Here is a 56,083-nt window from a genome sequence, read left to right as displayed (position 1 = left end):
GCTGCAAACGGCTGTTAAAGAAGGCGACTACGCTGTAGATGCAACACTTGGAAATGGTCATGACACTTGCTTCCTAGCTGAAATTGTTGGGGATAGCGGAAAAGTATTTGGATTTGATATTCAAAAAGAAGCAATTGAAAGCTCAACAACTCGTCTAAAAGAAAAAGAACTTTTTGAACGTACTGTTTTAGTTCACGATAGTCACGATACACTTCTATCCGTACTACCAGAAGACGCAAAAGGAAAAGTAACAGGCGCTATCTTCAACTTAGGTTACCTTCCTGGCGGTGACAAGCATATCGTTACAAAACCGAACTCAACAATTTCGGCAATTGAACAATTACTAGAAGTAATGGCACCTGAAGGAATCATCGTCCTCGTCATTTACCACGGACACCCAGAAGGACAAGTAGAACACGACGCTGTTCTCAAATTTGCAGAAGAGCTAGACCAAAAACAAGCTCACGTACTGCGATATGGCTTCATTAACCAGCAAAATAACCCGCCATTTATTGTGGCGATTGAGAAACGATAAAGTGAAACTTTAATCAATGGGGGGAATCCCCTACTGATTATTAGTTGAACCAATCGGGCATTTATGGGCAGTTTATCCCCCACCTAACTTCTTTGCTCCAACTGAATTTTAAGGTGGGAGTTTTACTGCCCGTTAATGCGGGGTAATATATCAACGATTTTTCAATTATATCTATCGTAACTCGGGATATATAAACGATTTTTTCGATATATCTATCATAACTTACAATATATCAACGATTTCTCGGATATATCGATTGTTCGACAAAACGTAACAAAAAAAGACGTGCATTCACTGCACGTCTTTTTATTATTTTCCTATATAATGGATATAAACATTCTTAAAGGAGACGAAACAATGATCGGAATACTAGCAGGAATGGGGCCAAAATCAACCGGACCATTCGTCGATACAGTTGTAGCAGAATGCCAAACAATATACGGAGCAAAGCATGATATGGACTTTCCTCATATGATGATTTATTCATGCCCAACACCGTTTTACATGGATCGCCCTATTGATCACGAAGCGATGAAAAAAGCGATTATTGAAGGAGCACAAAAACTTGAAAGTACTGGCGCAAGCTTTATCGCTATGCCGTGCAATACGGCGCATCTTTATTTTAAAGAATTACAGCGTTCTCTTTCTATCCCGATTTTAAATATAGTCGATGAAACGTTACAAGCAATTCCTGAAAATATAAAAAGAGTCGCTCTTCTCGCAACAGAAGCAACTGTTCAATCTAGGATTTACCAAGATGGGATTACAAAGCGTAATATAGAATACATTCATCATGAAAAATGGCAGGAAAGCATTAATCAAATTATTACTTGCATTAAATCTGGAGAGATTGAAGAAGCTCGCGAATTGTGGAATGCGCTCGTTTTACAATTGAGAGAGGAAGTTGATACGGTAATTATCGCATGTACCGATTTGAATGTGGTGGCGAGTGAGGATTTTGTTGATTCCTCTCAATGTCTTGCGAAAGCGGTTGTTAGGATGTACTTATCAAATATAAAGAGATCTTCATAAACATAAAAAACACTCCTTCTAAAATGTGTTTTCTGTTTAATAAAAATCCCACAAACTTTTAACTTTCTTCACAATTCTTTCAAAGTAATCACACTTAATCTCGCTATATTAAATAAGTAGTTATTCATATAGGGAAGGTTAGGGGAACTGAAAGTATGAAAGTAAATCGTTCGCTTCATTACATTTTTTGGCGTTGGCATTTTTATGCTGGGCTTTTTATTACGCCGCTTCTTATTACGTTGTCACTAAGCGGAATTGGGTATTTATTTCGGGAGGAAGTTGAAGATTTCATCTATAAAGATTTATATTTTGGGAAGAGCGCCCAAACAGAATCTATTTCGATGGCTGATTCTATTTCCTTAACAGAAAAAAAATATCCACATTATAGCGTGGCGAAAATTAGTGAGTTTAATGGGGATTATAATACGAGACTTACGATTACAAATGAATATACAGGGCAACAAAAGTATGTGTATTTAGATAGCAATAATCAAATTGTCGGAGATCAAAACGCAAGTGAAACGTTTGCCAATATAATGCGGGAATTACATAGTTCTCTTTTAGTTGGTGGCACTGTCATCAACTATACTGTAGAACTTGCGGCGTGCTGGACAATCTTTTTAATTGTAACTGGTTTGTATATGAGTATACGACAGTTCAAAAACACACCAGTATCCAATAAGCGAGAAAAAGCAAAACGACGTCATTCTATTATCGGTATTATATTTACAATTCCACTCGTTCTGCTAGTCGCATCTGGATTGCCATGGTCAGGATTTATGGGTAACCAAATTTATAAAATTGCGTCGTCGAATGAATCGCTCGGATATCCGAAATTGTATATGGCGCCGCCTGAATCAAAGGTAAAAGAATTGCCATGGGCAACAAGAAAAGAAGCTCCTCCTGAATCGGATTCAAATGAACCGAAAGCTATTTCTGTCGATGAATTACAAAAAGGAATTGAAATAAAGAAGCCATACGTTATCTCACTACCAGCTGATCCGAAAGGTGTATTCACTGTTTCGAAATCGAGCGGTTCTGGTATTACAGGTATGCATGTTGCACCAAATGAAGAGATAACAGCTTACTTTGATCAATATAGCGGAAAGCTTATTTCCAAAACGGACTATCGTGATTATGGATTACTTGCACAATGGTTCACTTACGGCATCCCGCTTCATGAAGGCCATTTATTTGGATGGCCAAATAAAATATTATGCTTACTAACAACATTATCTCTACTACTTCTTATTTATTACGGAGTAAAAATGTGGTTAGCAAGAAAGCCGAAAGGAAAATTAGCAGCACCTCCAAAACAAAGAGATAAGAACAGTATATTCGTTTTCTTTATCATGATGGTTATACTGGGCGCTGTCATGCCTTTATTTGGATTATCTGTATTAGTGATTTTTGCGATTGAACTTCTTATGATTGTATTTTCAAAAATACAATCATAATGAAAAGAAAACCACTCTACATGAGTGGTTTTCTTCATCACTGCGCTGTTTTCTTCATCACTGCGCTGTTTTCTTTCGGTACATCTTCCCGTTCCAATAGAAGAATCGTGAAGTGAGGCCTCCGTACTTTACAATGCGCCGTGCCATTTTATGCATATTCTTTTGTGCTGATACTTTTTGATCTGATAAATAAATACCAAGTAACCCTCGGCTTATAAGGCGATGAAACTTCGCATGAGGCAAATCACCAATGCTCTTCTCCGCTTCTTCTACAAAATGTTTCATACGATCTAATATCGCTTGCTCGTTTTCGTAATAACTACAGAAATTCAAATCTCCGCCTATACGGTCTTCTTCTTGATCAATGAAATAATCAAGTAAGATATGAAGCCCTTGTACGTAAGGGAAGTATCCTTGTCTAATTTTCGCAATATCTTCATCATGTAATTCATCATGAAAGGCATATGCGACAAGACAGAAGATTCCAAGCGTAGAACCGGCACATGCTGAAAATTCAAACCAACTCATCTCTGGTAAGTTTTCTTTATGCGCTTCAAACCACTTTTGTAATCGTGGTTCTCTTTCTTCTAATTTTACATGTTTATGAATTTGTAAATCACAATAATAACAAGCAAGTTCATGAAGAACAGGAGCAATTTTGTCATAGTGCTTCGTTTTCTTTAAAACATCTTGGCATGTTTCAACAAGTTCATCTAAATAACCACCATCATCTTGATCATCACGATAACGATAATAATTACCGCCGCCTTCTACTTCAGGTGATAATGCCATTAACATCGATTCATGCAGTGCGGCAAAATCATTTGGATCAAGTGATGTACTGCGATCACATAAATTATCTAAATAGTCGCTGATTGTTTGATACGCTACGATAAAACGAATACATTCTTCTCGGTGTTCATTTGCTAGCAGAGCTAAAATGCCACCGCCCTCGCAATGAAACGTTTTATGCTCAATACTTGCGATTGCCTGACTATGAAGCTCATCATTCGGAATATGGTAGGCACGCTCTTTCCACATCGCTAGCTCATGGTGTACAACCGGAAACACATCACGGTATACTTTCGCCATGAGCGTTATGGGATTACTCGGTACGTTCACTTCTTCCTTCATCTCCTCTATTAAATGTACAAATAATGATTTATTTGTTTGTTTTTACTATATTATTGACATGCATTTCAGTAAATGACTGAATATAACTCAAAATTTCATCACGCTCATACTCATTTAATAGCTCGTGATAACAATTCGGCCATTCTTTAAAAGCCTTATCACTTATTTTAACATTATCAAACCAAGTGCGGACACGTGTTTTATCTACAAGTTTATCCTCACAAGCTTGCATTAGCAAGAGCGGAACATCTGGAAAATCATCTATTTTTTTATGAGCAATTTCGATAGACTTAATCAATTCACTATACCAACGTACTGATACTTTGCGCAAGAACAAAGAATCATTCTCCATTGCATCTCTCACTTCATGGTTACGTGTTGACATTTCCACCGTAAGATTCGTTGCAAATTGCAATTTTGGAGCCACAACATTTAATATTTTTGAAGCAAATTGAAGCGGAGCAGAGGGTCCAGTCACTACCCCTAAACAAGGCGAACTCAAAATAATACCCTCTACATCTTCTCTCTTCGTTTCTTGCATCATACGAATGACAATAAGACCACCCATACTATGACCGAATAGAAAAATAGGTAACCTATACTTTCTTGCTTCTTTCACCCATAATTTAACTTCCTCTATGTATTCATCAAATGAATCAATATGTCCTCTATTTCTTGAAGTCGTTCCATGTGACGGAAGATCCCCCATCACGACGTGGTAGCCGATATGATTCCACATTTCCGCAACGGCTTCGTAACGTCCGTGATATTCCATTGCGCCGTGCACAATAACAATGACAGCCTTTGCTTCCTCCGCTTCATAATTCCACATACGGCTCTCCTCCATTTCACTCTTTCTCATAATTTGATACACTAAAACTAGTCTCTAGGAAAGGAAGACTTTACATGATATATCCTTACAAAGAAAAAAATCCGAAAATTGCGAGTAGTGCTTTTATCGCTGACTATGTTACGATTACAGGCGATGTTTCCGTTGGCGAGGAATCAAGTATTTGGTTTAATACAGTCATCCGTGGTGATGTGTCACCGACAATCATTGGAGACCGAGTAAATGTACAAGACCAATGTACACTTCACCAAAGCCCGCAGTATCCTCTTATTTTAGAAGACGACGTAACAATTGGGCATCAAGTCATTTTACATAGTTGCCATATTAAGAAAGATGCTTTAATTGGAATGGGATCTATTATATTAGATGGTGCTGAAATTGGCGAAGGAGCTTTTATCGGCGCTGGAAGCCTCGTCTCACAAGGAAAGAAAATTCCACCAAACACGTTAGCTTTCGGTCGTCCCGCGAAAGTCATTCGTGAATTAACAGAAGAAGACCGTAAAGATATGGAGCGTATTCGCACGCAATACGTTGAAAAAGGTCAATATTATAAATCATTACAGAAGTAAATTTCCGCTGCCATAAGATTGGCAGCTTTTTTATATAAAATCTAACTTTTTCTTTACAAAACATTATTACTCCCTCAACAAAATCTTATTAAAATAAAAGCTAATATCTCCATATATATGTAGATGAGGGAGGAGAATTTTCATGAAGGTCAGTGGATTATATAAAATAGAATGTTACATTTTCAGAGGAATTAACCGCTACTTTGATCAAAAAACATTAAATATCTTTTTCAGCAATATTACTCATATCGGTGGCGCGACTTTCTCCATCGCACTCACACTTTTCTTTTTAATTTTCGTAAAGGGAACTTTGCATCAAGCTGCAATTGCAACTGCTATTTCGTTAGCAATTAGCCATATTCCTGTGCAAATATTAAAAAGGTGGTATCCGCGAAAACGTCCTTATTTAACAATTCAGGATGCAAAATATCCAGTCCATCCATTAAAAGACCACTCTTTCCCGTCTGGTCATACAACAGCCGTTTTCTCTGTCTTCATTCCATTTATTTGCTATAATCCAAGCTTACTTGCTTTCCTATTACCGTTAGCATTATGCGTCGGTATTTCACGTATTTATTTAGGACTTCACTATCCGTCAGATGTATTCGTCGGTATGTGCCTTGGCACTTGCTCTGGCATCATCTCTTTTTATCAATTCATCCCACTTTTCACATAAAGGAGTGATATGATGAGAGTCGCCATTTTTACCGATACTTTTACGCCACAAGTTAACGGGGTTGCGAAAACGTTAGAGCGATTAACACAATATTTTCAGAAAGAACAGATCGCCTATTCTGTTTTCGCCCCTCAGCATACAGCTGAAGATAATTTTGTAGCGAATGTGAATAAGATGAGAAGTATCCCGTTAACAATATTATATCCAGAATGTCGTTTTTCTTTTCCTACTCCGCGCATTAAACGGGAACTACTTTCCTTTAAACCTGACATTATTCACATTGCCACACCTTTCAACATGGGACTTTGTGGATTGTATTATGCAAAAAAGTTAAACATCCCAGTTGTCGGTTCTTATCATACTGATTTCGATGCCTATTTACGTTATTACAAAATCGAATTCCTCTCCAATATGCTGTGGAACTATTTAAAATGGTTTCATAGTCATATGCAAAAAAATTTTGTACCTTCCTTTGAAACATTACATCAATTAAAAAACAAAGGCTTTCAGACCCTCTCTATATGGGGACGTGGTGTAGATTGCACACTCTTTCATCCTGCTTACAATACAGACCTATTCCGAAAAAAATATAATATTACAGCGAAGTATGTCCTTTCCTATGTTGGACGAATTGCTCCTGAAAAAGATATTGATACGTTGCAACACCTTATCGTTAAAACAGCACATACTCGTAACGATATTCATTGGCTCATTGCAGGAGATGGTCCTCTAGCAACAAGTTTACGTGAAGCTGTTCCGAAAACAAATATCACTTTTACTGGCTATTTACAAAGTGCAGATTTAGCTGAAGCATATGCTTGTTCTAACATAATGGTGTTTCCATCAGCTACTGAAACATTCGGAAATGTCGTACTTGAATCACTCGCATGCGGTACACCTGTCATTGGTGCAAATAGTGGCGGGGTTAAAAATATTATTACAGATGGAAAAACGGGAGTTCTTTGTCCGCCTAAAAATGAAGATGCATTTCTATCATCCATTTATTTTTTATTACAAAATGCAGAAAAACTTGAGCAGATGGGAATAGCAGCTTCATCTTTTGCGAAATCAAAGAGCTGGGATGAGATCTTTCGTGGCTTGCTTAACCAATATGAAGAAGTCCTTCAGCATAACGCATCAGAGTTGCTTGCTTAAATAGAAAAACTCCCTTCAAAAAACGAAGGGAGTTTATTACATGGTCATAAATTTTAGTTTAATAAATGATACATAAGGTTAAGCATTGTTTTATTTCTATATTAATTATACCAAAAATAAACATAACTAAACAGACTTGTAATAAAAACCCATAAAAATTAATATATGGTTATACAGTATTTTAACTGTATAATGATTTTAAAAATTCCCTTTAAAATCAACTTACTCACATACCTTTATACAGCAATTGTTCCCCAATTCTGTATATCAAAAAACCTTTCATTCATTTGAAAGGTCTTTTTGAGCCTGCACATATTCTTCTTTCGTATTTACATTTATAAACCAATCCGCATTCGCTTGTACATCTTCTCCAGAAACATATTTCACATTACATTGTGATAAAAGCTGGCCCACACTTCTTTTTTCTTCCTGAAGTAAAGCATAAATCTTTTCTTTCACGCGGTTGTGATACGCTGCAAGTAACGGTTGTTTTCTTCCATTAATAATAGGTACAACCGCATCATATTCATTGCTCGTTTGCTCTAATAAAATGGTAAACCATTCATGCGAAACATTTGGCGCATCGCAAGGCATAATAGCGTACCAATCTGCTTCTATGTATTCCATACCTGATACAATGCCGGCCAGCGGTCCATTCCCTTTATAGTGCGGGATATCCTCTATAACAGGAACTTGTACGAATTGCTCTACTCGCTCTTTTATATCAGTACGGCTAATTACTACAATGTCTTGCAAAGTATTTCCCATCACTTTCACAATATGCTCAACAAAAGTAGTTCCCTTCCAAATTGCTAACGCTTTCGGCTCACCAAACCTACTCGACATACCACCCGCTAACACAATCCCAGCACACTTACTCATTGGCGATGCAGCTCAAATGTAATATGGCCTAATTCCGGTAAAATTAATTTATTCATCGCAAGTCGAACCGCTCCGCTAGACCCTGGCATCGAGAAGACTACTTTGCGCCCAATTGTACCACCAATCGCTCTACTTAACATTGCGCTGCTTCCGATATCTTCTAAATAACTAATCATACGGAACAGCTCACCAAATCCAACAATTTCTTTATCTAATAACGCTGATACTGCTTCAATTGTGACATCGCGTTTCGTAATACCAGTACCGCCATTTGTTAATACAACATCTACATCTTCCTTATGATAACCAGCTAACACTGCTTGCTGAATACTTTCTTTATCATCTTTTACAATTTCATAAGAAGTTACTTTATGTCCTGCTTCTTTTAACAATTCATGTAATAGTTGTCCGCTCTTATCTGTTTCTTCCGTACGTGTATCGGAAATCGTAACAATCTTGCAACGCACTTCTTTTGGAGCTTGTTTTTTATGTTCAGTTACACTCATTTTTTATCTTTCCTTTCTTAAAGACTTTTCTTCATTTTATCATACATACCTTTACACAATTATGCATGAAACCAATCATGCGCCATGATACAATATAAGTATGCTAACCCACAAAAAGGAAAGTGCACTTTCTTATACTCCTAGACTACACATCTTTAGCTACTCTTTATATTTTCTACATAATAGAATTCAATTTTAAAACTTGTACTAAAAAATAAATTGGAGGTCTACATAGTATGGAACTTTATAAAAAATTAACAACAACATTTATCCTCTTATTCATCGCTTCAATCACTGTCGGCTTTTCCTTAAAAGGTGCAATTCCATACGCTACATTAGTAAGTATTATATTCGCGACACTATTTTTACTAAGTAGTGCCTTTTGCGCAAGTAAAGCACGTCAAATGAAAGGTTGATTACATATGTTCAAAAAGAAATCAATCTTTTGTAAATCATGTAAAACAGAAATACAAACGTATGAAAAAGCGTGGATTCATATGCCCATTCCGGCGAATGGCATGACGAATATGAAAAAGTATATTGAATTAGAAGGACAAATTTATTGTAGTTCGTGTGTTGAGATAATGAACAAAAACCAATAAATACAAAAGGGGTGTTTACATTGTTTGAATCAAACCGTATCCAGTTACGAAAGTTTTCCGAAGATGATATTCTAACATATTATAAATGGCATAATGATGTAGACGTTATGAGTTCAACTACACTCACTCTTGATAAATATTCCTTTCAAGACACAGAAAAACTTTGCCAGCAATTTATTCATTCTTCGAACTCTAAGAGCTATATCATTGAAGAAAAAGCTACGCATCTTCCAATTGGTATTACTTCTTTAATTCATATTGATTCGTATAATCGAAACGCTGAATGCATTATTGATATTGGTAAAAAGGATTACTGGGGGCAAGGTTATGGGCAGGAAGCTTTAACCCTATTATTGGATTATGCATTTTTAGAATTAAATTTACATCGCCTTTCTTTACGAGTATTTTCTTTTAACGATAGAGCAGTTAAATTATATAAATCACTTGGTTTTCAACATGAAGGAACTTGTAAAGAAGCTATATTCCGCAACGGCACTTGGCATGACATTGAACTCTTCGCTTTATTCCAACGTAATTATAAATAAAAAAAGCTTTGCGCTCACCGCGCAAAGCTTTTTTTCATATATTATAGACCAGCTTGCTCTTTTAAAGCTGCAGCTTTGTCTGTACGTTCCCATGATAGATCTACATCAGTACGTCCGAAGTGGCCGTAAGCTGCTGTTTGTTTGTAAATTGGGCGACGTAAGTCTAGCATTTTAATAATACCAGCTGGGCGAAGATCGAAGTTGTTACGAACTAGTTCTACTAGTACGTCTTCAGATACTTTACCAGTGCCGAATGTATCAACTGAAATTGATACTGGTTGTGCTACACCGATTGCGTATGCAAGTTGTACTTCTGCTTTTTCAGCAAGACCAGCTGCTACGATGTTTTTCGCAACATAACGAGCTGCATATGCTGCAGAACGGTCAACTTTCGTTGCATCTTTACCAGAGAATGCACCGCCACCGTGGCGAGCGTATCCACCATAAGTATCAACGATGATTTTACGTCCTGTTAAACCAGCATCACCTTGTGGTCCACCAATTACGAAGCGACCAGTTGGATTAATGAAGAATTTCGTTTCTCCATCCATTAATTCTGCTGGTACTACAGCTTTAATTACGTGCTCTTTTAAATCGCGATCGATTTCTTCCCATGTAACATCTGGGTGATGTTGTGTAGAAATTACGATAGTATCAACACGTACTGGTTTACCATTTTCATCATACTCAACTGTAACTTGCGTTTTTCCATCTGGACGTAAGTATGATAATGTATCATCTTTACGTACTTCAGTTAAACGGCGAGCTAATTTGTGAGCAAGCGAGATTGGAAGTGGCATTAATTCTTGTGTTTCATTACATGCAAAACCAAACATTAAACCTTGGTCTCCTGCACCAATCGCCTCAATCTCAGCGTCAGTCATTTGACCTTCGCGTGCTTCTAGCGCTTGGTCAACACCCATAGCGATGTCAGCGGACTGCTCATCGATAGATGTTAAAACAGCACAAGTTTCTGCATCGAATCCGTATTTTGCGCGTGTGTAACCAATGCCTTGAATTGTTTCACGAACGATTTTCGGAATATCTACGTAAGTAGAAGTCGTAATTTCCCCCGCTACCAATACTAAACCAGTTGTTACAGTTGTTTCACAAGCTACACGTGCATTTGCGTCTTTTGATAAGATCGCATCTAAAATTGAATCAGAAATTTGGTCACAAATTTTATCTGGATGTCCTTCAGTTACAGACTCAGATGTGAACAGATGACGTTTTTTTGTCATGTGGTAAACCTCCCTACAGTAATTGTATATATTGTACGGAACTCATCCTTAATTTGCCACAAACTGCGACATACATTTATTCTCCCACACAAGCATACAGAAAAACCTTTCCTACTTTACATAGAGGAAAGGTTTAATTTGCTACTTGCATACTGCTTTTTGCCCTTCGCTCTTATCGTTCGAGACCTGTAGCCTCGCACAGGTTTTAGCACCTATTCACCTGCATTTATCAATACAAGTGAGGTTGCTGGGCTTCATCGGGCCTGTCCCTCCGCCAGCTCGGGATAAGAGAGTATCCGTCCCAACCTATACTAAAGAAATGATATTCATTTGTCAATTAATATTCACATTTTCCTGAAAGTTTTTCTCAATACGCCTGAAATGAAAGATTAATAGGGAAATAATGCATTCACACAAACAAAAAGAAATAAATAGTATACATTATTTATATAATTGTGTTATACTCTTGTTGGGGATTACGAGAAATATTTCATTAAATGAAAAGGATGGTATATAAATATGAGTACTGTGAATGTCCAAATTGGTTTACACGAATTATTGAACGGAAGCAATGCACAGATTCAACTAAGTGTTCCGCAATTAGTGGAAAAAGTATTAATGCGAAATGAAGGGAAATTAACTTCTACTGGTGCCGTTTCTGCTTCAACAGGAAAATATACAGGACGTTCTCCTAAAGATAAATTTATTGTGAAAGAAGCATCGGTTGCTGACAAAATTGCTTGGGGAGCTGTGAACCAACCGATTTCTGAAGAACATTTTAATAAATTATATACTAAAGTTTTAGAATACTTAAAAGAAAAAGAAGAGTTATTCGTCTTCAAAGGATTTGCAGGCGCTGACCGCAATTACCGCCTACCAATTCAAGTTATTAACGAATATGCATGGCACAATTTATTTGTACATCAATTATTCATTCGTCCAACTGAAGAAGAATTAACGACTCATGAATCAGAGTTCACAATTGTTTCTGCACCGAATTTCAAAGCTGATCCAGCTGTTGACGGTACAAACTCCGAAGCATTCATTATGGTTTCATTCGAAAAACGCATCGTATTAATTGGTGGTACAGAATACGCTGGAGAAATGAAAAAATCAATCTTCTCTATTATGAACTTCTTATTACCTGAACAAGATATTCTTTCTATGCATTGTTCTGCAAACGTAGGTGAAGAAGGCGATGTAGCATTATTCTTCGGTTTATCTGGAACAGGTAAAACAACATTATCTGCTGATCCAAACCGTAAATTAATTGGTGATGATGAGCACGGTTGGTCTGATAACGGTGTATTCAATATTGAAGGCGGTTGCTACGCGAAATGTGTAAACCTTTCTCACGAGAAAGAACCACAAATTTTCGATGCAATCACATTTGGATCTGTTTTAGAAAACGTTATCATTAATGACCAAACGCGTATCGCAGACTATAACGATACTACTTTAACAGAAAATACTCGTGCTGCATACCCTATGCATGCGATCGACAATATCGTACTGCCAAGTGTTGCTGGACACCCAAATACAATCATTTTCTTAACTGCTGATGCATCTGGCGTATTGCCTCCAATCAGTAAGTTATCAAAAGAACAAGCTATGTATCATTTCTTAAGTGGTTACACTAGTAAACTAGCAGGAACAGAGCGCGGTGTTACATCTCCGCAAGCAACATTCTCAACTTGCTTCGGTTCACCATTCTTACCACTTGATGCATCTCGCTATGCTGAAATGCTTGGTGAAAAAATTGAGAAACACGATGCGAAAGTATTCTTAGTAAACACTGGCTGGACTGGTGGCGAATACGGCGTTGGTAAACGTATGAACTTAGGTTACACTCGTGCAATGATTCAAGCTGCATTAAACGGTGAACTTGCGAAAACTGAAACAGCTAAACATGACATCTTCGGTCTTGAAGTTCCACTTCACGTACCAGGTGTACCTGACGAAGTGTTAATGCCTGAACAAACTTGGGCTGATAAAGCTGCTTACAAAGCAAAAGCAATCGAACTTGCAAATGAATTCAAAGCTAACTTCAAAAAGTTCGACAGCGTATCTGAAGACATTATTAACTTAGGCGGTCCAATCGCTTAAATTAAAACTTTCTGTTGAAATAACCCTTTACTCATATGAATAAGTGTCGTGTAACCGTAAAGTTTCGCGTACTCACCGACAAAACCCAATGCGGCTTAACGGTTACACACACTTACATAAAAAAGAAGCTTACGTGAAAACGTAAGCTTCTTTCTATATCTTCTCTCTTCATCTATGACTTACCTCGATAAATTACAGAAAATTCATTTTATAATCATTCGTTTTCATTTTTTTTATGATACAATTTACATATACAGGAAAGGGTGAGACTTATGAAAAATTTTTCTCGTACAGGAAAAGTTTTATTCGGTTACGGAGCGATCCAACTATTTTGGGGACTTGTGATGCTTAACGTTAATTTATTTCAACATACAAGTGAAACGATAAAATATATTATTCTAATTACCGGAATAATTTGTTGTATTATATCCAACTTTTTTAAAGAACCTCAAAGTCATACTAATACGTAATTTCATGTTAACTTAATGGAAGCGGAAACCTGCATTTTATGCAAAGTTACACTTCCTGTTGTAATATCATCACTTATCCCAGAATAAACCGATTTTCACATAGCCAAATTATGGATTCGGATATATAAATTATATCCCTACTCGCTACATCTCTCTGTTTTCACACCACATGGGGCCAAAAAAGTCCCCGACCGCTTCTATCCGTGGCTGGATCATCTATCCCATCTAAAAAGAAGTCTTTTAGCTTTTTATCTTTTTAATTCTTTCTCATCTTTCATGCTATAGTATCCTAAATTAACAACGATTAAGAAATAACCACCCATAATCCCTACTGCAAATGCCCACATAACCATGTGGTGCTCAATTTCGTACATAATAATAGCACCCAAAATGGCAGCTGCAAAACGGTTAAACATACCGAGTGTCGGTGCTTTCGTCTTCTTTACAATACTATCTCCAAGCTTCTCAATTCTTCTCCCTAAAAGCCAAACGCAATACATACTTACAATAAGCCCAATTCCAGCACCTAAAAAGTGTGCTGAAAACGGTGTTAACATCCATCCTAGTAACAAAATACCTAGTATATAATACGATTGGATTTTAAATGATCTTAGTGACATACTAATCATGCTGTACCTCTCTTCATTCGTTCTTATCTATCCAACAAAAAATTTCTTTCAAATTCATATTCCTTACATCTATTTCACTCAAATTAAAAACAACATAAACAGTATGTTTATGTTGTTTTTAATTTGAGTGAAATAATATTATACAAGATTTCAAACATCATATCCTCATATTTTGTGACGGTTTTTCAAACTTTTTTCGTCCATTTATGAAAAAAATGATATCAATCTATGAACATACGGATATGATGTAATAAGCACACAAATAAAGGGGGCGTCTAATGATTTATTTTTTAATGGCTCTCATTCACATCATTATCCCTGCACTTATTGGACTTTCATTGTATTGGTACACGAAAAACCATAGCATTTTTTACGCTGTCCTCGGTGTTCTTCTTCCAGATATTATTCTTATTACACTCTTCCGTATTCCATTTTTAAACTTAATTCCACTTATTACTGCTATCTTATTTCTCATCTTCTTACCAAAAATAAAAAAATAGGAAAGCAGATCATAGGTGATCTGTTTTCCTATTTTGATATAGGTTCCCCTGCAATAGAATGAACTTTTACTTTCTCCGATTTCACAAACCATAGACCAACAAAAATGATAATTCCACCGATGATTTGTTGAAACGATACATATTCATTTGCCCAGACAGCTGCAAATAGAACCGCTACAAGCGGCGTTATATACATATATACCATCGTATGTGACGCCCCAATTTTTTGAACACCAACATACCACATTACTAGACCAAATACTGTTACAAAGAAAATAGAATATAGTAAAGCAAATAGTGTCATTTCGTGAGTAATGTGAAATGGCATGACAAACACATGTGGACCACTTAACAATAATAGCGGAATCGCACCGACTAATGCAGACCATGCTGTAACACGTAATGCTGAATATTTTTTAATTAATGGTCCTGCTAAAACAGGATAAAGTCCCCAGCATATTGATGTAATAAGTCCAATTCCATTGCCATAAAAAGAACTAGTAAGCGAATGTCCTGCTACTAAAACTAATGCTGCACCAACAAAGGCAGTCATAGAACCGATTAACTTTCGAGAAGAAAACTTTTCTTGTTTCAAGAAAATCGCAAATGCAGTTGTAAAAATAGGTGAAATAGAAATGAGTAAAGAGGCATTTGTAGCAGATGTATATTTGACAGTTTCCATAAATAACGTTTGATACAGTACAATACCTACAATGCTAACGATAATTAATCTAGGTATATCCTTTCGCTCCATATAAACCGACTTCTCAATAAAAAAGGTAAGGAGTAACAGAAGCGGTGCCGCCGCCATCATGCGAAGTGCAGTAAACTCAATTGCTGTAAATTCTAAAAGTCCATACTTCGCAATTGTATAGTTAATCCCCCAAATAATAACAACACTCAAAATTAACAACTCAATTCCCCATCTTCTCATGCGTATCCCCTCCGCAAAGAAGATTATACAGAAAATTCAATCATATGTACATTTCATTATGTGAAAAAATCTTTTTATTATATGAAACGTTTTGGTAAATGAAATTATATCGACGATTTTCTGAATATATCGGCGCAACTCCATTTATATCGGCGATTTTCTGAATATATCAGCGCAACTCCATTTATATCGGCGATTTCCCAAATATATCGACTTATCGACAAAAATCGACAATAATAGCGACTTATAAAATAAAAAAGGTGATTCCAAAATACATTTTGGAATCACCTTTCCTTTACTATATTCGAACGTGTAACTTCATATTTGGATTATAAAACTGGCTTGGGCTCTTTAACTGAAAAGTTCCTCCACCTTCATGCCAATCAACAGTTAACTTATCATCCATAAATACAAGCTTTGTACGATCAGCGATAAAGTTCATTGTGCTTGATTCAATATCCACATCGCGCTCATCTTTCTCTGCTACAGCTACTAAATCGATAATTCCGCTCATAACACAACCGCAACCTTCATTATCGTAAAATAACTTTATATATTTCGCTTCACTTGGAATCGTATCCATAATCTTTTTATATGCTGCTTCTGTTACAGTAACGTACATACGTTAATCTTCATCCTCTCTTCTCTTATCATTCATATATTGTATCACCATTTTTCTTAAAAGTTATATACAGAAAATTAAGACTAATATACAATGTATGTGATAAAGTTTCAGCAATCGAGCTTTTATGAATAGTTCATGCAGAAGAAAGGAGGTTTACTATCCGTGTTCAAACTACAACGATATCCTATGTTATTAGGGTCTATTGGGTAGTTTCTTCATTTCTAGCGGAATACTGTTACAGCATGTACTTCCCTATTCTCATTCTATCGGCTGGATTCTAGGTTTTATTTGTTACCTATCCGCTTCTTATTTTACTACGAAGAATACAAACAACTCATAAAGCAAGAATCATCTTAAGGAGGATTATCAAACATGCCAGCCTTAAAAAAAATAGAGCAATCACTCAATCACTTATTCCAAATTGAAAAATACGGAAAAGATAGTGCCTTTAGTCGATTTATCCCAGCCGTATATGATCCTATCAAATTTCCTTGGCAACAATTTTTCGACGCAAATTTTGTAGATTTATTTAACGGCCTTATGATGCACGGATCTGAAAATGTAAACAAAGTATTTTTAGCTGTATTCCCTACAGATGACGTTCTTGAAACATTCATTTCACAATCCACATCTGGTGATTTACTCTTTATGCACCATCCCCTTGTAATGGAGTGTGGTGATCCGCTTGGAAGATCAGGTCGCGGTTTCATACCAATTCCCGAAAAATATTTGCAAGGAATAAAAGAAAAACAACTTTCTATATATACATGTCACGTACCAATGGATTTTCATCAAACGCATGGAACGAGTATTTCAATTGCAAAAGCATTAAACGCTACTGTAGTGGACGACTTTGCATATGGAGGTCCAGAACAAGAACCAATTGGCCTTATTTGTGAAATAGATGAAACATCAACAGAAGCACTCCAAAAACATCTAAAACAACTCTTCCAGATTCCTTACACAGACTTCGAAGGTAAACGACATGATTCCATTAAAAAAATCGCAATTATCGCTGGGTGTGGCGATGTTGTATCTTTAATGAAGGAAGCAGAAGAAAAAGGTGCTGAAGCATATATTACAGGAGAAATCCATTGCCATATCGACAATGATTACGGCCGACATAAATACTCGCTCATTATGGATTATGTAAAAGAAACGAATATGTCTCTAATTGGTGTGTCACACTCTGCCTCTGAATATTTAGTGAAAGAGACATTGATGTATGATTGGTTTAAAGAAAATTTTGATGTGGATGTTATTTTGCTTCCGCAGGAGAAATGGTGGCTCTAACGCTATCATTTTTTAAATTTATATACACAATACAATCGCCCACAGAAAAATAGAGAAATGTGAAAGCACCACCTGTACCAACGTAAATGCTTTCGTTGTGCCGGAAAACGAACCTACTGGTAGCACCGAGTTTACTGGTGCTACCAGTATTACAGCATGAATATATATTCTATTTTTCTAATCACTGACATATAGCAATTCATTTCATAAAAAAAGACCCGAGATTCGGGTCAACAAATAGAAATATAAATGAACTACAACAAATAACAGACAAAGCCATTATATATTTTTCATAGTAAAACATCCATTATTTTCTTTTTACACTATCAATATATTATTTTTCGTTATAGTCCTCTTTTTTAGAACGTCTACCTAAGAAGAACACAAAAACATTACTTCCAAATAAGTGATGTTTTTTCTATTTAATGCAGTGGTAACATAACCTCAACCGTTGTTCCAACCCCAACTTCACTTTCAAAACTCATTTTACCATTGTGGTCTTTAATAATTTTTTCTGTAACTACTAAACCTAGACCAGTTCCTGTTTCTTTCGTTGTATAAAAGGCTTCATTTAACTTTGGAATTTTATCTTTCGGAATACCACATCCCTCATCTTTCACTTGAACGATGATTCCATCTTTTACAGTAACTTTAATCGTAATTGTTCCCCCAACTGACATTGCTTCAATTGCATTTTTGATTAAATTAAAAAAGACCTGTTTTAATCGTTTTTCATCACATGTAATGGACGGTAAGTCTTTACTGTAAATACCTTGTATGTGGACTCCTTGTTTTAAAGCAGGCTTTTCCATAACTCGAATAACATAAGAGATAATTTCTTGTATGTTATGAGTTTCTGATTCTAGTGATTTAGATTTCTCAAATCCACTAAGTTCTGTAGCAATTATATGAATCCGATCTACTTCTTGTTTCATAATATCACTATAAATTTTATCCTCTGGATGCTTGTCTGCCTGTTTATTCACAAGTTTTTTTAAGTTTGCTAAAGGTCTTCTAATCTTATAACCAATAACCGTTGCCATTTTTCCAACAGCTGCTAGTTTTTCTGTCTGTTTTATTTCTTTGTCCATCATCTCAAGCGTACGAACGTAAGACTGAACCCTCAAAAATATAATCCAACATATAATAGTAAATACACTATATAATGCCATTGGGATTAAAACGAGAGAAGATTGAATAATGATTCCTGTAAGAGCGTACTTCCCGACAAGTATCGCTGGAACTAACCAGAAATATCTTTTGTTCACAAAGATTGGTGCGAACAAAATAAAAAATACTTCTACTATATTTCCACCGTCAAATTCCGCATCGCTACCATAATAAATCATAATGTTATGGATACAATCTAATACATTATAGCCAATTAGAATAATATACTTTACCACAAAAACATTCTTCCATTTCATAAAGTATATTCCAATGCAAAACAATACTACCGTCAAAAGGTAAAGCCATAAACCTAAACCATCTTCAAACTTTCCTACGCCTTCTTGCTCTCCCGCGATTAAAGGTACGATAAATTCATAGGCAAGATCATACACAAAAAATATAATAAAAAATAAACTTAAAAATACTTTCAATGCCTTTATTTCTTCATTTTTAAATATATAGCCTTTATTCATATGGTAACTCCTAGCTTTTCTTCCACTTGGATTTCAGTATTTCCACACTTCCTTGGGAGAATGATGTCTATTCTCGTTCCAGTATCTCTTTCACTTGAAATATGCAGCTCACCAAGGTGCTCGGCGACAATTCGATTCGCTACCGTAAGTCCCAGACCAATTTTATCTTGTTTCGTTGTATAAAAGGCTTCTGTAACACGGGTTAAGTTTTCTTGCTTAATACCATGACCATTATCGATTACGCTGATTATTACATATTCTTTCCCTTTATTCTCTAATTGTAAATGTAATATGCCACCTTGTTCCATTGCCTCTAAAGCATTTTTTATCGTATATAAAAAGACTCCTCTTATTTTTCGTTCATCACATTCAACTTCTATTGTTTTTTCTTCCACATTAGAAATAAACTGCACGTTTAATTCATTCATTTTTCCGCGAAGACTTGTTATTACTTGTAATACAATTTTTCCTACATCATGTTTCTTATAAATAGAAGGTTTGCATGTAGCAACTTCCATCAACTCACTTATCATATTATTCATATTTTCTATTTCAAAAATCATACGTTTATAAATAGGATCCTCTTCATGCTTCTCTCGTTGTAATTGCGTAAATCCTTTTAATGAAGCCAGTGGATTTTTAATTTCATGTCCAACAGTCGCTGCCATTTTTCCGATTACTGCTAATTTTTGTGATTCACTAGCAATCGCAATACTTTCCTTTACAGCTGAAAGATATTGTAAAAATCGATTTAAAATGATATATGCAGCTATTAACATAAGCGTACACATAATAAGGAACATAAATGCTTTTATTTCCTCTAATACAAATAAATAAATTAAATATTTTCCTAAAATAGAGGAAAGCAAAAACACATAAAATTTTTTATTTAAAAATATGGGTACAAAGAAAATGAGAATAATTTCTATTATATTTGTCGCATCAAACGCCGCCTTATTATAAAAAATATACGAAACTATATTAGCGATTTCTATCCCTATGTATGCAAATATCCATGCATATTTAACAAGGTTTGCCTTCTCTTTTTTCAGTAAATATATATTCACGCATAGTATTGCTACTCCGCAAATAACTTGCCATATTATGTTGTATCCCTTATCCATTATTGATTTATCTTCTAATACGATTGCATAGAAAATTTGATATACAATAACAATGACATATAACACCCATAAAAGGATTTTTGCATTCCTTTCTTCTTCTTTATATGATAGAAAACTTTCTTTCACTTCAACACCCCTTCAAAATAACATCTCAAAGAATACCATTTATTATAATAAATGATTTTCATAGACAAACAAAGATAAATCGAACATTTGAGGAAAATCATCCCAACGATGCAATACCTTCATGCTATATACAAGCATAAAAAATGTAAACAATAATACGTATATTATGGGAGGTGTTTTTTATGTATGGCAAAAAAATAAAAAGACCGAACAACTCCAATCTTTCATGCGTGAAAATGAAGGAAAAGAGATGAAAACTCTTTAACTGCCAGTGATCGTTTCCGAACGATTAGGCATAGTGCAGGGAAATGATACTTTCTTAACAGGCTCACCACTCCTTTATGATGGATTACTTCTTATCGGCGGAAAGATGGAGGATCATTCTCTTAACAAAGCAAGTTCATTTTTCGTAGAATCATATAATCGCTTTAAGCCGATTGGCTCCTTCCAAAACTGCTCTTCTATTATTCAATCTTTAAATATCGAAGGAAAACCTGTTTTTTTAATAGAATAAGACCCTACGCGACTAGCAAATGAATTTATTAAAGCTATAACAAAACAACGCTTTTGGGATAGAACATATTCATAGAATAGGGGGACATTTATGTTTGTTACTGTCGAGAAAGATGTGCATATTTTTGTGCAAGACGTTAATCCTGGTCCAGGTAGTAAGACTGTTTTCTTCGTTCACGGATGGCCTTTAAATCATCAAATGTATCAATATCAACTCAATGTTTTACCAGAGCATGGCTTTCGCTGTATTGCCATGGATATACGAGGGAATGAGCAATCTGATAAGCCATGGACTGGTTACACGTATGATCGATTAGCCGATGATATCGCAATTGTTCTGGAAGCACTTCAAGTAGAGAACGCTACATTAGTCGGTTTCTCAGTTGGTGGTGCTCTTTCTATTCGCTATATGTCTCGCTATAATGGGCGCCGCATTTCTAAGCTCGCATTAATTGACGCTGTCTCCCCCTCTTTCGTTAAAAATCAAGAGTCCCCTTACGGTGTACCGAAAGAACAAGCAGATGCTCTCATTAATCAAATGTATGCTAATTTACCAAAATTTTTAAATGACGTATCTTTATCCTTTTTCAATAGAAACTTAGGGGCTGCAACCCTTGAATGGTTTTCTTATCTCGGTATGCAGTCCGCTTCTTATGCCCTTATCAAAATTTTACAAGCAGCTGCAAATGAAGATGTAACGAAAGATTTAAATAAAATTAACGTCCCAACAAAAATCTTCCACGGCGTTCACGACCAACTAATTCCTTACAAAAGTGCTGAACTTACACAACAACGAATTAAAAATTCTCAGTTACATGCTCTTACAAATAGTGGTCATGGTTCACCAATCGATCAAGCGGATGAATTAAATAAAGAACTGATAAAATTTTTACAAACATAACAACTGCAATATAAGAATGAAAGTTAACATAATCGTTTTTATAAAACATAAAATTCACACATTTCTCACAAATACACGAATAAAACGATTACATTTTCATATATACTAAATGTACAAGTAATACTCCCTAAACCCAGCTTGTCTGGTTACCCCGTTAAATACTATGAAAAAAGAACTTGTATCGTTATACAAGTTCTTTTTGTTTCTTTTATTTAAAGAGGATATCTTTACTATATTGATTTCCAACGAGTAAATCATATTGAAGCATTTTATATTGCTCTAACATTTCGTTTTGTTTCTTTGTTAAATCATTGATTACTTCTCCATTTTTATCAACTTTTAATTCATCTCTAAGCACTGGTATTTCCTTGTAAAGTTCCGATAAAAATTGATAAAATAAGGATTTATTTAATCCTGCATAATCAAAAATAAGATTAGAAAAATGAATTGGGCTTACTAAACCTATATTATCATTTGGCATATCAAAGTTTGCATACATTAATAGCGGCGTTTGCGCCATCGCTAAACGTTCACTCGGTGTTTTTTCATTCGTTATATACCCGTTTTCTTTATAAAAAGATTTATTTGTTCCTAATGATGGAAGATGATCTCCAAAGAATACTAATAATGTAGGTCTATCTAAATTATCTAGTTGCTCTATTAAATATTGAAGTGCCTCATCTGAACGTCTTAATCCTTCTGTATACGTCTCTAATTCTCCTTTTGATTCTTCATTTTCTAGACCGCTAATTTCTATTAGGTTTTCACCAAATCGGCCTTCTGTAAATGGAAAATGATTTTGCATCGTAACTGCATGAATAAATGTTGGCTGTTTTTGTTCCTCTAACTCAGCAATTATCTCTTTACTCATCGCTAAATCACTAATATAATCTCCATCAATATCTACATTTTCCATCGTGTCCTCTGCATTAAACTTATCAAATCCTAACACCTTATATACATCGTCACGTTTAAAGAATGTGCGACCAAATGAATGAATTGCACTTGTATAATAACCTTCTTTTTTCAACGCCGTAGGGATTGATGGAACTTCTTTCTTATTTGTAATAACCTGCTGATATGGTATAGAACCTGGCTTTAACAAACTCATTGAATAACTTGTTAATGCCTCAAATTCAACGTTCGCTGTATTTCCCCCAAATGTAGGAGAAATAGTTTGTCCCCCAGGAAAGTTTTCTATATAATGATGCAAATTTGGTACAGGATCTTCACTAAAAGAAAGGTTGGTTACTTTCGTCGGATCCCAAAACGATTCACTCATTACAAAAATAATATTCGGTTTCTCTTTTTTCTTTTGATTCCCTATATTTCCACTATATTGTTTTTTTATATCGTTTGCTATTTGAAGCATATTTTCTTTAGAATAATTTTTTGGTTTTTCCATAACTGTTGTATCTAAATTGCTAATAAACCCAAGTACAAAACCATTTGAAGCGTAGTTCTCATTTTGATTCCACAAAACAAAATCTACACCTGATTTTTGAAATACTTTATTCATAAATGTATTCGCAAAATTACCGTACGCATATAGAACAAAAATAGATCCTACTACTAATAAGGCTCTTATTCCTAGATGAATCTTTACATTTTGAATATACCTTCTCATATATATCCCTGCTACAATACAAGCTACGATACTTACGATAATGACAAAAATATAACTCCAACTAAAATAGTCCATCACCATCGGTATAACAGATTGCATATGCGTAATTTGTGTGAAATCAGAAGGATATAACGGATCACCTCTGAAAATAAGCTTCAAATAATTCACAATACATAAAATGACTAACGTACAGCTCGTTAAAACCATACTTAGAAAAACCTTACCTATTAAATTATATACAAGAATATATATTGCATAAATTACTACAAAACTTAATATAAACTGCATATTATAAAAGTAAACCCAATTCATTGCCTCTATGAAACTCATATTAACTTGCATGACAATATAAAATAACGCTACTGTATGAGCTAATAAAAGTAATATAAAATGCACTCGCAGGGATGCTCTAAGTATAGACATCTCTTTTTTATTGAAATGCGTAATATAAAACGTTATGCCCCATATGAAAATCATCATAACACTTAAAACAAGCTTTTGATTTAAATGATCTTTCATCATGTCTAAATTAAAAACCTTTAAAATCATAAACAGCATAGTTATTACTAATAAAGTCACCATACTACTTATAATGCTAGAAATTAATATATTTCTTTTTGGAAGATGAAAAAGTGTAGAACCATACTTCAATTCATTCCCTCGTTTCTATGTCTTAATTTCCCCCGCATCGAAAGAACTATTTCTATTAAAATAACATATATTACATATTTCGTCTGCATACTTGCTTCTACTATAAATGTATTGTCTTAATATTCCCTTAATCAACAGTTAAATTGTGGTATACAAATTACTCATTCTTGAAAAACTTAATTTCAGCATTCCACTTTATGATATAATAACTATGTTTTGGAAATCCTTAATACTATTAAAGATTTCACATAAAAATACGAAAGAATTAATAAAAAAGGAGTTGCTCATTTTTGCTTACTAAGTTTAAGAGTTTGCCTAAAGCGGTATATGCAATTTTGGCGCTTTCTTTCCTGTTGCACGTTTTTTGTTTAGTAAAACAGCCAGGATTAGATGGAGAGTTAGTCAAAGTAACATATGGTGCAAATGATGCCTTTAACTATTCGTTAACAGCTGAACAACTATTAAAACATGGTGTATTTGGTTATGTGTATTTAGAACCTAGTGAAGTTCCAGGGAAAAATGCATATATTACACCAGGTCAGCCATTACTATTAGCTGGCGCTATGATTATTTCTGATATTACATCAATTCCTTACTATTACGTAGCAACTGTTATTAACATGATCATGAACCTTTGCACAGTGCTATTAGTATTCTTAATAGGAAAAGAATTGTTCGAAAAAAACATTTATGGAATTGTTGCAAGTATTTTATATGCTATTTATCCAAGTAACTATACATACTTCCGTACATTGCTAACAGAAGTTCCATCCATATTCTTATTGGCGTTATGTGTATATGTATTTGTTCTCGCATGGAAATACAATAAAGTGAAATTCCATATATGGTTTGGAATTGTCGTTTCAATTTTACTTATGTTCCGTCCAAATCCAGCTCCAATGATGCTTATTCCTGTTCTTGTTGTGTTATTTACATATGGATTTAAAGAATCCATTCGAATCGGATTGTTATGGTTTATCGGACCTTTCTTTATTATTGGCGCATGGGTTGTTCGTAACTACTTAGCACTCAACCAATTTATTTTATTCTCAACCCAAGGTGCAGATCCACTAATTGCCGGTGCAGATCCATTTAATAAAATTGGATATGAAAATATAGTAAATGAAATGAGAGCTAAAGGCTTAGATGACAAAGGTGCATACGCAAAAGAATTAATTAAGAACGGATTTAAGACGGACTTCACTTATTGGTTCTCTTGGTTCACTGTCGGTAAAACAATTGAATTATTCAAAACAGCTCCTGCTGTAGACCAATATCGTATTCACAACTTTATGCAACTATGTCATAGAGTGTTTACCATCGGTACATTCTTGAGCAGCTTCTGCTTCATGCTAAATTCATTTAAACATAAACGCGTTATGATGCTAGTAGCAAGTTCAATTATTTACATTATCTTCTCAAACTTATTCTTAGCAATTAATCGCTATGGATTTTTCATTAATCCTCTTATGTGCTTAATTCTTGCATACGGATTAATTCACATTGTGCAGAAGCTTCCATTCTTCCGCACTAATCAAGCATAATAAGAAAGAGGTCGTCCACCGTTGGACGACCTCTTTCTTATTCCCCCACACTTTACACACGGCCAATTTGTCCATTCTGTAATCACACTTTAATTCCGTATGTATGTGTGTCTGTATTTGTCAAAATATCTTTCACAACACCACTCACTGTTTTACGTATAAATGCAAGTTTTTTACAACTATTACTATAACGAAAAGAGAAAATGATTAGTATGTGTATTATATAAAAGGAAGCAGCCATATTTTCCATACGATACATACGAGCACTATAACTACAAAATCAAAAAAATCTAATCTCGGTCCTTTTTTCATATTCATATGTAGCCACATATGAAACCATTTTATTTTTGTATATTTATAGATGTTTTTCTTTGTAAATCGGTAAATAAGCATTTGCATAATAAAAAATCCGGCCACAAAAATAAATAATAAGATGAGAAATCCAATCACAAAATTCCTCCTATTTTTGTAGCGTTTTTTCTACTATCCGATTTTTCAAAACCCACTCTTCAAACTGGGCACTTCCAAATTCCCAACTAAGATCGCGAGCATGTACAGAAAAAACGTAATAACCGGCATATTCGTCCATAAACCTACCTAACTCTACATCGTCTTTCTGAATACCGTATACTCCAAAATTAAAATACACATCCCATACGTCTTCATTCTTCCTCTTATAAGCAATCGATTCCATATCACATTCTGTCCCGAAATAATCAAGATGTAAATGTACGCTATCATCGTATTCGTACTCCATTTTATCACCCCTTATATTTGTACTTCTTTACCACCCAAAAAATTCCTGCTATCTACACTCACATATGGGCACTTACCTACATATCATGCTTGTAGAGTGACTTCTAGGAGGTGTTATATAGTGAAAAAATTAATCGCGATTTTTTGCATCATGTTACTAGCTGTTTTTACTTTTGCTGCTTGTAGTAGTAAAAAAGAAAGTACGAAAGAACAAACTCAAAACATTCGCGTCGGCGAAGTTACCCATTCTCTCTTCTATGCCCCATTATATGTCGGGATTGAAAAAGGATTTTTTAAAGATGAAGGACTAAATATTGACCTACAAACAACAGCTGGTGGCGATAAAACGATGACCGCCCTATTATCTGGCGGAATTGATATTGCTCTCGTCGGTTCTGAAACGTCTATTTACGTTCATCAACAAGGAGCGAAAGATCCTGTCATTAACTTTGCACAGCTTACACAAACAGATGGGACATTTTTAGTTTCACGTAAAAAACTAGACTCTTTTAATTGGAATGACGTAAAAGGTGTTACATTTTTAGGACAGCGTAAAGGCGGCATGCCGCAAATGGTTGGGGAATACGTTTTAAAGAAAAATGGCATCGATCCTCGGAAAGATACAAACTTAATTCAAAATATCGAATTTGCTAATATTGCAAATGCCTTTGCATCTGGTACAGGAGAGTTTGTGCAGCTCTTTGAACCGACTGCAAGCATATTCGAAAAAGAAGGTAAAGGTTATATCGTCGCTTCATTCGGAAATGAATCTGGTACTGTTCCTTATACAACGTTCATGGCAAAAGAAAGTTTCTTAAAGAAAGATAAAGCTGCTGCTGAAAAGTTCACACGTGCGCTCTATAAAGCACAGCAATGGGTTGATACACATAGTCCAGAAGAGATTGCTGCTGCTGTTTCTCCGCTATTTAAAGACACTTCGAAAGACATTACAGTAAAAGTAATTGAACGGTATAAAAAACAACATTCTTATGCGACAAATCCACTACTAGATGCGGAAGAATGGAAACAGCTCCAAACGATTATGAAAGACGCTGGTGAATTACAAAAAGAAGTCCCACATGAAGCGCTCGTCAATACAAAAATTGCCGAAAGCGTTATTAAGAAATAGAGGCGAAGTGTATGAGTTTTTTACAAATACGTAACGTTTCTCACTGTTTTTTCGCAAAAGAGAATGCCAAACTTGTTCTTGAAGATATGAGCTTACAAGTGGAAGAAGGCGAATTTATTTCTATACTCGGCCCAAGTGGTTGCGGTAAAACAACGCTCCTCTCAATCATTGCTGGACTACTTGATCCAATTGATGGTATCGTCTTTTTAGATGGTGAACCAATTACAACGAAAACTTCATCTATGGGATATATGTTGCAGCAAGATTACTTATTCCCGTGGAAAACGATTGAAGAAAATATTATGCTTGGACTTCATATTCGAAAGATTTATGATGAACAGATGAAAGAACATACTTTAAATCTTTTAAAACAAGTCGGTCTACATGGGATAGAAGGACAATATCCTAGTGAACTATCCGGCGGTATGCGTCAACGTGCTGCTCTCGTTCGAACGTTAGCAACTGATCCGAAAATTTTATTACTAGATGAACCATTCTCCGCACTCGATTATCAAACGAAATTAAAACTAGAAGAACTCGTTTTCAACTTACTAAATAAATATAAGAAAACATCACTACTTGTTACTCACGATATTGAAGAGGCGATTGCGATGAGTGATCGTATTTATTTACTTCAAGCGAATCCTGGAAAAATCGCAAAAACCTTTATCGTCCCGGAAAGTATCCGTTCTTTATCACCGTTAGAAGCACGCCATCACTACGATTTCCCAGCCCTCTTTCAAGATATATGGAAGGAGCTGGAACGACTTGGATAATATAAAACAACTACATGAACAATTTCGAAAGAAAGAACGCAGGCGTGCTTGGATTGCTCGCTCATTACAGCTTTTACTACTTATTCTTTTCTTTGCACTATGGGAAATAGCTAGCAAAAAAGAATGGATCGATCCTTTACTCTTTAGTTCTCCTTCGAGTATTTGGGACCTCTTCTTAACGAAATGGATCGACGGTTCACTTTGGGCCCACATATGGACGACATTGCTGGAAACAGGAGTAGGCTTCATTCTCGGAACGGTACTCGGTGCTATTATTGCCACGTTTCTTTGGTGGATGCCACTTCTAGCCCGCATACTTGATCCTTACCTCGTCGTTCTAAATGCAATGCCAAAAGTTGCACTCGGTCCAATCATCATCGTTATTTTCGGTCCAAACATTTCATCTTCTATCGCAATGGGAGTAATCATTTCCATCATCATTACCATTCTCGTTATTTACAGTGCATTTCAAGAAGTCGATTCTAACTATATAAAAGTGATGGACACATTTGGCGCAAATAAATGGCAATGTTATAAGCAAGTCGTTCTCCCTGCATCCTTTCCAGCAATTATCTCAACGTTAAAAGTAAATGTTGGTTTATCCTGGGTCGGTGTTATTTTCGGAGAACTTCTCGTTTCCAAACAAGGACTTGGCTACTTAATTAGCTACGGATTCCAAGTCTTTAACTTCACACTCGTCTTACTTAGCGTACTACTCACATGTGTTCTTGCAACTCTTATGTATGTATTTGTTGAGGCATTTGAAAAAATTCTAATTGGAAAAAGAAAAAGAAGCTGACTCAAAACAGTGCGCTATAGTCAGCTTCTTTCTTTTACCTTTTATCACACATTTTCGTTTCATTTGTAATGTTTCCATCCGCAACCGTAACTGTATGGAAACAGTCTTTCACACGTACTGTAACGACATTATCTTTTCGATCTATCACATGATAATCATTAAACTTTTCATTCAAAGCACTACGAATTTGCTCCCCTTCAAAAATCGGAAAACCGTGAGACATTACCCAAATGAGACCAGCAACAGCAAGAATCGTTTTCATACGTTTCATTACCTCCTCGAGAGTAAACTTATAGTCCCTACAACACGCGCATTATAATTGTGTCTAAATTGTGACATTTTTATACTAATTCTATTTTATACCGCAAGTTCCTTCTTCTTTTTAATAAAAATACAGAATTTTCAATTTTATCAACATAAAAAAACGCAAAGAATTAAAAATTCTTCACGCTTTTCTTTAACGAAACTATATCGAAAGCATAACTCACATTAGTCTCCACTTTGTTGTTCTATCGTTTTTGAAACATCATATAATCCCGACAGCACTTCCGCTCTCATTTTTACAAGCTCAGGGAACTGATAGAAGAAAGCAATTTTTTTATATTTTAACTCTGTTCCTTCTTTCACCTTTTTTGAATCTTGTAAAATGAACGCTGTAAATGTATCTGCGATATCCTCCGTTACATTTGTTGTTCCATACAGCGATACAAAATCATCATGCTTTTCTTTATAAAATTCAATTTGTGCCTCTTCACTTTCTTCTACTTTCTTTTCTGTCCACTCTTGCTCAATTGGTTTCCAAAATTCATTATAAAATTGGTTAATATACGAAGTTTTTCTCGCACATCCATTTTTCAAGAACACCGTGTTACATTTATTTCGATATGATGAAATGTCTTTCTCTTCATCAAACGCCTCTAAATATTTCCTATCCACTGGTACTTGTTTATGCCCAATCGTTAATACGTGAGCCGTTTCATGAATTAATGTTTTCATCACTTCATCTATATTCACCCCAGAATCGAGCACGTCTAAACTAAGCAACCAATCTCTCGGGTCATCCATACTTGGCATGACATGGGCAACAACGCCGTCATAACCATCCGTTATTAGATCAAACCCTGTTATATTCTCACGATATTTCACTGGAATGAGAGTGCGATACATGTCCCATAACGTTTCATGCTACTCTCTATCTTGTCGCTGGCTTAACAAATCATCTTTTGCTACTTCGTCATCTGCAAAAACTTTATTCAATCTCTTACGATCCAATTTCTCAAAATAAGGATCTACAATTTCATCATCATCGATATAATAAGAAGCTAAAAAGAAGTAATTGTCATCCTCTTCTTTTTTCTGTTCCGCCTCTTTCATATTCATACTTTCATACTCTTCTATGTCATAATCCTCTACTTTTTCAAGTTCTGAAAGTCCCTCTATCTTTTTATATACTTTTTGTAATGTTTTATCTCCTATTTGCGTGCACTCTTCTTCTGTTTTACAAATTTCTTTTTCTTTCGTAACCTCGATAGCACTCTCGCATCCTGCAACTAAACTGCTTGCTATAATACAACATACTAACTTGCCATACAGTTTCTTCATACAATCCCCCATTATTCCATTCTACAAAATATCATAATCATTTTTTTGCGAATATGCGATAATTAATTATAAAAACTGCAAGGAGGCTTCCCATGATTCGTGCAATCTTATTCGACTTAGATGGAACACTATTAGATCGGCGCCAATCTTTAGAACAATTTATTTGTGAGCAATATAATCGCTTCGCCTCACATTTGAAGAGCATAGAGAAATCAGAGTATTGTTCTCGATTTCTTGAACTCGATAATAATGGCTATACGTGGAAGGATAAAGTATATGCTACTCTCCTTTCCGAATACAACATTACTACTTTAACGCAAGAGCAACTACTACACGACTATATTACAAACTTCCAACATCATTGTATTCCTTTCAAAAACACGCATGAACTACTTCAACAGTTAAAACAGCGAAACATTAAAATTGGTATTATTACAAATGGTTTTACTGAATTTCAGATGAGCAACCTTCGAGCACTACATATACATACGTATACAAACGCCATTCTCGTTTCGGAAGCTGAAGGAATTAAAAAACCTCATCCTGAAATTTTCGAACGTGCTTTGCAAAGACTAGATGTGAAGGCAGAAGAATGTCTTTATGTTGGAGATCATCCAGAAAACGATGTGCTTGGTTCTGAACAAGTAGGGATTCTTGGTGTTTGGAAAAAAGATTCGTTTTGGGGGAATTTTAAGCATTCACGTATCGTAGATGATTTGTTGGAGGTGCTTTCGTTTTTAGAGGTGGAGATAAAGTGAAACTTTAATCCGCCCCCACCTGAAAGAAATATATGCAAATAACCAATTCCAAACGACAAAGCAATTATTATAAAAAATAAAGAAAAGTTTAATTTAACCATCGAAACAGTAACAGTCGTTTCTTTTATCCATCTTTCCCCTCCTAAAATGTAAATATATCTTTACAAAATTGTATAATATACCCAAAATAATATAAAGATATATTTACATTTATTCTTACATACAAAAAAAGAAACCGGCTACTTTACTTCGTAAAACAGCCGATTTCTTCTATATGTTTCATCGTACGCGCTAATACGTCATCGCGCATTATAAAGCTAAATTTTCTATTCGTTTTAATGTTGTCAGGAATGTCTTTTAATAAAACAGACCCTTTCGTTTCTTCGTAATGCGTATGTTCTTCTACCGCACTAATTGTTGCAAAATAAATGTTTTTAATGATTATTTTGTCTTTTCCAGATACTTTGTATTGTCCTAAGTAAGTTAAATCAGAAACTATGCCGCCGGTTTCTTCATGAACCTCTCGAACTGCCGCTTCTTCCGGTGTTTCCCCTAGTTCTACTTTACCACCTGGAAATTCAAGACCGCGACGTAAATGATGCGTTAATAACCATTGATCCCCGTACCGGCATACAACCCAAACATGCTTTGGCTCAGGAGAAAATGGATAACGTTCAAACGATAATTGTACAGTGTTGTGGTAATAATCTTTAAATTTGTACATGCCATTACTCCCCTATTGATGGTTACAAGTTTTTCCTACCACAAATTGTAGCATATTCTCGCTTTTCTGCATAATATTATCCAATTACAATCCATTGATTATTCCCATTTGCGCGACTAATTCTTTCGTCTCATGATTTCCTAAATCATAAATCATTTTATATGCTTTTTGTAGTTGTTCATCATATCGGTCATTATTTGAATCGTGATGATACTCAACAAATGGAACGTGGGAGCGTACAAATGACCCTAAATCTTCTACATATGCTTGATCGAAGTGCTCTCTTAATTCCGTAATTTCTTCATCATTTGCGGAAATCTCAAAATTATAAGTATCCGCCGTCTTCACTTGTGAAATTTGACCGTTTCCTATTGATATATAATATGTTTTTTTCGTATCCATGTAATACCCTTCTTTCATCCTTTTAATTTCTATTGTTTTCATCAATTACAAAATTATGTAAAATAAAGAAAAGGAGGGGTTTTATGTTCAAAATATTAATTATCGGTATTATCATCGTCCTAATCATCCTCGTACTCTCCATCATGACAATTAATAAAGGCTATGCTTATAAACATTCCGTCGATAAACTAGAAGATAATCCTTATACAAAAAAGAATAAGGAGGATTCATAATATGCTTCGTATACTCCGCATCACAATCGCCCTCACTGTGATCGTTATGTCGGCAATTGGATTATATACAGGTCAAAATAAATTTGTACCTCTTTCATAATTTCTATTAGGGGTTTTAATGTTTCTCATCGCATTTGAACAAATAAAGAAAAAGGAATTAGCAACTGGACTTATTTGTATTATTGCTGGTGCCTTCATTTGGATTGTTCTCATTATTACCTACATAAAATAGAGGCGGTCTTTTATGCTAAAAGGAGTCCGGATTACTTTATCACTTATTGCCTTATGTATAGCAACCTATGGATTTTTTACTGGTAGTAGAGAAATAATGCCTTATATGTTCATCTTTTTAGGAGGTATGGCCCTCACCATAAGTTTAGAGGAAATATTAAAACGACAAACAGGAGGTAGTCTGCTCGCTCTACTAGCAGGAGCCGCTGCTTTATTTATTGGTTTCACAGAAATATTCTAGTAAATGGTCTAAAGGAGGCCATACAATGCTAACTCTAACTATATTACGGATTTTTTTAGCATTTCTCATGCTTCTCTTACTCACTTTAAGCACTTATGTCCATGTTACCGATAATTTTTCACTTCTTCCATACTTACAATTTATTCTCAGTTGTTCCTTTATTCTTCTAGGAATTAATGAATTAAAATCCGGACGAAAATCAATGAGTATCCCGTATTTTTTCGTTTCTGGTCTTATATTCTTCTTCTTAATATCGAACTACTTTCACTACATGTAGAATGAAATTTTGACCAATTTAGCATTTATAATTATTTTCTCTCAGTAACTATGTCTTTCTACTAAGGGGGATTCCATGTTAAAAAACATTCGAATTATAATCGCCACTATCGCTCTTTCTCTCGCCCTATTTAGCTTCTTTGCAAACTTCACTATTCTTTTACCTTACGTGTTCATCCTTTTAAGTATTATGTGTATCCTTTTTGGAATCGATGAAATAAAGCAGCAGCAAAAAACGAAAGCATTTATTTATTTTCTCTGTTCTGCCTTTGTTTTATATGTTGGAGTATCTAATATATTTTCATAAAAAAGAAGAGTATGGCCGCTCTTAGCACAATAAAAAAACTGCCCTTTCACAGGCAGTTTTTCTTTTTATCCAAAAACTTTCTCAAGTTCATCTTTATCTTGGCTTAACCAGAAGTTCATTAAGCGTTGTGCTCCTTCTAAGTCGTGAAGCTTCGCTTGACCACATTGCGTTTCATTTGCAGCCGGAATTTCTGTAATTTGAACCGCATCTTTTAATGTTAGTTCTAATAAATCAATGATTTCTCGAACTGTCGGCGTTCCGCTCACTACAAGATAATATCCTGTTTGGCAGCCCATCGGTGAAATATCGATAATATCAAAATGCGGATAACGATCAATATATTTACGTAAATTAAATGCTAATAAATGCTCTAACGTATGAATAACATCTGGTTTCATTGCTTGTTTATTCGGTTGACAGAAACGAATATCAAATTTATTTACAATACCGTCACTACCTACATTGTGAACTCCGCAATGTCTTACATAAGGTGCCTTTACAATCGTATGATCTAATTCAAAGCTTTCTACTGATGGCATACAACATCTCTCCCGCTTTTAATTTAATTCCGTTATATCCAATATGATATAACGGAAATGCACATTAGTAAAGTATTATGTACAGTCGTGCTATAATACTTTAAGAGTATGCTGAAAAGGAGACCGTTATGAAACAGATTTTTATTGGGATTATACGCTTTTATCAAAAGTTCATTTCTCCGATGACACCACCAACATGCCGCTTTTATCCAACTTGTTCTCATTATGGATTAGAGGCGTTTCAAAAACATGGTGCACTCAAAGGCTTTTGGCTTACTTGTAAGCGTATATTAAAATGTCACCCTTTCCACCCGGGAGGATTTGATCCTGTCCCAGATAAAAAGGATGACAAAGTAAATTCTTAATTGTCGTAACCATTCACAACTAAATCTAATTTTCCTGTATCAGGATCTATAACAAGACCGTGAACAGGTACTTCTTCCGGAAGTAATGGGTGGTTGCGAAGTACCGATACGCTATGTTCTACACTTTCTTCCACACTAGAGAAACCGCGCAAGAATTGTTCTAAATCGATTCCAGAATAACGAAGCATATCTAATTTCTCTTCTGTTATACCGCGTTCTTTCATTTTCTCAATCGTACTCCTTGCTTGAATTTTTGCCATACCACAATCATGGTGACCAACTACACATACTTCATCAGCACCAAGTTCGTATACAGCGACTAAAATACTACGCATAATACTTCCAAATGGATGTGAAATAACAGCGCCTGCTACTTTAATAATTTTCACATCACCGTTACGCATATTCATCGCTTTCGGTAATAGTTCAACAAGTCGTGTATCCATACAAGAAATAATTACCATCTTTTTGTTTGGAAATTTCCCCGCTACAAACTCTTCATATTTTTTCTCTTCAACAAATTTCTCATTGTACTGCAAAATCTCTTCTAATGACTTCATAGTAAAGGACCCTCTTTTCTCTCATTTACACTACATAAATAGTGTACCAAAATATGAAAAACTCAAAAAGGATATCGCTTCATAGTAAAAATAAGATATTTTCAGATAATCGACATAATTCTTTCAAAATATACACACAGCTTTGTAACAAGTTTCACATACTTTAAACGTATTTTCACTATAAACTGATTGTAGATAATGTAAAAAAGGAGTGAATATTTATTATGTCCGACGTTCTGTTACTGAGTCGTTTTCAATTTGCAATTACTATTTTTTATCACTTTTTATTTGTACCTTTGACAATCGGACTTGTCATTTTAGTAGCATGTATGGAAACTCAATACGCCCGCACATTGAATCCAACATACCGTAAAATGGCAAATTTCTGGGGTAAATTATTTACAATTAACTTCGTAATGGGGATTATAACCGGGATTACGATGGAATTTCAATTTGGAACAAACTGGTCTGAGTACTCCAAATATATGGGAGACATTTTCGGATCACCTCTCGCAATCGAAGCACTTGTTGCCTTCTTCTTAGAATCTACTTTCATGGGAATATGGTTATTCGGTAAAGACAAAATTTCACCAAAGTTCCGTGCCTTCTGCATGTGGATGGTTGCACTTGGAACAAACATTTCCGCACTTTGGATTATTACAGCAAACGGCTTTATGCAAAACCCTGTTGGCTACGTAGTACGTAACGGCCGCGCTGAATTAAATGATTTCTGGGCACTCGTTACGAATCCATACGCTTGGAATATGTTCTTCCATACTGTAGTTGGTTGTTATATCGTAGGTGCTTTCTTCGTTATGGCAATTAGTGCCTATCACTTATTACGTAAAAATGAAGTAGAATTCTTCAAAAAATCATTTAAGTTTGGTTTAATGTTAGGCTTATTCGCCGCAACAATTACACCGTTTATGGGACATCAATCTGGTGTATCAGCAGCTAAATATCAACCCGCAAAAGGAGCTGCGATGGAAGCAGTTTGGGAAACTGGAAAAGGACAAGGCTTCTCAATTGTTCAAATTCCTGATGTAAAAAATGAGAAGAACTTTGAATTCCTTACGATTCCAAAACTCGGAAGCTTCTTCTACACAAATTCATTTGATGGCGAAATTGTTGGTTTAAAAGATATTCCGAAAGATGAACGTCCAAATGTTAACCTTGTGTATTATAGCTTCCGCTTAATGGTTGCACTCGGTATGTTCTTTATGGCATTAACTTGGTATGGCTTCTATTTAAACCGAAAAGGAAAACTAGAAAACTCAAAACGTTATTTAAAAATTACAATATGGTCTGTCTTACTTCCTTATATCGCAATTAACGCAGGATGGATTGTCGCTGAAGTAGGTCGTCAACCATGGACAGTATATAAACTAATGCGTACAGCAGAATCTGTATCACCTATATCTGTCCCGCAAATTTGGTTCTCATTAATTAGTTTAATTTTATTCTACACTTTACTTTTAATTGCAGACGTATACTTAATGCTAAAGTTCGCGAAAAAAGGACCTGCCGCATTAGAAAAACCTGCTACTGAGGGAGGTGTGGCTCATGTCTCATGATATGCTTGCAATCATCTGGTTCGGTTTATGGGGCGTGATTTGGACAGTTTACTTCATTCTTGACGGGTATGCACTTGGTAACGGAATGATTTTTCCTTTCGTTACGAAAGACCGACAAGAACGAAATCAATTACAAGAAGCAATTGGCCCGTTCTGGGGCGGTAATGAAGTATGGTTAATTACAGCTGGTGGCGCAACATTTGCTGCCTTCCCAGTCACATATGCTAATATGTTTAGTTATTTATATACACCGTTATTCTTAGTATTACTTGCACTATTTGCTCGTGCCGCTGGACTGGAATTCATGCATAAAGATGATTCACCAATTTGGCAAAAAACTTGTAAATGGGCATTTGCAATTGGCAGTTTCCTAATCGCCTTCTTATTCGGTGTTACATTCGCTAACTTGTATTACGGACTACAAATCGGAAAAAATGGCTATGAAGGAAATTTACTTAGCTTACTAAACCATTACGGTATATTAGGTGGTCTTTTCTTCACTGCTATATTTGTCGTATCCGGTGCCCTTTGGGTCATGATTAAAACGACTGGTGAAGTATCTGATCGTGCTTATAAAATCGCAAGACTGTTTTCAATGGCAACTGCTATCATTTTAGCTATCTTCTATGTAGCAACTGCTAATCGGACAAACTTATTCCAAAACTTTACGGAATATCCGGTACTATTCATTCTTCCAGTACTTGCAATGCTAATGAGTGTACTCGCACTTATTATGGTGTACAAACATAAAATTGGCCTTGCATTCACATTCATTTGCCTAACAATCGCAATGTTTATGACAACTGGCTTTGCAGGTATGTTCCCAAGAATGTTACCATCTCGTATTAACGATGCATACAGTACAACGTTATACAACGCAGCTGGTAGTCAATTAAACTTAAAAATTATGTTCTTCGTTGCAATGGTCATGGTACCAATCGTTATTGGATATCAGCTTTGGAGCTACAGTATTTTTAAAAATAAAATTCATAAAGACTCTGCTAAAGGATATCACTAAAATACAAAAGACACTTCGTTTGAAGTGTCTTTTTTTGTACGTATGATTTTCGATAAGATGTTATATTTCTAATCTAACAACTATACTACAGAAGAATCATTAACAGCTCACAGCTAGATTGTAGCACAGGACAAGTTCATCATTTTATGCAATTTTACATACTGTACTATAAAGTAAACTGTATCCCCTGATCATTCGCATCATTATCCCATACATCAGCTGTACTAATCCCGCTAAACGTTTGTACTTTCATTCCTGTATTTGATGATCCCGATCCATTATAAGCCTTCGTCTTTTCAATCGGCTGTACGTTATATTTGTCACCTACATTAATTGTTCCATTGCAGTTTTCAATAATAACACCTTCCACAACTGCCGGCATTTTGTCACCCACTTTCATTTCTTTACTTTTATTTTATGAAAATCGCCTAGAAAAATAGCATGTTTCAATAAGAAAAAGCACTCAATTTGAGTGCTTTTTCTTTAAGCATAAAGACAAGTTTGGAGACAGTTGACTTCTTCAAAATTTTATTAGGGGTAATATTTTGAAAAAGAAAGCCTTTCATATGTAGGTTAACACCACTGGAATATATAGTAAATTGATAATATTTATACGGAAGATTGCTAATGTTTAGTATAGATAGTTTACACTATGCTAACAGTGAAAACTGTCTATACTAATAAAAAAAGGTGCCTTTAAAAAAAGACACCTTTCAAAAACAGACACTATAAAACAGAATTATTTATTGTTATACGATTGTTAGATACAAAAAGTAGAGGGAAATGTTTGTATTAAATTCTGCTTTATAAAGTCTGTCTATAACTTATATTGTAATCCTCTTCATTTGAAAAAATATAATATGCACAATTGCATACAAAAAGAAAAAGCACTCTATTGAGTGCCTTTTCAACCATTTTACTTTTAATATATCGCTTTGAATATATTGTAACATATGTATCCATATATTTTATTGAGAAAATTCAAAATCCTTTTTCTTTCATTTTCACTTATAAAATCATGTAATATAAAAGGTATGTCAAATTCTTATACAAATTGAGGTGTACTATATTTATGATGTATTTCGGAATTATTCCTCTTATATTATTTATTATTTTTCTTATCTCATATTTAAAAGATCCGCGAAAAATAATAAACGGCTTTTTATTTAATTCCTTTGTCTGTTTTTTCCTTCTTTTTTGTGTGATTATATCTGTAAATTCAAGTAGTGATGTCCTACGCTATATTATAATTTTACCTATTTTAGCACTTCTTATTATGCTTCCTTTCGGTATTGTTGCTTTAATGTTTGGGCTATTTCTTAATGCTAGAATTTTAATGAAGCGAGAAGGAAGACGGTTCACTAACTGTTTAACACTCCTTGCTGCTTTAGGGATGTTATTCTTTATGTTACTCCCTATCATAAACCCAGCAAGTTTGGTCTCATCGCATTTAGAGCCTATTTTTGCAGCTATTTCTCTTATAAGCTTCTATTTCTTTATACACTTATCTAACTTCTTAAGCGCATATTTTTTATACCAATTCAACAGACCAAGACGTAATCAAGATTTCATTATCGTTCTTGGTAGCGGCTTAATTAATGATAAAGTACCACCATTACTTGCAAGCCGCATTAATAAAGCTATCGACTTCTATTGGAAACAAGCAGCTGTAAATACACCACCAATAATTATTTTCTCTGGTGGTCAAGGTCCAGATGAAGGTCTTCCAGAGGCAGAAGCAATGCAAAATTATGCTGTTGAAAAAGGAATTCCTCTTGAACATACAGTGCAAGAAAATCGCTCTGTAAACACATATCAAAATATGTTGTTCTCTAAAGAAATTATGGATTCTTTAAAACCTGAAGGTAAATATAAAAGTATTTTTACCACAAATAATTTCCACCTTTTCCGCGCTGGCATATACGCTAGACAAGCTGGTCTTAATAGCCAAGGAATCGGGTCAAAAACTGCATTTTATTACTGGCCTAACGCAATGATTCGCGAATATGTTGCGATTGTCGTAATGGGACGTAAGCGCCATATGAAAATATGTGGAACTATTTTAGGTTTCGCTTTATTCGTATCAATACTTAGTTTTATATTTTCTTAATAGCATCCCATCCTTTGAAAGGATGGGATTTCTTATACTGATTTCAAAAATATTTTAAAGATAATATGGTGATAATATTCCCTGCATACACCCATTAAAGGAGAATTTTTCAAATTAAATGTTAAAATAAAATTTAGGTGTGAATGACGTAACAAATAAGAAACTAGTTTGAAACGAGGAAATTATATGGAGAAAATTATCAAAAACAAGCCCAATAAGCTAAAAATTGCTTCAAAAGCTTTGATGATTATTATTGGGGCATTTATCACAGCGTACGGATTAGAAGCAGTATTAATTCCAAATAACGTATCGGACGGTGGTGTGACTGGTTTAAGTATCGTTAGTTCAAGATTATTTGGATTGCCATTAGGAGCTCTAATCGCAGTTATTAACATTCCTTTCGTTTGGTTAGGGTATAAGCAAATCGGTAAAAGCTTTGCGATTTATTCTATTATCGGAATTGCTTCATTAGCAGTAGGTACCGTTGTCATGCACGGAATACCAGCTATTATTGAAGGCGATACATTATTAGTTACAGTTGTTGGTGGTATTATCATCGGTTTTGGTATGGGACTAGCATTACGTAACGGTGGGGCATTAGATGGAATCGATATGCTTGCTGTATTGCTTTCTCGTAAGTTACCATTTGGAACGAGTGACCTTATTTTATTCTTAAACATGTTCGTATTTATTTTCGTATCAACGGTATTCGGTCTTCAAGGAGCTATCCTTTCGGCAATTGCTTACTTTATCGCTTCGAAAGTGATTCATATCGTTGAAGTTGGTTTAAGTGGTTCAAAAGCATTTAAAATTATTACAAAAGAGCCTGAATTAATGGTAGAAACAATTCGCGATCGTTTAGGCCGAAGTGCAACATATAACGAAGTATACGGTGGTTATTCAAGAGAGAAGTTTAAAGAAATTTCATGTGTAATTAACCGTTTAGAAGAAAGTAAAATGAAAGAACTTATTAATGAAATCGATCCACACGCCTTTATTACAGTTTATGACGTAGCAGAAGTAAAAGGCGGTAATTTCAAGAAACGTGATATTCATTAATCGTTATGAAACAGAGGGTGTGCCAAAATTTTGGCCCACCCTCTGTTTATTATTAAGTTGCTATCGTTGTCAGTTTTTGTCGGTAAGTCGATATATTTCAATAATCGCTGATATATTTTGAGTTGTGGTCGATATATTCCAATAATCGCTGATATATTTTAAATTACGGTCGATATATTCTAATAATCGCTGATATATTTTTACTTCCCCCCTTATGCCTAAATCGTACCAACTGAAAGGGATTAATTCCCACAACACGAAAAAAGACCAAAAAGCAAATTCAACTTTTCGGTCTCTATACTATCTTCTCTTTGTAATTTTCCCTGAACCACCGACCCTTGTTTTCGGAGGAGATGTATTCCTTGGCGGCGTTTTAATAGATGATTTTGGCTTCACATCTGATCCGCTTGAACCACCTGGTGTTTTCGTAATTTTCCCCTTGCTTCCAGTAGAAGGTGGGGGCGTCGTATTACTTCCTTTTTCAGTAATACTTCCCTTATCACCTACTGATGGTTTCGAATCTACATTATCGCCTCGCTTAATGATAGACCCTTTCCCTTCCTTCGTAATTGGAGGTGGGGTTTTCTTTTCTTCTTTTGTAGGTGGTCTTTCTGGAATAACTGGTTTATGATTTTGTCTATCGTTATATCCTCGATAATCACCGTATGATGATTTTCGTGAACCGAATATATCGTTTAATATGCTACCCATAATATATCCTTGCAAGAAGGACGGTTGGTAATTTTGACGGACAAATTCTTTGTTACTTATTTCAATTAACGTATCAGATGGTTTCTCTTTATCCTTTTGCAGGTTATAAATCTTATCAGAATAAACGAGGAACATTTGATTTTCGTCTTCTTTAGATGCTTGCTTCGGTTCTCTTTCGTTAATGAGTTCCTTCGCTACTTCAGGAACTGACCGATTGGCGGCCCTATACACGTAAGATTCTTGTTTACCTTCCTTGGCAACAGATTCAAGTGGATAACGGTCTTGAATCGACTTTGTCTGCCCGCCTTGACAACCTGATAAGGCATAACCAGCAACAACAAGTAATATAACGATAGCAAGTATAGGGATTACAAACGATTTAATCATGGTAAACAATCGGTTTGACATGATTACGCCCCCTTACGTTGCTCTTATAATTTGTACATCAGCAGGAATGATTGCTTCTCCCTCATACATCATTGTGCGACCATTTTGCCATTCAATACGCAATAATTTTCGATTATCTGATTGGAATTCCCATACGTACTGTTCTTCTGAAGCTGAGAATGGAGTTTTTCCCATAACAACAACACGTCCGTTATATTGTTCTTCCATATGGTACTCGGTATCATCCATTTCAATTGTCGTCGGAATTTCATCAATTGAATCTAAGCGACCATCAATTGATGTATATAATTTGTAATACGTATTTTCACGATCTTCAATTTTTAAATAACGAATGTCTTTTCCATCTTGCAATGTCAAAACAATTTCCTTACGCGAATGCATACTCGTTTTCCCAATTAATTCATACATAACTAATGACACTTCAATCATATCGCCAGGAGCTAACGTTAAAAGACTCTTTTCCGGCTTCGGTGGCTCTGGGCTTTTCATTATATTTTTAATTCGTTTAAATAAACTCATGATCTACACCTCCTTTTCTCTTTATAAACACGCACCTAAAATTAGTGCACCAACAATATGTAATGATCCGGCTAACATCGCATGTGCAACGCTACCTTCTTTCGTACCTTCTTCTAAATCAAGACCAGACATTTTCTTTAATACAAATTCGATAAACATTTCTACCACTAATAAAATAACGAAAGAAACTGCTGAAGCAAGAAGTGCCTGCCATAAGTCATTTGCTTTCGTAATTGATTGGGATAAAATGTACCCTTGTGCAAATAACTTCATAATAAAACGAGTTGTTACAGCTGTATTTCCATTTTTAATTTCTTTTAAATCATTGTATTTTGTAAAAATTGAATCAACCCACATAATTGCAAATAAAAGTACTGCACTCGCTCCAGTCCATACAAGCATGGCAACTACATTCATCCATGTCATTGCAAAACCTCCTCTAAATATAATAGAAAACCGACATGAATATATTTAGACATGTCGGTTCATTTGTCTCTATTCTATATTATTTCTCATACTGCTTCATAATACGAGCTAATTCATCGTCAACAGCAGAATTTTTGTTTAAGCTTGCGAATTCATCATCTAATGATTTTTCTTTCTTATAAACTTCACCGCTTGCTTCTGCTTCAGCCTCTAATTGAAGAGCTTTCTCTTCCATACGGCTTAAACCAGCTTTTGCTGAGTTTGAATCAAATCCAGACATCGCCTGATTAATATTCTTTTGTGCTTTCGCCGCATTTACACGTGCTACAAGTGTTTCACGTTTATTTTTCAGCTCATTTAATTGCTTACGCATTTCTTCTAGCTTTAGGCGCAGGTTATCAGCAGCAGCTTTATTTTGCTCGTAGCTTGCTTTATACTCATTCATTTTTTGTTCTGCATTTTGTTTTTCTTCTAATGCACGACGCGCAAGATCTAAGTTATTAGCTTGAACAGCCATATGAGCCTGCTCTTCACGTTTTTTCACAAGTGCTTCTTGCTCTTCAAATAATATTTTGAATTTCTTCTCAAGCGCGATTTGAGCTGCTACACTTTTCTCAGCTTCTTGTACATCCGCTTGCATATCGCGTAAATATTGATCAGTCATCTTAACTGGATCTTCCGCTTTTTCAATTAATGAATATACATTCGACATTGTTAAATCTCTTAATCGTTTAAATACAGACATCTAAATTCCTCCTATGATATACCTCATATTTCAAATTCACTACTTGGAAAACTGAAAAATCTCCCTTTACAGTAAAGAATATTCATTTTTACAGCCTATGTGTTTATTATAACAAAACTAATATGTCCTTACATGTTATTTCCAAAATACATCCATTATAATATGACATTCTATATACAATATTGTATTTCTAATATATTCTCATTACCCCTCTTTTAAATTAACTTACTTTTGTGCAATTTCACTAAATTACATAAATGTAATGTTACTGTAAGCTAACTCGATAGTTGCATTCTGATATTTCTTATACACTAATACCAGAAGCAACAAACAAGCTTCTTCACTTGTAAGCAATAATACAAAAATTGTATTTAATATAAAACATATAAAAGGAGAAATCATCATGAAAAAATTAGTAGGAATCGGATTAGCAGCAGCAATTTCACTTGGAGCATTATCAGGTTGTTCTCTATTAGGAGAGAAAGCGAACGGTTTTGTACTGTACGGCTCAGAAGAACAAGTTCAGCAAATTACAGATAAAAACAAAAAAGAAGTGAAAGAAAAAGACTTCTATAAAATGAAAATGACAACATTAGATGGTAAAAAAGTTCTTGTAATGGATAAGAAAACTGGTGAGGAACTAGTGAAAAAAGAGTTACTTAGCAAAGTTGATGAAAAAGACAACACGAAACCACTTGATAAATTACCAGCTGTAACAACAGAACAAGGTGTATTATTTGCAAAAGAAAAAGTAGAAAATGCTACACTTGATGGAACCAAATTAAAATATGAAGGCAACACAATTATCGGAAGTGGCCGTGCATATACAGATATGTATGCGATTGTCGATGACGCAACTTACAACAATGTAAAAGGGGATGAAAAATCTGTAGGTGTATTAAAATTTGATAAAGACCCAAGTAAAGAATTCCCTGGTTACAACGGCGTCGAAGCTTCTCAACTTGTAAAAATTAAAAAGTAAAACAAAAAAGCTTTGCGAAATTCGCAAAGCTTTTTTCTATTTATTATGAGCAACTTGTTCCATATCTGGACTACAAGTTTTCGACTGACATGACTTATTTAAAGAACATGCTGCGCATTTTCCTTTTTTACTTCTCTTTACAAAATTAACTAACGTGTATGCTGCATAACCAAAAATGATAGCTCCAATTATAATATTGACCATCATTATACATCTCCTTTTAGAATCCTAGTAAAGATCCAACTTGGTATATAATAAGCGTTAATACATAAGCAACAACAAGCGGGTAAACGACTGAGAAAATTGTCCATTTCGCTGATCCTGTTTCACGTTTAATAACAGCCACCGTCGCTAAACATGGAACGTATAATAAAATAAAGAACATAAATGCATAAGCTGATAATGCTGTATAATGTGCTCCCATTACGTTTCCAAGCACATCTTCTTTAACTGCATAAATAATTGCCATTGTTGAAACGACAACTTCCTTCGCTAAAAATCCTGTTAAAAGGGATGCTGCAGCTTGCCACGTTCCAAAGCCGAGCGGTGCAAATAGCGGTGCGATAAATCCACCAATCATCGCTAAGTAACTGTCTCCCATATCAACACCAAATCCTGATGGACCTGCATAGTTTAATAACCAAATGATAACTGAACCACCGAAGATGAATGTACCAGCTTTACGAACAAATCCTTTTCCTTTCTCCCATGTGCTCAGCCATAACGTTTTTGCTTGTGGCACACGATAAGGAGGTAATTCAATTACGAAAATAGACTTTTCCGCTTTCAAAATCGTAAGAGACATAATTTTTGTAACTAATAACGCAAGAACAATCCCTGCAACATATAAAGAAAATACAACAGTCGCCTGACTATGCGGGAAGAATACGCCCGCAAATAATGCATATACAGGTAATCGTGCTGAACAAGACATAAATGGTGTTACTAAAATGGTAAGTAAACGTTCTTTCTCCTGTTCAATCGTTCTCGCAGCCATAATACCTGGAACGTTACATCCAAAACCGATAATCATCGGAATAAAAGCTTTTCCGTTTAAGCCGAAAAACTCCATAATTCTATCCATAACAACCGCAATTCGCGCCATATACCCTGAGTCTTCTAATAATGAAATGAAAAAGAATAGTGCAAAGATTTGTGGTACGAATACTAATACAGCACCAACACCGGCAATAATACCTTCTGTAACGAGTGCTTGAATAAACTGAGAAGCTCCAATACTTGTAAGTCCAGCCGTCACCCAATCCGTAAGCTGGCCACCAAAAAACTCATCTAACATATCAGATAAAGGTGTACCAATCCACGTAAACGTAACCTGAAAAATAAAAAACATAACTGCTAAAAAGATTGGAAGTCCTAAAATTTTATGTGTAATTAATCTATCAATTTTTTCTGAAAAAGGAATTTTTCCTTCTTTCTCATGCTTCATAACATTTGTTTTTAACTTTTCAATATACGCTTCACGAGTTTTGTAAATGTGCTCTTCTAACGTACAATCAAGTTTTCCTTCTAAGCGAGATCGAATGGCTATGAGTTCCTTATAAATTGGTAATGCTTTCATTTCTTTTTCTACTACTTCGTTATTGCTTAAAAATTGAAGTGCTAACCATCTCGGATGCTCGTAATTCACTGTCTCTAAAAGAGCAATTACTTCTCCAATTCCTTCATCCATTTGTACACCATATGAAATAAAGAATGGCTTTTTCTCTTTCTTGTCATTTTCTTTAAGAGTCGCAAGCAGTTCTTTACAGCCTTTTCCACTTCTTGCAACAACAGGAACGACTGTTACACCTAATAGTTCCGATAATCGTTTTACATTAATGACAATTCCTCTTTGCTTCGCCACATCAACCATGTTTAAACCAATTGAGACTGGCTTACCAAATTCAAGTAACTGCAACGTTAAATGCATATTTCTTTCAAACTGCGAGGAATCTACGATATTTAACATATGATTAAATTCTTCTGTTAATAGAAAGTTTGTTACAACACCTTCATCACGTGAAACTGGATTTAAATCATAAACACCTGGTAAATCAATTAATGTTCCTTGTCTATCTTTTAATTTACCAACCTTCTTTTCTACTGTTACACCGCTCCAGTTTCCTACATACTCATAAGAACCAGTAAGTGCATTAAATAATGATGTCTTCCCTGTATTCGGATTCCCTAGCAAAGCTACCTTATTCACGCTAATTCCACCTTTATCATTTTCGCGTCACAATGACGAATACTAATTAACTGTCCACGACACTCCAATGTACAAGGACCTTTAAACATCGCTTTCTGTTTCAGGCGAAGTTCGCTTCCTTCAGCAAGACCGAAAGCAGCTAGTCTACGCTTTAATAGCTGATCTAAAGACTGAATACTTTTTACTAACACTTTCTCTCCAATTTTAATATCTACTAAGCTCATAACCTTCCCCCTCAGAAGAGAATGATAATTATTTTCAAAAAAAATTATACCACACCCAATTTCTCTTGTACTATACCCTTTTGCTTCATATTTATTAACATTTCGCTACAATTCTATTTCAATTATTGTCATACTGTATTCGTTTGCCATTCTCATCCATTTCGCTTACAATAAACAATAGCAAATAAAGAATCTCGTTATCACTGGGGGAGCCATGTCGCTGAGAGGGAACACTTCGTTCCGACCCTTCGAACCTGTTAGTTAATGCTAACGCAGGGATTGTGCAAACGTCCGAAATACATACCTCATTTTTATTTACGTATTTCGTATCCTCCTATGATATCTATTCTTTTTTGTACAACTTGGATTTAGGGGGAGACAACATGCGTAACACTAATTTACAAGCGATGATCGAATCTGCTATTCTTGCAGCCTTCGCCTTGGTCATCGACATTTTACCACTTTCAATAAAAATATCAGCAACAGGCGGTTCCATTTCATTTGCTATGATTCCTATTTTTATTATCGCATACCGCTGGGGCTTCAAAATGGCTTTCTTAGGGGGCCTAATTTGGGGATTATTACAAATTGTCGTAGGCGATGCCATTATCGTCACACCAATTCAAGTACTAATTGAATACTTTGTTGCTTTCGCATTCATTGGATTTGCTGGTTTATTCTATCGTCCAATTCAAAAAGCACTTTTAACTTCCAATGATAATAGCGAAGAGCAATCAAATTTAGGTAACCGTAAAGACAAACCTTCATCAAAACCAAACCAAAGAAAGAAAGTAATTGGATACATTATCGTCGCTACTTTTATCGGTAGTCTAGCTCGTTACTTCTGTCACTTTATCGCTGGTATCATTTTCTGGGGACAATATGCACCAAAAGGCCAATCGGCTTTCCTATATTCTTTAATATTTAACGGTAGTACAATGATTGGTTCCTATATTCTATGTACCGTTTTACTTATATTTTTATTTATCACTTCACCACGCTTATTCAAAAGCATCAGTGCTTATCAAATGAATACACAAAAAAAGGGCGCTTAATGAGCGCTCTTTTTTCATATCGTAATATTAATTAAAAATACAATAAATGCGCAAAAGAAAATAAATACCATTATACTTAGCCAATTGCTATGCACGGTTCATCGACTCCTTACATAACCTCATATTCTAAACAAATTATACTGATTAAAAATAAAGATTAGGTAAAGATAATATGAAAATAAATTAAAAAAGCGTATCATGCATTATCTACGCTTTTTTCGGTAAGTAAAAGTAAAATAATACACCGTCTTCTGTATTTTTCACTCCATATTCAGCATCGTGTAATTCTAAAATATTTTTAGAAATAGCAAGCCCCAGTCCCGTCCCACCTTGTGAACGCTGACGAGCTGTATCCACGCGATAAAAACGATCCCAAATTTTATCTAATTGTTCTTCTTCAATGTGAGTACCTTTATTTTCAATACAAACTTTTATACGATTCTTCTCATCTATTGTAGAAATAATAATATCTTCTTTATTTGGTGTATAACGTATGGCATTCGTAATGAAGTTCACGATGACTTGTTCAATCCGGCCTTGATTTGCAATCACTTCAAATGAACATATATTTTTATGAACATGAAGTTCTTTTTTCTCTATTTCCACAGATAGATGTTCACATATATCTTCAATTACTGTATCAATATAAAACGAATCCTTTTTCATTTTATATGTACCAGATTCAAATTTAGCTAACTCAAGCATATCCAAAATTAAAGTATCCATTTTGTCTACTTCTCTTTCCATTGCCTGAAAATAATACTCTTTTTTATGTTCAGCTACTCCATCTTTTAAAATAGAAATACAGCTTTTCATAATACTTAGCGGTGTTTTTAATTCATGTGAAACACCAGAAATGAATTCTTTTCGCGTCCTTTCTAACTTTCTTTCCTTTTCAATATCTTCTTCTAACTGTCCAATATGGGAATGGAGTTTATTTGATAGCACATTAATATTTTTCGATAAATCCCCAATTTCATCTTTTGAAGTAATTGGTATTTTTTCTGTAAAATCTAATTGTGCTATTTTCTTCGTCGTATCATTTATTTTTAATAACGGTTTGGCAATTTGTTTTGAGTAATAGAACGAAGCTAAAAAAATAAGAACGACTACAAATGCAATGATGTAGATATAGTAATCTTGCACCATTTGTACAGCTTCATCTACGGGCTGTAAAGAAGCCATCGCATAAATATATGTTACTGATCCGTCTTTTTCTTTTATTGGTTTCATTAATAATTTATATTTTATATCATTCTTTTCATAGTCCATTGTTTGTGTTGTATATTGTATGTGTTTGTTCTCTTTTAATAATAAATCAGTTTGAAATTCTTTTATGTTATCTAAGAAGATGCCATTTTTATAAATTGGATTCACAGGACCTTTTACATCTGGTAACTGTACTTTTGTAACACGTCCACCTATGTAAACATTTGATTCTTGAGCAGCTTGCTCCTGAACAGCTGGTTTCTTTTCCTTAACAAGTTGTTCCTCAGCTGCTCTCTTTTTCTCCTCATTTAATTTACTCATTTTCTCATTAAATGCTTTTTCTAACGGTTTATTAGATCCACTTAAATTCTGCTTAGATAAAGAAAAAGAGAATGGAATAAAACTATCTTCTTTTCTCACTCCAGAAAAATAAATTTCTTGCCCTAAAAACTGCTCTGATAATTTATTATCAATTTCCTCTATATTGACGAGATTACCTAAGGGAATTTTAAATATTTGTTGTCCAAAGCTCTTTTGTTGCCTACGATCTATCGTTACTTCAAAATAAAAATCATCTGTATGTTTTAAATTCCCGTTCTTATCTAATGTCGTAATCCACGTATTATTTTCTCTTAAAAAGTCTTGCTCTAGTTTCTGAATTTCTTCTGCATTTCCTGCATAATTTAAATAATTCTTCTCAAAAGAATTTAAATTCACTTTAATATCTTCCACTTTTCGATTCGCATAATATTGTTTAAAAAATATCGTTTGTCCAATAAATATCGTCGCTAAAATCAACATACATAATGCTGTTGTAAGAGTAAATAATTTTAGTACAATTCCTTTCTTCATACATTCCCCTCAAATTTATAACCAGTTCGTACTACAGTTATAATATACTTTGCTTTCTCTCCTAATTTATTTCTTAAATTACGAATATGGCTATTCACCGTTCGATCATCGCCAGCAAATTCATATCCCCAAATTCTTGAAATGAGTTGCTCTCGCGTTAAAACGATTCCTTGATTTTTCATGAAATACACCAATATTTCAAACTCCGTATGCGTTAAACTAACATCTGCCTCATCAACAGTAACAGTACGCGACGGAAAATGGACATGGATGCCATGAATCGATAACGTATCATCTTCGTTCTCTAAAGGTTTCTTCGATGCTTTTCTACTTTCTAATAATCGTTTCGCTCTTGCTAATAAAATTGGAGGACTATACGGCTTCGTCACATAGTCATCTGCTCCAAGTTCAAAACCAAGTAACGTATCGTCTTCATCTACACGCGCCGTCAGCATAATAATAGGCACCTCGGACGTCTTCCTAATCCTTCGGCAAACAGACCATCCATCGAGTTCTGGCAACATGATATCTAAAATAACTAAATCTACCTCTTCTTCTTCAAATACAACTAAAGCCTCTTTCCCGTCCCTCGCTTCAAACACTACATATTGTTCACTTAAAAAATAATCTTTTAATATTTCACGTAATATGTCTTCATCTTCAACAATTAAAATGTTTTTTGACATAACTTATATATCCCCCTCTCGCTTTCAGAAACTATAATTTCACTTTGAATAACTGCCAGTTAACTTCGCCTCGATAATATATCTATCTGGTGCATCCCCTATATAATCAAATGGGTAACAAGTTATCAGTGTTAATATCGGTTCTTCTTTTTTTATAATAACAGTACGATCATCCGCATGAGTAATCCATGTCTTTTGAATTTCATATGTGTACGTTTTATTATCATACTCTAAAACAAGGGTATCCTTTTCTTTCAACTCTTCTAAATCTGTAAATACAGTATCTCGATGTCCACTCAGTACAGTATGTCCCCCTCCAGATGGAGTTGTCGTTAAATCACTAACGAACATACCCACTCCTTTTTTCAAAGTCGTATCATCTGCTCCCCAATATATAGAAAACTTCTTCTTTATTTTCGGTATGTTTAACATCGCTACCTTTTCTCCTTCTTTATGTTCTGTTTGAGAAGAAGGCACTTGAGAAGTTACAGGTGTTTCATGAGAAAGTTGAGTATCTTGTATATTTTTAAGGCTCTTTATTTCTTCTGCCGTTAATTGCCCGGCAGAGCTTTTTCCTTTATACCATTCCACAGCGTAATAGGATCCCATGAATAGGCCTATAGCCATCAATATGATACCGATATAATTGAGTAACTTCATTCTTCATTCCTCCATGCCAAAAATGGTAGGAGTAACCTACCATTTTTAATATATGAAATTATCCCATTCTTTATAGGAAAATATTTTATTTACGCTTTAATCTTATTGCGACGATTCAAACCAAATAATGTACCTACCGCTACAAGACATGCACTTAATCCCATCATTGCTACATTATTTGATGCTGTATTTGGTAATTTTTCACCTTGTACAACTGGCTTTGCTTCTTCTTTTTTAGCTACTTCATTCTTTTGCTCGGCTTTTATCGCTGCTTCTTTTTTGGCCATATCGTTTTTTAACTGTTCTTGCGCTATTCTCTTTTTCTCTTCTTCACTTTTTTTCTCAGCTTTTATTGTTTCCTCTTTTTTAGCCATATCATTTTTTTCTTGTACTTGTGCCGCTTGCTTTTTCTCTATTTCACTTTTTTGCTGTTCCTTAATTGCTTCTTCTTTTTTAGCTTTATCCTGTTGTACTTGCCCTTCTTCTTCCTTTGTTACTGTTCCAGTATCCGCACTCGCTACTGAAGAATATCCTACTGTTAAAAGTGCCATTGCACAAATTGGTAATAGTTTCTTTTTCATTTTCACTCTCTCCTTATATTTTATTCACATCAACTCGCATCGGATGTATTACTAGAATAAGCAAGAGATATAAATATAAGATGCAGATGAAATATATTTCATTTAAAGATTTCATTGTAGAAAAAGAAAAAAACATCGCAATATGTACGATGTTTTTTTCGGGTGTGTGTCTCAATTATTTACATGTTACTTTCGCGTGATTTGGAAGTAGAACGGGCCGGAGCGATAACTAATTGTCTCGGCTCAGTTTTCTTGAAGTGATTTTTGACGTTACACTTACGACGTTGAACAACCCACGCTTTAATAGGGTTTGTTAAAATAATCTTTTGCTCTTCGTTAGGGGCCTCTTCTTCAAACCTACAACTCTCGCTCCATTTATTCCATTTCATTGTAAATTTAGAAGAAGAATGATCATCTTCACGATCAAACAAGTGCAAAAAATCCATTTTTCCATCTAGCATTACGGTGTTACTAGTCGCTAAAAAAGAAAAGGTCGTCCAACGTTTCTCCATGCCCTCCTACTCCTTTTTCACATATAGAGTGCCTAAAACTTAATTTACCTAAAATATGCTTGCCTTTTACCTTACACCCATAGTTTATCCAAAATGCTCTTATGCAACTATCGATTTGCCTTACAACTACCTTACATTTTTGTAAGAAACAAAAAAACCTTCACTCTATATAATGAAGGTTTCTTACTTTTTATCTATATGATCTCTCATATCATCAAGTCCAGCTTCTTTTAGCTGCGACATCATACCGTGCGAAATTGCTCCTAACACTAAAGTCATTCCAATTAATGAAATACGAATCGCAGGTACATCAATTACGTAAGCCAACAGGCCAAGAACAATTGTTAAAAGTAATGCTTTTATAAATGTTACACTTGTGTACTGTTTCTTCTTCATCATATTCACCCTTTATGGAAGCGTTTTCTTAATATACTTAGTATATCATATCATCAGATGATTTTGTCGTTATCTTTGTAAAAAATTACTATCTCCTTTGACTTTTTCTATTCTATCCTTTACAGTCGAAATGTTCATAAGTTTTACACTGTAGGAGGATTACAATGAATATTGAAATAAAAGACACTTTAATTTCTGAAGAACAATTACAAGCAAAAGTTAAAGAATTAGCACTTCAAATCGAACGTGACTTTGAAGGAGAAGAAATCGTAGTTATCGCAGTATTAAAAGGTTCATTCGTATTTGCTGCTGATTTAATTCGTCACATCAAAAATGATGTAACAATTGCCTTTATTTCTGCATCTAGCTACGGAAATCAAACAGAAACAACAGGAAAAGTGAAACTACTAAAAGATATCGACGTAAACATTACTGGGAAAAACGTAATTGTTGTAGAAGATATTATCGATTCTGGTTTAACACTTCATTTCCTAAAAGACCACTTCTTTATGCATAAACCAAAAGCACTCAAGTTCTGTACATTACTTGATAAGCCAGAACGTCGTAAAGTAGACTTAACAGCTGAATATGTTGGCTTTCAAATTCCAGACGAATTCATCGTTGGATACGGTATCGACTGTGCGGAAAAATATCGTAACTTACCATTCATTGCTTCAGTTGTAACGGAATAATCGTATAACTTAAAAAATCGATAGTACATAAAATGTATATCGGCGATTTTTTAAATATATCGACTTACCGACAATAACTTACAATCTTAGCACCCAATTAATAGGGAGAAGCTGTTCTAAAATACATGGGAACAGCTCCTTTCTTTCCATTTACAAACTACAGGGAGAGATGAAATATGACAAAGACAAAATTTGAAAAAGTACTCCTCATCGTAAATCCGAAAGCTGGTCAAGGTGACTTACATACAAATTTAACGAAAATCGTACCACCTCTTGCCGCAGCTTTTCCTGATCTACATATCCTTCATACGAAAAAACAAGGTGATGCAACAAAATATTGCCAAGAGTTTGCTAGTAAAGTAGATTTAATTATCGTCTTTGGTGGTGATGGAACAGTATTTGAATGCACAAATGGCTTAGCACCTCTCGAAACTAGACCTACACTTGCAATCATTCCAGGCGGAACTTGCAACGACTTCTCTCGCACACTTGGTGTTCCGCAAAACATTGCAGAAGCGGCAAAACTTATTACAAAAGAACACATAAAACCAGTTGACGTTGCAAAAGCAAACGGACAACATTTCTTAAACTTCTGGGGCATTGGACTCGTATCTGAAGTATCAAACAATATTGATGCAGAAGAAAAAGCAAAGCTTGGTAAAATCGGTTACTACTTAAGCACAATTCGAACTGTCAAAAATGCTGAAACATTCCCAGTAAAAATCACTTACGATGGACAAGTATATGAAGACGAAGCTGTCCTTGTCATGGTTGGAAATGGTGAATATCTTGGTGGTATTCCATCCTTTATTCCAAACGTAAAATGTGATGACGGAACACTTGATATTTTTGTAGTCAAATCAACAGGTATTCAAGCATTTAAAGATTACATCGGAAAGAAACTATTTGAAGACTCAAATGAAAATGACATCTTCCACGTAAAAGCGAAATCCATTCATATTGAAACGAAAGAAGAAAAAGAAGTAGATACAGATGGAGAAAGTTCGCTTCATACACCTTGTCACATTGAATTATTACCAGGACACTTTACGATGATTTATAATCCTGCGGTTGTGTAATAAAAAAACGAGTGCTAGCACTCGTTTTTTCTCTTCTAATCTAGTTATATTGTTGGATCATTTCCTCTATTTCTTTAACTCTCTCTAAAGTAATTCCATTTCTTTGTTCGATCGCTAAAGGATGCTCGGTTGGCTCTAATTCAACATACGGTGCCATTCCAACTTCTCTTATATGTACATTTGTTTTTAAATTTAATGTTTCTGGATAAACTGGTATTTCTACAGATAACCAACCAAAATAAGGATCACTATTTTCTCGGCCTCTCTCATCCCACTTTTCTAATACTTCATCATAACTTTCTTTACTAAGTGATACCCACACAGTCCAAATAAAATTTTCGTGGTAATCAATGATAGGAATCTCTAAACATCCTCTAATAAAATAGAAGAATGGCTTGTTTGCATACTCTAGTTCTTTTTATGTACAATGAAGGAAAGAAGTACCTTCATATAAGGGAGAGGACAAACTTTGTTCAACCAACAGTTAGTTAATTTACGCATTGATTTTGCATTTAAACAATTGTTTGGTACGAATGGTAGCGAAGATATTCTAATTGCATTTTTAAATGCTATGTTACAAGAGTCTTTAGAGTCGCCCATTGCTTCTCTACAACTAGAAGATCCACATTTACACAGGGAATATGAAGAGGATAAGTTATCTATTTTAGACATTTCAGCGACATTAGACACAGGAACAAAAGTCAATGTAGAAATACAAGCGCGACAAGAAGTCGCTTCATAATAGTGCGTATCCATAAGGATACGCTATTCTAGTTGTCAAGAATATTTCCACCCAAAACAGCGTTGC

At 34.9% G+C, this 56,083-nt stretch carries 63 protein-coding genes, 7 pseudogenes and 2 riboswitches (1 of these 72 cut by a window edge); of the genes and pseudogenes, 34 read left to right on the top strand and 36 right to left on the bottom strand.

Going from position 1 to position 56,083, the window contains the following annotated elements; genetic code table 11:
* From mnmM to MR169_RS06805, 3 genes are all read left to right on the top strand, one after another.
* On the top strand, positions 1-535 hold the 3' portion of the coding sequence (mnmM, locus tag MR169_RS06815; RefSeq protein WP_242319151.1) for a tRNA 5-(aminomethyl)-2-thiouridylate-methyltransferase MnmM. 38 nt of this gene lie to the left of the window's left edge; only the last 535 of its 573 coding nucleotides appear in the window; the start codon falls outside the window, past its left edge; its stop codon occupies positions 533-535.
* A 357-nt stretch (positions 536-892) separates the two neighbouring features.
* Positions 893-1,567: an aspartate/glutamate racemase family protein gene (locus MR169_RS06810; protein ID WP_242319150.1), complete on the top strand. Its 675-nt coding sequence runs from the start codon at positions 893-895 to the stop codon at positions 1,565-1,567.
* A 155-nt stretch (positions 1,568-1,722) separates the two neighbouring features.
* Positions 1,723-3,024 (top strand): PepSY-associated TM helix domain-containing protein, encoded by a 1,302-nt coding sequence (locus MR169_RS06805; protein WP_242319149.1) that lies wholly within the window; start codon positions 1,723-1,725, stop codon positions 3,022-3,024.
* Positions 3,025-3,081: 57 nt separating this feature from the next.
* Here the strand turns inward: MR169_RS06805 and MR169_RS06800 are convergent, their stop codons facing one another.
* Together MR169_RS06800 and MR169_RS06795 are read right to left on the bottom strand one after the other, a co-directional pair.
* Complete coding sequence (locus MR169_RS06800; protein ID WP_001102467.1) at positions 3,082-4,146, bottom strand: tetraprenyl-beta-curcumene synthase family protein; 1,065 nt, start codon at positions 4,144-4,146, stop codon at positions 3,082-3,084.
* 40 nt (positions 4,147-4,186) lie between these two features.
* Positions 4,187-4,990: an alpha/beta hydrolase gene (locus MR169_RS06795; RefSeq protein WP_000267421.1), complete on the bottom strand. Its 804-nt coding sequence runs from the start codon at positions 4,988-4,990 to the stop codon at positions 4,187-4,189.
* A gap of 74 nt (positions 4,991-5,064) precedes the next feature.
* Here MR169_RS06795 and MR169_RS06790 point away from each other — a divergent pair, with 74 nt between their 5' ends.
* From MR169_RS06790 to MR169_RS06780, 3 genes are all read left to right on the top strand, one after another.
* The gene (locus MR169_RS06790; protein WP_000640206.1) at positions 5,065-5,577 is read left to right on the top strand and encodes a gamma carbonic anhydrase; all 513 of its coding nucleotides are present in this window, start codon (positions 5,065-5,067) and stop codon (positions 5,575-5,577) included.
* 142 nt (positions 5,578-5,719) lie between these two features.
* On the top strand, positions 5,720-6,253 hold the full coding sequence (locus tag MR169_RS06785; protein ID WP_242319148.1) for a phosphatase PAP2 family protein: 534 nt from the start codon (positions 5,720-5,722) through the stop codon (positions 6,251-6,253).
* A gap of 12 nt (positions 6,254-6,265) precedes the next feature.
* Entirely contained in the window at positions 6,266-7,408 is a 1,143-nt protein-coding gene (locus tag MR169_RS06780; protein ID WP_001261603.1) for a glycosyltransferase family 4 protein, read from the top strand.
* A 279-nt stretch (positions 7,409-7,687) separates the two neighbouring features.
* Here MR169_RS06780 and MR169_RS06775 read toward each other — a convergent pair whose 3' ends face one another.
* Together MR169_RS06775 and MR169_RS06770 are read right to left on the bottom strand one after the other, a co-directional pair.
* Complete coding sequence (locus MR169_RS06775; RefSeq protein ID WP_000030832.1) at positions 7,688-8,290, bottom strand: molybdenum cofactor guanylyltransferase; 603 nt, start codon at positions 8,288-8,290, stop codon at positions 7,688-7,690.
* On the bottom strand, positions 8,287-8,796 hold the full coding sequence (locus tag MR169_RS06770; protein WP_000117124.1) for a MogA/MoaB family molybdenum cofactor biosynthesis protein: 510 nt from the start codon (positions 8,794-8,796) through the stop codon (positions 8,287-8,289). The genes MR169_RS06775 and MR169_RS06770 overlap by 4 nt, the downstream gene beginning before the upstream one ends.
* A gap of 236 nt (positions 8,797-9,032) precedes the next feature.
* Between MR169_RS06770 and MR169_RS06765 the strand changes: the two genes are divergently transcribed.
* The 3 genes from MR169_RS06765 to MR169_RS06755 are packed head-to-tail and all read left to right on the top strand — an operon-like array spanning position 9,033 to position 9,943.
* Positions 9,033-9,212 carry a hypothetical protein gene (locus MR169_RS06765; RefSeq protein WP_000424800.1) on the top strand — a complete coding sequence of 60 codons (180 nt, stop codon included), beginning with the start codon at positions 9,033-9,035 and terminating at the stop codon, positions 9,210-9,212.
* 6 nt (positions 9,213-9,218) lie between these two features.
* The gene (locus MR169_RS06760) at positions 9,219-9,398 is read left to right on the top strand and encodes a hypothetical protein (RefSeq protein ID WP_000473618.1); all 180 of its coding nucleotides are present in this window, start codon (positions 9,219-9,221) and stop codon (positions 9,396-9,398) included.
* A 20-nt stretch (positions 9,399-9,418) separates the two neighbouring features.
* Complete coding sequence (locus tag MR169_RS06755; RefSeq protein WP_000464130.1) at positions 9,419-9,943, top strand: GNAT family N-acetyltransferase; 525 nt, start codon at positions 9,419-9,421, stop codon at positions 9,941-9,943.
* Between the two features lie 41 nt (positions 9,944-9,984).
* Here MR169_RS06755 and metK read toward each other — a convergent pair whose 3' ends face one another.
* Positions 9,985-11,184: a methionine adenosyltransferase gene (metK, locus tag MR169_RS06750; RefSeq protein ID WP_000163123.1), complete on the bottom strand. Its 1,200-nt coding sequence runs from the start codon at positions 11,182-11,184 to the stop codon at positions 9,985-9,987.
* A 169-nt stretch (positions 11,185-11,353) separates the two neighbouring features.
* Positions 11,354-11,475: riboswitch (SAM riboswitch) on the bottom strand.
* Positions 11,476-11,703: 228 nt separating this feature from the next.
* Between metK and pckA the strand changes: the two genes are divergently transcribed.
* Positions 11,704-13,290 (top strand): phosphoenolpyruvate carboxykinase (ATP), encoded by a 1,587-nt coding sequence (gene pckA, locus MR169_RS06745; protein WP_000108802.1) that lies wholly within the window; start codon positions 11,704-11,706, stop codon positions 13,288-13,290.
* A gap of 272 nt (positions 13,291-13,562) precedes the next feature.
* Complete coding sequence (locus tag MR169_RS06740; protein WP_000788126.1) at positions 13,563-13,760, top strand: hypothetical protein; 198 nt, start codon at positions 13,563-13,565, stop codon at positions 13,758-13,760.
* Positions 13,761-14,008: 248 nt separating this feature from the next.
* On the opposite strand, the gene MR169_RS06735 is transcribed toward MR169_RS06740, so the two are convergent.
* Entirely contained in the window at positions 14,009-14,389 is a 381-nt protein-coding gene (locus tag MR169_RS06735; protein WP_016118766.1) for an ATP synthase subunit I, read from the bottom strand.
* Positions 14,390-14,667: 278 nt separating this feature from the next.
* On the opposite strand from MR169_RS06735, the gene MR169_RS06730 reads away from it, so the two are divergent.
* Positions 14,668-14,889 carry a hypothetical protein gene (locus MR169_RS06730; protein ID WP_242319147.1) on the top strand — a complete coding sequence of 74 codons (222 nt, stop codon included), beginning with the start codon at positions 14,668-14,670 and terminating at the stop codon, positions 14,887-14,889.
* Positions 14,890-14,917: 28 nt separating this feature from the next.
* Here MR169_RS06730 and MR169_RS06725 read toward each other — a convergent pair whose 3' ends face one another.
* Entirely contained in the window at positions 14,918-15,823 is a 906-nt protein-coding gene (locus MR169_RS06725) for a DMT family transporter (protein WP_001255413.1), read from the bottom strand.
* 298 nt (positions 15,824-16,121) lie between these two features.
* Entirely contained in the window at positions 16,122-16,445 is a 324-nt protein-coding gene (locus MR169_RS06720; RefSeq protein WP_000289569.1) for an iron-sulfur cluster biosynthesis family protein, read from the bottom strand.
* 375 nt (positions 16,446-16,820) lie between these two features.
* Between MR169_RS06720 and MR169_RS06715 the strand changes: the two genes are divergently transcribed.
* Positions 16,821-17,741, top strand: a complete 921-nt coding sequence (locus MR169_RS06715) for a Nif3-like dinuclear metal center hexameric protein (RefSeq protein WP_001111131.1) — start codon at positions 16,821-16,823, stop codon at positions 17,739-17,741.
* A 422-nt stretch (positions 17,742-18,163) separates the two neighbouring features.
* Here the strand turns inward: MR169_RS06715 and MR169_RS06710 are convergent, their stop codons facing one another.
* Together MR169_RS06710 and MR169_RS06705 are read right to left on the bottom strand one after the other, a co-directional pair.
* Complete coding sequence (locus tag MR169_RS06710; protein ID WP_001032638.1) at positions 18,164-19,384, bottom strand: ATP-binding protein; 1,221 nt, start codon at positions 19,382-19,384, stop codon at positions 18,164-18,166.
* Positions 19,381-20,634, bottom strand: coding sequence for an ATP-binding protein (locus MR169_RS06705; RefSeq protein WP_000664886.1), 1,254 nt, complete (start codon positions 20,632-20,634; stop codon positions 19,381-19,383). Before MR169_RS06705 ends, MR169_RS06710 begins: the two co-directional genes overlap by 4 nt.
* A gap of 268 nt (positions 20,635-20,902) precedes the next feature.
* Between MR169_RS06705 and MR169_RS06700 the strand changes: the two are divergent.
* Positions 20,903-21,223 (top strand): annotated as a pseudogene (locus MR169_RS06700) (type 1 glutamine amidotransferase family protein); the annotation flags it as partial.
* Positions 21,224-21,238: 15 nt separating this feature from the next.
* Complete coding sequence (locus tag MR169_RS06695) at positions 21,239-22,048, top strand: alpha/beta fold hydrolase (protein WP_242319146.1); 810 nt, start codon at positions 21,239-21,241, stop codon at positions 22,046-22,048.
* Between the two features lie 208 nt (positions 22,049-22,256).
* Here MR169_RS06695 and MR169_RS06690 read toward each other — a convergent pair whose 3' ends face one another.
* The gene (locus tag MR169_RS06690) at positions 22,257-24,326 is read right to left on the bottom strand and encodes an LTA synthase family protein (RefSeq protein WP_242319145.1); all 2,070 of its coding nucleotides are present in this window, start codon (positions 24,324-24,326) and stop codon (positions 22,257-22,259) included.
* Between the two features lie 290 nt (positions 24,327-24,616).
* Between MR169_RS06690 and MR169_RS06685 the strand changes: the two genes are divergently transcribed.
* Complete coding sequence (locus MR169_RS06685; RefSeq protein ID WP_242319144.1) at positions 24,617-25,870, top strand: glycosyltransferase family 39 protein; 1,254 nt, start codon at positions 24,617-24,619, stop codon at positions 25,868-25,870.
* An 82-nt stretch (positions 25,871-25,952) separates the two neighbouring features.
* Here the strand turns inward: MR169_RS06685 and MR169_RS06680 are convergent.
* From MR169_RS06680 to MR169_RS06670, 3 genes and pseudogenes are all read right to left on the bottom strand, one after another.
* Positions 25,953-26,024, bottom strand: a pseudogene (locus MR169_RS06680) (DUF2196 domain-containing protein); the annotation flags it as partial.
* Positions 26,025-26,089: 65 nt separating this feature from the next.
* Entirely contained in the window at positions 26,090-26,320 is a 231-nt protein-coding gene (locus tag MR169_RS06675; RefSeq protein WP_000578984.1) for a hypothetical protein, read from the bottom strand.
* Between the two features lie 10 nt (positions 26,321-26,330).
* Positions 26,331-26,627 (bottom strand): DUF3986 family protein, encoded by a 297-nt coding sequence (locus MR169_RS06670; RefSeq protein ID WP_000455580.1) that lies wholly within the window; start codon positions 26,625-26,627, stop codon positions 26,331-26,333.
* A 120-nt stretch (positions 26,628-26,747) separates the two neighbouring features.
* On the opposite strand from MR169_RS06670, the gene MR169_RS06665 reads away from it, so the two are divergent.
* The 3 genes from MR169_RS06665 to MR169_RS06655 are packed head-to-tail and all read left to right on the top strand — an operon-like array spanning position 26,748 to position 29,330.
* Positions 26,748-27,755 carry an ABC transporter substrate-binding protein gene (locus MR169_RS06665; protein WP_000733149.1) on the top strand — a complete coding sequence of 336 codons (1,008 nt, stop codon included), beginning with the start codon at positions 26,748-26,750 and terminating at the stop codon, positions 27,753-27,755.
* An 11-nt stretch (positions 27,756-27,766) separates the two neighbouring features.
* Positions 27,767-28,531, top strand: a complete 765-nt coding sequence (locus MR169_RS06660; protein ID WP_000009060.1) for an ABC transporter ATP-binding protein — start codon at positions 27,767-27,769, stop codon at positions 28,529-28,531.
* Positions 28,524-29,330 (top strand): ABC transporter permease, encoded by an 807-nt coding sequence (locus tag MR169_RS06655; protein ID WP_000368768.1) that lies wholly within the window; start codon positions 28,524-28,526, stop codon positions 29,328-29,330. The genes MR169_RS06660 and MR169_RS06655 overlap by 8 nt, the downstream gene beginning before the upstream one ends.
* Before the next feature lie 34 nt (positions 29,331-29,364).
* On the opposite strand, the gene MR169_RS06650 is transcribed toward MR169_RS06655, so the two are convergent.
* Positions 29,365-29,592, bottom strand: coding sequence for a hypothetical protein (locus tag MR169_RS06650; RefSeq protein WP_000849112.1), 228 nt, complete (start codon positions 29,590-29,592; stop codon positions 29,365-29,367).
* Positions 29,593-29,819: 227 nt separating this feature from the next.
* Positions 29,820-30,932, bottom strand: a pseudogene (locus MR169_RS06645) (recombinase family protein).
* Positions 30,933-31,024: 92 nt separating this feature from the next.
* Between MR169_RS06645 and MR169_RS06640 the strand changes: the two are divergent.
* Positions 31,025-31,690, top strand: a complete 666-nt coding sequence (locus MR169_RS06640; RefSeq protein ID WP_000617248.1) for an HAD family hydrolase — start codon at positions 31,025-31,027, stop codon at positions 31,688-31,690.
* 14 nt (positions 31,691-31,704) lie between these two features.
* Here the strand turns inward: MR169_RS06640 and MR169_RS06635 are convergent.
* From MR169_RS06635 to MR169_RS06625, 3 genes and pseudogenes are all read right to left on the bottom strand, one after another.
* Positions 31,705-31,791, bottom strand: a pseudogene (locus tag MR169_RS06635) (DUF3267 domain-containing protein); the annotation flags it as partial.
* Between the two features lie 143 nt (positions 31,792-31,934).
* Positions 31,935-32,414 carry an antimutator 8-oxo-(dGTP/GTP)ase gene (gene mutTA, locus MR169_RS06630; protein WP_000276385.1) on the bottom strand — a complete coding sequence of 160 codons (480 nt, stop codon included), beginning with the start codon at positions 32,412-32,414 and terminating at the stop codon, positions 31,935-31,937.
* Between the two features lie 84 nt (positions 32,415-32,498).
* Positions 32,499-32,816 (bottom strand): hypothetical protein, encoded by a 318-nt coding sequence (locus MR169_RS06625; protein ID WP_000379942.1) that lies wholly within the window; start codon positions 32,814-32,816, stop codon positions 32,499-32,501.
* Positions 32,817-32,899: 83 nt separating this feature from the next.
* Here MR169_RS06625 and ytzI point away from each other — a divergent pair, with 83 nt between their 5' ends.
* The 4 genes and pseudogenes from ytzI to MR169_RS06605 all read left to right on the top strand — a co-directional run bounded on the left by ytzI (position 32,900) and on the right by MR169_RS06605 (position 34,104).
* A complete protein-coding gene (gene ytzI, locus MR169_RS06620) occupies positions 32,900-33,049 on the top strand; it encodes a YtzI protein (RefSeq protein WP_000472790.1) in 150 nt (49 codons plus the stop codon).
* 1 nt (position 33,050) lies between these two features.
* Positions 33,051-33,281, top strand: a pseudogene (locus MR169_RS06615) (DUF3953 domain-containing protein).
* A 12-nt stretch (positions 33,282-33,293) separates the two neighbouring features.
* Positions 33,294-33,521: a DUF3953 domain-containing protein gene (locus MR169_RS06610; RefSeq protein ID WP_000912057.1), complete on the top strand. Its 228-nt coding sequence runs from the start codon at positions 33,294-33,296 to the stop codon at positions 33,519-33,521.
* A 352-nt stretch (positions 33,522-33,873) separates the two neighbouring features.
* Positions 33,874-34,104, top strand: a complete 231-nt coding sequence (locus MR169_RS06605; RefSeq protein ID WP_000916676.1) for a YczI family protein — start codon at positions 33,874-33,876, stop codon at positions 34,102-34,104.
* 65 nt (positions 34,105-34,169) lie between these two features.
* Here the strand turns inward: MR169_RS06605 and luxS are convergent, their stop codons facing one another.
* Complete coding sequence (gene luxS, locus MR169_RS06600; RefSeq protein WP_001141371.1) at positions 34,170-34,643, bottom strand: S-ribosylhomocysteine lyase LuxS; 474 nt, start codon at positions 34,641-34,643, stop codon at positions 34,170-34,172.
* A 128-nt stretch (positions 34,644-34,771) separates the two neighbouring features.
* Here luxS and yidD point away from each other — a divergent pair, with 128 nt between their 5' ends.
* Positions 34,772-35,008 (top strand): membrane protein insertion efficiency factor YidD, encoded by a 237-nt coding sequence (yidD, locus tag MR169_RS06595; RefSeq protein ID WP_000809334.1) that lies wholly within the window; start codon positions 34,772-34,774, stop codon positions 35,006-35,008.
* Here yidD and MR169_RS06590 read toward each other — a convergent pair.
* Entirely contained in the window at positions 35,005-35,568 is a 564-nt protein-coding gene (locus MR169_RS06590; protein WP_000838158.1) for a beta-class carbonic anhydrase, read from the bottom strand. The genes yidD and MR169_RS06590 overlap by 4 nt on opposite strands.
* A gap of 224 nt (positions 35,569-35,792) precedes the next feature.
* Between MR169_RS06590 and cydA the strand changes: the two genes are divergently transcribed.
* Together cydA and cydB are read left to right on the top strand one after the other, a co-directional pair.
* On the top strand, positions 35,793-37,142 hold the full coding sequence (cydA, locus tag MR169_RS06585; protein WP_001286189.1) for a cytochrome ubiquinol oxidase subunit I: 1,350 nt from the start codon (positions 35,793-35,795) through the stop codon (positions 37,140-37,142).
* The gene (gene cydB, locus MR169_RS06580) at positions 37,132-38,160 is read left to right on the top strand and encodes a cytochrome d ubiquinol oxidase subunit II (protein WP_242319143.1); all 1,029 of its coding nucleotides are present in this window, start codon (positions 37,132-37,134) and stop codon (positions 38,158-38,160) included. The genes cydA and cydB overlap by 11 nt, the downstream gene beginning before the upstream one ends.
* Positions 38,161-38,326: 166 nt before the next feature.
* Here cydB and MR169_RS06575 read toward each other — a convergent pair whose 3' ends face one another.
* Entirely contained in the window at positions 38,327-38,560 is a 234-nt protein-coding gene (locus MR169_RS06575; RefSeq protein WP_002001299.1) for a spore germination protein, read from the bottom strand.
* Between the two features lie 672 nt (positions 38,561-39,232).
* Here MR169_RS06575 and MR169_RS06570 point away from each other — a divergent pair.
* Positions 39,233-40,270 carry a YdcF family protein gene (locus MR169_RS06570; RefSeq protein ID WP_000990099.1) on the top strand — a complete coding sequence of 346 codons (1,038 nt, stop codon included), beginning with the start codon at positions 39,233-39,235 and terminating at the stop codon, positions 40,268-40,270.
* Positions 40,271-40,456: 186 nt separating this feature from the next.
* Positions 40,457-41,329 (top strand): YitT family protein, encoded by an 873-nt coding sequence (locus MR169_RS06565; protein ID WP_000411244.1) that lies wholly within the window; start codon positions 40,457-40,459, stop codon positions 41,327-41,329.
* A gap of 300 nt (positions 41,330-41,629) precedes the next feature.
* Here MR169_RS06565 and MR169_RS06560 read toward each other — a convergent pair whose 3' ends face one another.
* From MR169_RS06560 to MR169_RS06545, 4 genes are all read right to left on the bottom strand, one after another.
* A complete protein-coding gene (locus MR169_RS06560) occupies positions 41,630-42,448 on the bottom strand; it encodes a DUF4247 domain-containing protein (protein WP_000071190.1) in 819 nt (272 codons plus the stop codon).
* Positions 42,449-42,460: 12 nt separating this feature from the next.
* Positions 42,461-42,967: a DUF4178 domain-containing protein gene (locus tag MR169_RS06555; protein ID WP_242319142.1), complete on the bottom strand. Its 507-nt coding sequence runs from the start codon at positions 42,965-42,967 to the stop codon at positions 42,461-42,463.
* Between the two features lie 21 nt (positions 42,968-42,988).
* Complete coding sequence (locus tag MR169_RS06550) at positions 42,989-43,393, bottom strand: DUF350 domain-containing protein (RefSeq protein WP_000220087.1); 405 nt, start codon at positions 43,391-43,393, stop codon at positions 42,989-42,991.
* Positions 43,394-43,472: 79 nt separating this feature from the next.
* Complete coding sequence (locus MR169_RS06545; protein ID WP_000110280.1) at positions 43,473-44,138, bottom strand: PspA/IM30 family protein; 666 nt, start codon at positions 44,136-44,138, stop codon at positions 43,473-43,475.
* A 403-nt stretch (positions 44,139-44,541) separates the two neighbouring features.
* On the opposite strand from MR169_RS06545, the gene MR169_RS06540 reads away from it, so the two are divergent.
* Positions 44,542-45,120 (top strand): lipoprotein BA_5634 family protein, encoded by a 579-nt coding sequence (locus MR169_RS06540; protein WP_000737504.1) that lies wholly within the window; start codon positions 44,542-44,544, stop codon positions 45,118-45,120.
* A 36-nt stretch (positions 45,121-45,156) separates the two neighbouring features.
* Here MR169_RS06540 and MR169_RS06535 read toward each other — a convergent pair whose 3' ends face one another.
* The 3 genes from MR169_RS06535 to MR169_RS06525 are packed head-to-tail and all read right to left on the bottom strand — an operon-like array spanning position 45,157 to position 47,553.
* Positions 45,157-45,327, bottom strand: coding sequence for a FeoB-associated Cys-rich membrane protein (locus MR169_RS06535; RefSeq protein WP_000989593.1), 171 nt, complete (start codon positions 45,325-45,327; stop codon positions 45,157-45,159).
* Between the two features lie 13 nt (positions 45,328-45,340).
* Complete coding sequence (gene feoB / locus MR169_RS06530) at positions 45,341-47,329, bottom strand: ferrous iron transport protein B (RefSeq protein WP_242319141.1); 1,989 nt, start codon at positions 47,327-47,329, stop codon at positions 45,341-45,343.
* A complete protein-coding gene (locus MR169_RS06525; protein ID WP_000060512.1) occupies positions 47,326-47,553 on the bottom strand; it encodes a FeoA family protein in 228 nt (75 codons plus the stop codon). The genes feoB and MR169_RS06525 overlap by 4 nt, the downstream gene beginning before the upstream one ends.
* Positions 47,554-47,748: 195 nt before the next feature.
* A riboswitch (TPP riboswitch) is annotated at positions 47,749-47,850 on the top strand.
* An 86-nt stretch (positions 47,851-47,936) separates the two neighbouring features.
* Here MR169_RS06525 and thiT point away from each other — a divergent pair.
* Entirely contained in the window at positions 47,937-48,608 is a 672-nt protein-coding gene (gene thiT / locus MR169_RS06520) for an energy-coupled thiamine transporter ThiT (RefSeq protein WP_242319140.1), read from the top strand.
* Positions 48,609-48,815: 207 nt separating this feature from the next.
* Here the strand turns inward: thiT and MR169_RS06515 are convergent, their stop codons facing one another.
* From MR169_RS06515 to MR169_RS06490, 6 genes are all read right to left on the bottom strand, one after another.
* Positions 48,816-50,669, bottom strand: a complete 1,854-nt coding sequence (locus MR169_RS06515) for a sensor histidine kinase (RefSeq protein WP_000715409.1) — start codon at positions 50,667-50,669, stop codon at positions 48,816-48,818.
* Positions 50,666-51,355 carry a response regulator transcription factor gene (locus tag MR169_RS06510; protein WP_000041846.1) on the bottom strand — a complete coding sequence of 230 codons (690 nt, stop codon included), beginning with the start codon at positions 51,353-51,355 and terminating at the stop codon, positions 50,666-50,668. Before MR169_RS06510 ends, MR169_RS06515 begins: the two co-directional genes overlap by 4 nt.
* Positions 51,356-51,394: 39 nt before the next feature.
* Entirely contained in the window at positions 51,395-52,015 is a 621-nt protein-coding gene (locus tag MR169_RS06505; protein WP_242319139.1) for a class D sortase, read from the bottom strand.
* A gap of 89 nt (positions 52,016-52,104) precedes the next feature.
* Positions 52,105-52,596 (bottom strand): LPXTG cell wall anchor domain-containing protein, encoded by a 492-nt coding sequence (locus MR169_RS06500; RefSeq protein ID WP_000728025.1) that lies wholly within the window; start codon positions 52,594-52,596, stop codon positions 52,105-52,107.
* Positions 52,597-52,775: 179 nt separating this feature from the next.
* The gene (locus MR169_RS06495) at positions 52,776-53,108 is read right to left on the bottom strand and encodes a hypothetical protein (protein ID WP_000415613.1); all 333 of its coding nucleotides are present in this window, start codon (positions 53,106-53,108) and stop codon (positions 52,776-52,778) included.
* A 183-nt stretch (positions 53,109-53,291) separates the two neighbouring features.
* Positions 53,292-53,507, bottom strand: a complete 216-nt coding sequence (locus MR169_RS06490; RefSeq protein WP_002001286.1) for a hypothetical protein — start codon at positions 53,505-53,507, stop codon at positions 53,292-53,294.
* Positions 53,508-53,668: 161 nt separating this feature from the next.
* Here MR169_RS06490 and hpt point away from each other — a divergent pair, with 161 nt between their 5' ends.
* Together hpt and MR169_RS06480 are read left to right on the top strand one after the other, a co-directional pair.
* The gene (gene hpt, locus MR169_RS06485; RefSeq protein WP_242319138.1) at positions 53,669-54,196 is read left to right on the top strand and encodes a hypoxanthine phosphoribosyltransferase; all 528 of its coding nucleotides are present in this window, start codon (positions 53,669-53,671) and stop codon (positions 54,194-54,196) included.
* 176 nt (positions 54,197-54,372) lie between these two features.
* Complete coding sequence (locus MR169_RS06480; protein WP_000167901.1) at positions 54,373-55,275, top strand: diacylglycerol/lipid kinase family protein; 903 nt, start codon at positions 54,373-54,375, stop codon at positions 55,273-55,275.
* 40 nt (positions 55,276-55,315) lie between these two features.
* Here the strand turns inward: MR169_RS06480 and MR169_RS06475 are convergent.
* Positions 55,316-55,660, bottom strand: a pseudogene (locus MR169_RS06475) (DUF2199 domain-containing protein); the annotation flags it as partial.
* 84 nt (positions 55,661-55,744) lie between these two features.
* Here MR169_RS06475 and MR169_RS06470 point away from each other — a divergent pair.
* Positions 55,745-55,993: pseudogene (locus MR169_RS06470) on the top strand (Rpn family recombination-promoting nuclease/putative transposase); the annotation flags it as partial.
* Positions 55,994-56,083: the final 90 nt, after the last annotated feature.

Source organism: Bacillus cereus group sp. BfR-BA-01349, from assembly GCF_022663795.1.
GTDB classification, from domain to species: Bacteria; Bacillota; Bacilli; order Bacillales; family Bacillaceae_G; genus Bacillus_A; species Bacillus_A cereus.
The sequence above is the reverse complement of the archived record's forward strand: the minus strand, read 5'-3'. Positions and strand labels throughout refer to the sequence as shown.

What these genes read in the sequence shown, in the direction of transcription:
- MR169_RS06810 (WP_242319150.1), top strand. Translation starts at nt 893, where the DNA reads ATGATCGGAATACTAGCAGGAATGGGGCCAAAATCAACCGGACCATTC.
- MR169_RS06805 (WP_242319149.1), top strand. Translation starts at nt 1,723, where the DNA reads ATGAAAGTAAATCGTTCGCTTCATTACATTTTTTGGCGTTGGCATTTT.
- MR169_RS06795 (WP_000267421.1), bottom strand. Translation starts at nt 4,990, where the DNA reads ATGTGGAATTATGAAGCGGAGGAAGCAAAGGCTGTCATTGTTATTGTG.
- MR169_RS06790 (WP_000640206.1), top strand. Translation starts at nt 5,065, where the DNA reads ATGATATATCCTTACAAAGAAAAAAATCCGAAAATTGCGAGTAGTGCT.
- MR169_RS06785 (WP_242319148.1), top strand. Translation starts at nt 5,720, where the DNA reads ATGAAGGTCAGTGGATTATATAAAATAGAATGTTACATTTTCAGAGGA.
- MR169_RS06780 (WP_001261603.1), top strand. Translation starts at nt 6,266, where the DNA reads ATGAGAGTCGCCATTTTTACCGATACTTTTACGCCACAAGTTAACGGG.
- MR169_RS06775 (WP_000030832.1), bottom strand. Translation starts at nt 8,290, where the DNA reads ATGAGTAAGTGTGCTGGGATTGTGTTAGCGGGTGGTATGTCGAGTAGG.
- MR169_RS06770 (WP_000117124.1), bottom strand. Translation starts at nt 8,796, where the DNA reads ATGAGTGTAACTGAACATAAAAAACAAGCTCCAAAAGAAGTGCGTTGC.
- MR169_RS06765 (WP_000424800.1), top strand. Translation starts at nt 9,033, where the DNA reads ATGGAACTTTATAAAAAATTAACAACAACATTTATCCTCTTATTCATC.
- MR169_RS06760 (WP_000473618.1), top strand. Translation starts at nt 9,219, where the DNA reads ATGTTCAAAAAGAAATCAATCTTTTGTAAATCATGTAAAACAGAAATA.
- metK (WP_000163123.1), bottom strand. Translation starts at nt 11,184, where the DNA reads ATGACAAAAAAACGTCATCTGTTCACATCTGAGTCTGTAACTGAAGGA.
- pckA (WP_000108802.1), top strand. Translation starts at nt 11,704, where the DNA reads ATGAGTACTGTGAATGTCCAAATTGGTTTACACGAATTATTGAACGGA.
- MR169_RS06740 (WP_000788126.1), top strand. Translation starts at nt 13,563, where the DNA reads ATGAAAAATTTTTCTCGTACAGGAAAAGTTTTATTCGGTTACGGAGCG.
- MR169_RS06735 (WP_016118766.1), bottom strand. Translation starts at nt 14,389, where the DNA reads ATGATTAGTATGTCACTAAGATCATTTAAAATCCAATCGTATTATATA.
- MR169_RS06730 (WP_242319147.1), top strand. Translation starts at nt 14,668, where the DNA reads ATGATTTATTTTTTAATGGCTCTCATTCACATCATTATCCCTGCACTT.
- MR169_RS06725 (WP_001255413.1), bottom strand. Translation starts at nt 15,823, where the DNA reads ATGAGAAGATGGGGAATTGAGTTGTTAATTTTGAGTGTTGTTATTATT.
- MR169_RS06720 (WP_000289569.1), bottom strand. Translation starts at nt 16,445, where the DNA reads ATGTACGTTACTGTAACAGAAGCAGCATATAAAAAGATTATGGATACG.
- MR169_RS06715 (WP_001111131.1), top strand. Translation starts at nt 16,821, where the DNA reads ATGCCAGCCTTAAAAAAAATAGAGCAATCACTCAATCACTTATTCCAA.
- MR169_RS06710 (WP_001032638.1), bottom strand. Translation starts at nt 19,384, where the DNA reads ATGAATAAAGGCTATATATTTAAAAATGAAGAAATAAAGGCATTGAAA.
- MR169_RS06695 (WP_242319146.1), top strand. Translation starts at nt 21,239, where the DNA reads ATGTTTGTTACTGTCGAGAAAGATGTGCATATTTTTGTGCAAGACGTT.
- MR169_RS06670 (WP_000455580.1), bottom strand. Translation starts at nt 26,627, where the DNA reads ATGGAGTACGAATACGATGATAGCGTACATTTACATCTTGATTATTTC.
- MR169_RS06660 (WP_000009060.1), top strand. Translation starts at nt 27,767, where the DNA reads ATGAGTTTTTTACAAATACGTAACGTTTCTCACTGTTTTTTCGCAAAA.
- MR169_RS06650 (WP_000849112.1), bottom strand. Translation starts at nt 29,592, where the DNA reads ATGAAAACGATTCTTGCTGTTGCTGGTCTCATTTGGGTAATGTCTCAC.
- MR169_RS06640 (WP_000617248.1), top strand. Translation starts at nt 31,025, where the DNA reads ATGATTCGTGCAATCTTATTCGACTTAGATGGAACACTATTAGATCGG.
- mutTA (WP_000276385.1), bottom strand. Translation starts at nt 32,414, where the DNA reads ATGTACAAATTTAAAGATTATTACCACAACACTGTACAATTATCGTTT.
- MR169_RS06625 (WP_000379942.1), bottom strand. Translation starts at nt 32,816, where the DNA reads ATGGATACGAAAAAAACATATTATATATCAATAGGAAACGGTCAAATT.
- ytzI (WP_000472790.1), top strand. Translation starts at nt 32,900, where the DNA reads ATGTTCAAAATATTAATTATCGGTATTATCATCGTCCTAATCATCCTC.
- MR169_RS06610 (WP_000912057.1), top strand. Translation starts at nt 33,294, where the DNA reads ATGCTAAAAGGAGTCCGGATTACTTTATCACTTATTGCCTTATGTATA.
- MR169_RS06605 (WP_000916676.1), top strand. Translation starts at nt 33,874, where the DNA reads ATGTTAAAAAACATTCGAATTATAATCGCCACTATCGCTCTTTCTCTC.
- luxS (WP_001141371.1), bottom strand. Translation starts at nt 34,643, where the DNA reads ATGCCATCAGTAGAAAGCTTTGAATTAGATCATACGATTGTAAAGGCA.
- yidD (WP_000809334.1), top strand. Translation starts at nt 34,772, where the DNA reads ATGAAACAGATTTTTATTGGGATTATACGCTTTTATCAAAAGTTCATT.
- MR169_RS06590 (WP_000838158.1), bottom strand. Translation starts at nt 35,568, where the DNA reads ATGAAGTCATTAGAAGAGATTTTGCAGTACAATGAGAAATTTGTTGAA.
- cydA (WP_001286189.1), top strand. Translation starts at nt 35,793, where the DNA reads ATGTCCGACGTTCTGTTACTGAGTCGTTTTCAATTTGCAATTACTATT.
- cydB (WP_242319143.1), top strand. Translation starts at nt 37,132, where the DNA reads ATGTCTCATGATATGCTTGCAATCATCTGGTTCGGTTTATGGGGCGTG.
- MR169_RS06575 (WP_002001299.1), bottom strand. Translation starts at nt 38,560, where the DNA reads ATGAAAGTGGGTGACAAAATGCCGGCAGTTGTGGAAGGTGTTATTATT.
- MR169_RS06570 (WP_000990099.1), top strand. Translation starts at nt 39,233, where the DNA reads ATGATGTATTTCGGAATTATTCCTCTTATATTATTTATTATTTTTCTT.
- MR169_RS06565 (WP_000411244.1), top strand. Translation starts at nt 40,457, where the DNA reads ATGGAGAAAATTATCAAAAACAAGCCCAATAAGCTAAAAATTGCTTCA.
- MR169_RS06560 (WP_000071190.1), bottom strand. Translation starts at nt 42,448, where the DNA reads ATGTCAAACCGATTGTTTACCATGATTAAATCGTTTGTAATCCCTATA.
- MR169_RS06555 (WP_242319142.1), bottom strand. Translation starts at nt 42,967, where the DNA reads ATGAGTTTATTTAAACGAATTAAAAATATAATGAAAAGCCCAGAGCCA.
- MR169_RS06550 (WP_000220087.1), bottom strand. Translation starts at nt 43,393, where the DNA reads ATGACATGGATGAATGTAGTTGCCATGCTTGTATGGACTGGAGCGAGT.
- MR169_RS06545 (WP_000110280.1), bottom strand. Translation starts at nt 44,138, where the DNA reads ATGTCTGTATTTAAACGATTAAGAGATTTAACAATGTCGAATGTATAT.
- MR169_RS06540 (WP_000737504.1), top strand. Translation starts at nt 44,542, where the DNA reads ATGAAAAAATTAGTAGGAATCGGATTAGCAGCAGCAATTTCACTTGGA.
- MR169_RS06535 (WP_000989593.1), bottom strand. Translation starts at nt 45,327, where the DNA reads ATGATGGTCAATATTATAATTGGAGCTATCATTTTTGGTTATGCAGCA.
- MR169_RS06525 (WP_000060512.1), bottom strand. Translation starts at nt 47,553, where the DNA reads ATGAGCTTAGTAGATATTAAAATTGGAGAGAAAGTGTTAGTAAAAAGT.
- thiT (WP_242319140.1), top strand. Translation starts at nt 47,937, where the DNA reads ATGCGTAACACTAATTTACAAGCGATGATCGAATCTGCTATTCTTGCA.
- MR169_RS06515 (WP_000715409.1), bottom strand. Translation starts at nt 50,669, where the DNA reads ATGAAGAAAGGAATTGTACTAAAATTATTTACTCTTACAACAGCATTA.
- MR169_RS06510 (WP_000041846.1), bottom strand. Translation starts at nt 51,355, where the DNA reads ATGTCAAAAAACATTTTAATTGTTGAAGATGAAGACATATTACGTGAA.
- MR169_RS06505 (WP_242319139.1), bottom strand. Translation starts at nt 52,015, where the DNA reads ATGAAGTTACTCAATTATATCGGTATCATATTGATGGCTATAGGCCTA.
- MR169_RS06500 (WP_000728025.1), bottom strand. Translation starts at nt 52,596, where the DNA reads ATGAAAAAGAAACTATTACCAATTTGTGCAATGGCACTTTTAACAGTA.
- MR169_RS06495 (WP_000415613.1), bottom strand. Translation starts at nt 53,108, where the DNA reads ATGGAGAAACGTTGGACGACCTTTTCTTTTTTAGCGACTAGTAACACC.
- MR169_RS06490 (WP_002001286.1), bottom strand. Translation starts at nt 53,507, where the DNA reads ATGATGAAGAAGAAACAGTACACAAGTGTAACATTTATAAAAGCATTA.
- hpt (WP_242319138.1), top strand. Translation starts at nt 53,669, where the DNA reads ATGAATATTGAAATAAAAGACACTTTAATTTCTGAAGAACAATTACAA.
- MR169_RS06480 (WP_000167901.1), top strand. Translation starts at nt 54,373, where the DNA reads ATGACAAAGACAAAATTTGAAAAAGTACTCCTCATCGTAAATCCGAAA.